Origin of the sequence: uncultured Bacteroides sp. (assembly GCF_958445495.1) — a bacterium.
In the GTDB taxonomy this organism is placed as follows: domain Bacteria; phylum Bacteroidota; class Bacteroidia; order Bacteroidales; family Bacteroidaceae; genus Bacteroides.
This window is the reverse complement of sequence record NZ_CAUCSQ010000011.1, coordinates 57,672-110,496: the sequence shown is the minus strand read 5'-3', so window position 1 is coordinate 110,496 and position 52,825 is coordinate 57,672. Positions and strand designations below refer to the sequence as shown.

Genomic DNA, 52,825 nt, shown 5'->3' with positions numbered 1-52,825 from the left:
TAGAGCATCTGACTGTTAATCAGAGGGTCCTTGGTTCAAGTCCAAGAGGAAGAGCCAGATTAGACAAGCCAGCATTTTTGCTGGCTTTTTCTTTTTCAAGCCTTTGTAATTCGCTGGAAATCATACCTATTTTATTAAGAACTTCATTCATTTCAGCGGTTCGATAACTATTTTCCAAAAATTGCATTTTTCCAACTATTATCGAACCAACCAACTTTATTTTAGTTTCTGCATCTGCTTTTTCAAAATAATCTCCTAAATGAGTTAAAATATTAGTAGAGTATTCTATCTTTTCTTGCACTTCTTTTATATCACTATTTTTTAAAAGGTTTTGTTTGTCTCGTAATTCAATAATACACTGTTTGTGGCGAGCGATTATTCTTTTGTGCGTATCTATATCAATCGCCTTCTCTATCAACATATCATCAGTCTCATTTATTTTATTCTCCAATCTCACTATCTCATCATCTAAACATTGAATCTGCTTATTTATATCCGACTTAAGAACCTGTTTTAAATCAGCAACAACCAGCTTGAATAACTCTAAAATATCCTCATCAGGAACAAAACTATTAAGAAATTGGACAAACGTCTTATTCGCCTCATCTGCTTTTATCCGCTGATGCCCCGAATGATTACAATGATAATACGGATAACGACTACCATTACGACTTCTTGAAAAACTTCCCGTCAAGTTACCACCACAAACAGGGCAGACCAAGAAGTTACGCAGAAAAAGTTCAGGTACAACTTTAGCCTTTGCCTTAGGGTGGTTTCTCCTTTTACCATCCAGCAAAGCCTGTACCGTATTAAACAATTCTTTATCTATTAACGGCTCATGAATTCCTTTTACCCATTCATCTTTACTACCATTATAACTTGGTACATGCACCTCACCAATGTACAGCCTATTTCGGAGCATATTAAGAAAACTCTGCTTTTGCATTTTCACCCCCTTTTCAGCCATCATTTGCCGTACTCTGTCAGCTGAATACAGCCCTGTAGCAAACAAGTTGAAACTTTCTACTATAAGATTAGCCACAGGTCTATCAATCAGCAATTCCGATTCTTCGTTCTTTGCGTGCTTCTTCCAGTAATACCCTTTAGCTGGATGCCCATTCGTATATTTCCCATTTTTCCTGGCTGCAAAATTACATTCTCTCACGCGCCTAGATATTTTTAATCGTTCCGAATGTGAAGTCGATAAATACATAGAAAGCATAACGATATAGTCAGGTTGTCCATAATCAATATGCTGCTCTACGCTATTTATTTCGATGCCCCTTTCTTTAAACTTCTCAATCTGCACCAATGCTTGCGTCAAGTTGCGGGCAAACCTATCCCAACGTGTAACCAAAATCATATCCACATGATTTGTCCTTTTAAAAGCATAAGCTTTCATCTCCTTGAAACGTGGTCGATTGAAATTCTTTGCGCTGCAATCCTCATCATAGATTGCTATTAGATTATTTTTCTTTATCTCACAATGCTGTTTTATGTATTTAGTCTGATATTCTACACTAAAACCTTTCTCCGCCTGTTCGTCTGTACTTACACGAACATATCCTAACACATTCATATCATTTATTTATTTTACGTTCAACTTCTATTTGAATCTCACCTATTCTATACAGAAACTCTCTTATTCTTTCTATGTCTTTATCTGTATATTCTTTTTTGCCATTTTTGTTTAAAATCTGTCTGCATAATTCCAATGTTATCATTAACATACATGGTATTTCCCTCTGCTCAAAAGGCAGTTATTTTTGTATTTCAGCCTCATCGAGATAAATCAACATTTCTTAAATGTATACAAACTAATTTATCCCGCCTCTCTCAATCTATATAAGAATAAGGTACACTCATGGATGAGGCTATAATCACTCCTACATAAGCGTTTTTATCTTTCTTAACGTATTAACACTTGTTCCCGTTAAAGCATAAATATTTCTGAGACTATAATTCTTTTTTAACAATTTGGTCTCTTCTTTGTATTCCTCCAACATGACATTTACATCTTTTCGATACCCTGCCTTACGCCCTACTTTGCCGCCATTGGCACGATAATTATGATAGCCACTTTCTACCCGTTCCCGAATAGTCTTCCGCTCCATTCTTGCCACTTCTGATAAAATTGTAACTAAGAATTGACTCATAGGATTTACCTTGCCTTGCGCTGTAAGCGTCTCGATATGGTAATTCTGTATATACAAAGAAATCCCCTTATTATTTAACATCTCAATAACTCTAAGCACCTGCAAGGTATCACGACCCAATCGTGACAATTCTGTAACTAAAACTTTATCTACACGATTCGCTTCTACATACTCCATCATACGTAAAAGTTCTTCTCTCTCAGAATTTGCTTTAGCTCCACTTATTTTCTCAGAGAAACAAGCGCATAACTGCCAATTATTTTTGGCAGCCAAAGCTGTCAATTCATTCACCTGCCTATCATACTCTTGATTAGACGTTGAAACTCTTGCAAATATTACCACCTTTTTATTCATAATTTTACATTTGCTTTATATATCAATTATTACGCCACAAATATACATATAAAACAATTAAAATCAAAGGAAGAATTGATATATTTAGCAATTATATATACAATATTTGCTTCTTACGATAATTTTATATACTTTCGAAGAAAAATAAGAGATAATGGAAAAAATTTTAGCCGAAAACGTAAAACGTATTTGCAAGTCACAAGGGAAGCAACTAAAAGACCTTGCTAGCAGTATAAAAATGGATGCAAGTAGCCTAACAAGAGCTATTTACGGGAATGCACGTCTTGACACTATTGAAAAAATAGCAATAGCGTTAGGCGTGTCAGTAAAGAGTCTATTTGAAGCTACAAATGACAACGTAGAGGGATATATCAAAGTTAAAGGGAAGATATACCAATTCAATAGTAAAGAAGAATTAAATCAAATACTTTCACATTAATTTCCCAGAAAGTATTTTCATATAGTCAAGATTAAGCTTATAAAAGCTTGATTATGAAAGTATTTAATTCTAAAACTAAATGTAAATAATTCAATAATTACTTCCTATTAACATATAAAATAAGCAATTATTAAAAAGATTAATTTTCATCTTTATGAGAAAGAAAATAAAATGTCCCCATTGTGGAAAAGTTCAATTTTTTGATGAATCTTATCACGCTGGAAACAAAATCATTATAATTCTAGTATGCCTTCTTTTTGCAATAATAACAGCTATGGCTTTTATTATATCAATAGTTTTTTGGGGAATAATGATTTATCAAATAATAATATTTAACACAAGAAGTCAAACCTGTATTTCATGTAAGAAAACAATAAAATCATCAGACAAACATTTATTAGATGAAATTGCTTCATATGATTATATTAGTTGTGATAAAGGAAAATTCAACCAGCTACTTATTCTTAATTCACTAATAACTGCTGCCATTAACAATGAAAAGGAAGATTTTGAGAAAGCATTCAACAAATTATCATTTTTAGAGTTTCCTCTAAATAAAAACAGAGATTTTTTATCTACTCAATATCGCTTAAGACCAACAAGCTTTATTCTCAAAGCCTACGATAATCTAACATTCGAAAATTACTATTATCTAATAAACATCAATAAGAACTTAAATATATCAATTCAAAATATCAAATAATCTTTTTAGATTAATTCAATACAAAACAAGATGTGTCAATATGGTCTATATCAGATTAAATTGACACATTTTATTTTTGACACATTAAACAACCAAAGTCCTAATATCAATGTCTGATTTTGAAGAAGACATTAGACGTTGATACAGGTCTCGATAAGGTTGCATTATTCTACGAATAGAAGTATTTGGGGAGATTAACGCCCGAATAGTCATTTCTACCTTAATTAAATCATAATCACATGATTTTAGCAACAGTTCACGCTCATAATCTCTCAAATTTGTACAAATGCAATTTTCTTTAGATGGTTTCTTTAGAGCCTCATCTACAACTGTAAAAATTGGGTTAGCTGTTGAGGCTAAAACCTCTTTTAATCTATTATCTTCTATAAGAAGTAAAGTGCGCATTTGTGCCATAGTGCTAATATTTAGCTCAAAACGTACTTTCCCATGAAAATGACAAACGACCTTTTCTTTATCTGATAGAGAATTTAAGAAATTGGAATTGGTGGCTTTCATTAATTCCTTTTCTTTATTATATATAATCAGACGCTTCTTATGACGATTGGTAGCAACTGTATTTTCAATAACAATTCCGTTTGTATATTCTCGACATATCCATTTCCTAAAATTAGAAAGATTACTTCTAATATGCTGAATGACATTAGCTAAATCATCTACGGAAATATCTCTTGTAACATCACATTTCACAACTTTAGCAGATATAAGAATATTATCTATATCTAATAAACAAATGCTTAAAGAGTTTATATTCATAAGACATGTGCGAATATTTTGTTGATTGATGAGATTTATACATTCCTCTCCTAACACTTTAGACGTAAATTCTAGGACTAGTTCGTGTTTCCTATAATCAACCATTATTAATAAAGAATATGGAGTATTTTGCTGATATTTATAGTATAATAATTCTTCTCCCTTATAATGAGAGATAAATACATTTTCTTTTATATTACTTATATACTCTATATTATTACATACTAATTTAAACTTATCAAAACATAACATTAAGATTTAAGGTTTTTAAGAAGATTATTCATCCTTGCCAAATGACAAGTTTTGTCACCTTGATAAGTAATAAGATAGAGGATTATTCATCCTCTACTCTATCCTCATTTTTAGGTCTGTTAGGAATCTCCTTCCAATACAAAATCATCGCCTCCGAAATAGCCTGTCTATGGGCTTCACTTTTGCTCTGATTTTTGAGCTTCCTACTAATTTTCTGCTTAGTTACATCGCTTAACTCACGGTATTGACGTTTACCCATACTTTATACCTCCTCTTTTTATTTATAAATAGTAGGAATAATAAGAAAGTTAAGTATAGTAAACTAATAATTCTTCCATTTCTTCATGAAGAAGTAAAAGCAACAGTATACCACATAACACGCCTATATCCCATCTTATTGGAGAATAAAGTTACACAGCAAAAGCCTTATATATCAAGATATACAAAGAAAAAGAGGTTTATAACGTCTGTATTACTGGAGGTGTCTCCATTAAGAAACAGGGAGGTACTTTCTCAATTCCCAAATCCTATCTAAATCTTTTAAGAAGCGGTGCGAGAAAAGTCCTGAACGGAGAGCAAAAAAGAAGCCACCTGAATGGGTGGCTTTCTTATTTAATATCATTAATAGAACTTTCTTTTAAAGAGAGTTACGTATAATCACTTTCGTCGGGTTACGCTTATATATTATATTTTTATTCAAGATAACAGAAGCCGCAGCCTTCCCCATCATCTCAAAATCTGTAGAAATGACAGTAATACCTCCTTCCAATATTTCTTTTACAGCTGTGTCATTATAAGAAATCAAACCTATTTCCTTACCTAACTCATATCCTTTCTTCTTTGCCAGTTTAATCAAGGATACATCATCCGTATCATATCTACTAAAAGTAATATAAGCATTCCCTTTACGGAAATTTTTCTCTTCTACATTCGATTCTATAGAATATGGCAGTTCACTTTTTACACAATAGTGCAGAAAACCATCAATTACTTGTTGTGCATGAATTGCTTCCGGACGCGCTATCAGAATCAGTTTTTCATATTTTTTCAACCGATCCTGCAACTGTAAAAGACTACAATAGATATCATAGCCATAATCTTGATAAATACAACTATAGTTACCACTCAATCCTTGTTGGTTATAATCTATGATTATTCTTTTTTCAGCCGGAATCAGGTTTAAAACATCTGTCACATCTTCCTTCAAAAAAGTAGCTATAATATAATGCGTATAATTGCCCAAGTTTTCTTTAATGAGTTTCTCAAAAACTTTATAGTTATGATGATGAAAGTAAATGTCAATATCTCCCACATCCTTCAAAGAATTGAAGATAGAACGATAGATCTGTTCACGCATCACATTCATCTTATCCAATAACAGAAATACATGATAAGAATGGTTTATAGAGACCTTCTTTACAAAATACCCTTTTCTATAAATTGCTTCAATTACCCCCATCTCCAACAAGTAATTCAACCCTTTCAGCAAAGTCTCCTTACTCATGCGCAATTGCGTTTGCAGTTGGTTAAGTGAAGGTATTTGATCGCCTATCTGAAGTGTTCCATCTTCAATTAGTGAATTAATATAATCCACTAACTGAAGATACTTCATTCGTGAAGCAGGTTTCTTCTGTTCCGTTATATCAAGATTTTCGTTTTGCATTACGACCAAGATTAAATAAAATTTTAGCAAATATACTTAAATACCATGATAAAGCAAACTATTAGACAGACAAAATCTTGTACCTTCTCCACACTCTCACAAGAACAATATTTTATTCAAAATATATTGAGTTATTCATAACACTTTACTGCAAATAAAGCTGCTGGAATCAGGCCGGAAGGATGTTCCAGAACGATTCTGATCTCATCCGTAACCAACTTCTCTGGAAATATAATCTCATTTATCGATTGATGATTATCATTCTTCTCATAAATCAATTGATTTGTGCCATCATATATTCTATATTTCTCTACACAGAACGGCATTTTATATTCCGGATGTGTCATTTGAACTGTTTCCATAGGCTGATCATAATCTGTATCAAAAAAGAGAGAGAGCTTCCCGACAGAAATAGCAGTATCCCATTTAATTGTCAAAGTCGGATTCGGATCTTTCAATTCTGCCACCCAAGCATTGGGTGATTGAACTGGACGGTCAATACCATTATTAATATTCGAAACAGGAAAAGCATAACAGTCTTTTTCTGTTCGAATAGCGATATTATATCCCTCTGGTCTCCGCTTCGGACACCAGAATTCAAATTCCTCTATTCCAATATCTTCTGGGGGAGTTTGTTTTCCAAAATTGGAAACAGCTTCATTCACCGTATTAAATACAGACAAAATTCCAGTAATCCTTTCTTGAGTATATTGCAACTGCACCAAAGGATTTTTCTTGAAAACAAGAAAAACATATTGCTCCTCCGGCATCACAGTTCCAAAAACTAACTCTAACTGTTGTTTACCTTGATGCAAAGCTAGTATTTTAGTTTCCAGAACCACATCCGGAGTATGATTGAATGCTTTACTGCTAATACGAAGTTCCACTTCCAAAGCTGTTTCTTCAGAAGCACAAAGATCAACTTGCACTTTTCCCAATACATCCCCTTTTTGTAAAGGAATCATTTGAGCTACAGACTCATCCAGCACCTGCATCTCCCCATCCGCCGGAAACCCCTTAAAATGGTACTCACTGGATGCAGTCAAAGTAGCTTTCGTTACCAAATTCTCTTCGTCCCTGATTATCATATCAGGGATATACTGCCCCATTCTTGATAATTTCTTCTGCAATTCAGATACTTTCCCTAAAGAATATACTTCTCTCGGAGAGATGTTTTCTTTCAGACACATCGCCGCAGCCATCGCAACAGCCTGAGCACTGTGTGCAGAAGTAGCCATTACACGGGTTGAACCGAAAGCAACATGCGATACACTAATAATTCTTCCTGCAAGAAAAAGATTCTCAATTCCCCTGCTATAAAGACAACGGTAAGGAATCTGATATACCCCTTTCGCATGCCACTGATTACAAGCAGATTCCTCACCGAACACGCCGGCTGCCGGATGTAAATCAATACTCCATCCGCCATAAGAGACCGCATCTTCATGATGTCTTTGTTCTATGACATCCTGCTGAATCAGCATATAGTCGCCTTCAAACCTTCTGCTCTCCCGTTTTCCGGGAATACAGCCTACCCATTCCAGCGTCATTGTCTCCGCTTCCGGATATTTACCCGAGTTCTTGATATAATCCCACGCTCCATAAATAACCTTCCACAGTTCCCATTTAATTTGTTCCGTATCATGTACCGTATCCAAGTCGCCACCATATTCAACCCACCATAATTTACAACCATGTTCTTTCGCATTGAAACTACGAAATCGGGGAACAGTCTTCGTAACATCCATTGCATAAGCAGGAGCTACATATTTAACCGGCTTGCCAGTATCCTTTGTGTAGAAATATAAACTGTGTCCCAAAAGTTCACCATAATCCTCTGCCGGTGCAAACTTTTCGCCAAACTCCTCTCTGCTTTCAGCCCCCATACGGTAAGGAGCCCCGGAAAGAAAACCGACAACGCCATCACCGGAAGCATCACAAAATAAAGGAGCAGTTATTTCGTACATAGTACTGTTCTGGCTACAAAACCCTCTGACACTTTCTATTTTATGACCGGCACTCTTTTTTACCTCATACACGCAAGTATTCAGCAATAAAGTTATATTTGGTTCGCTTACCACCTTGTCAAGCATGACAGAATCAAAAATGATCGGATTTCCCTCCGGATTACGGAACGTATTTTCCACCATAATTTCATCTATCACACCGCCTTCACGCGCCCAGCGATTATTATTTCCCATATGAGAAGTTGCTCCAAGCATCCACAACCTTATTTCGCTGGAACCATTCCCCCCCAATACCGGACGATCTTGTATAAGTACCACTTTCAGACCTTGGCGAGCCGCGGTTATAGCAGCACAAACCCCTGAAATACCTCCGCCTACTATTACAAAATCAGCCTGAAGGACATCCGTGTTAAACATTCTCACACTATTAAACTTATCAAGTACCATCTTCTCGTATCTAATTAATTTTACTTCTATTTTAGCTCTTAACCTACTTTTCTATCTGTATCACCTTACGCAACCGGATGTCGTCAGACGCACTTCCTACAAGCACTTCGTAACTTCCCGCATCATAATCAAAATCTTTCAATTCCGTCTTATAATAAGAAAAAGCATCCTTATCCAACGTTATTTCTATTTCTTGTACGGTATTTTTCCTAATAAAATGCTTGGCAAACCCTTTAAGCTCCTTATAAGGTCTTTCAACCTTCGGGTTTATAGGTCGAATATATATCTGTGCTGTTTCTGCTCCGTCATGCTTCCCTGTATTTTTTACAGTAAACCGGATCTTAACCACCAAGTCTCTGCCTTTTTCCCTATCTATACGTAAGTCAGAGTATTTAAACGTGGTATAAGACATTCCATAGCCGAATGCAAATTGAGGTTTCGTTTCACTGACATCATAATGCCTATACCCCATAAAAAGTCCCTCTTTATATTCTACCCGCTTATCACCATCCACATCGTAATAATATGGATAGGCCGGATTATCTTCCCATTTCTTTTCAAAAGAGATAGGTAGTTTCCCACTGGGGTTTACCTTCCCAAACAGAATTTCAGCAACAGCCGTTCCACCCTCCTGACCGGCATACCACAAATGTAACAAAGAAGGAACTTTATCTATCCATTTTGACATATCCACATTTCCACCCGCATTCAGCAACACAACCGTATTGGGATTGGCAGCCGTAATACACTGTACTAAACTATCCTGATATTCGGGCAACTCGAAAGGACGATCATTACTTTCACGTTCACTACTTTCATTAAATCCAATGTTCACAATAGCCACATCAGATTTCCTGGCAATCTCTACAGCCTCATCAAAAAGCAATCTATCTTCTCTCCATCCAAAAGAGATATCAACAGGATGCACATTAGCAAAATATTCAAGGACAACAGGATATTCCTTCCCGGCCTCCAACGCCAATACAGTCTCACGAGTCGTTATTCCTTGGTCTCTCCACTCATTAATCAGCATTTCCGTACCAATCTTCAAGCGGAACCCATCGAATCCTCTGACTATGAACCGGTAATTAGCAGTCTTCTCCGGACGTACGACTCCACTCCATCGCATGGAACAGTGGTCATACGGAATACCTTTGTTTTCGGCAGCAATATGCCAGCCGTTACCTATATTAACAATCGTATCTATCACAGTTCTTGCCGGCGCTCCCTTTAAACGAATATTATCAAAGTATTCAGCTTTAAGTCCTTTAATCCGACTCCCCGCTTCTGTGTAAAAAATTGCATTAACAACTGTTTCTGTCAAGGTAGGTACTCCGGGTGCATACGAAATCTGAAGATCCTGTCCGACATTCTTTAACCCATCCAATACTGAAACAGAATGAAACGGAAATGTATAAGAACTTCCACCTCCCGATATATAAGAGTTTGCATTAGGACCAATCACAGCAACTGACTTCACTTTTGAAGGATTCAATGGAAGTAGATCATTCTCATTCTTCAATAATACAATACCTTCTCTAGCCAACTCCAATGCCACTTTTGCCGCTTCCGGATTATTGTATGGAATAGAGCTATCCAACTGTTCATTATCAAAAAAACCGAACCGAAACATTATCCTCAGAATTCTCTTCACTTTCTCGTCAATAGTCGCTTCCTTCACTTTTCCAGCTTTTATCGCAGGCATCAGATTCTCCTTATTCATCCATTTGGCACGCGGCATTTCCAAATCCAAACCACCATTAGCAGCCTCCACAGCGTCATAAGTAGCCGACCAGTCACTCATAACAATTCCATCAAATCCCCATTGTTTTCTCAACACCTGATTATTCAAATAATCATTCTGCGTGGCATGTACTCCATTCACCGGATTATAGCTATCCATAACGGCACCAGCACCAGCTTCCTGAATGGCGGCTCTATAGACAGGCAGATATATTTCATGCAACACACGCTCATCAATATCACTGCTTACATTGTTCCTGTCCCACTCCTGATTGTTCGCAGCATAATGTTTCAGAGTAGCCACCACTTTCTGATCCTGCAATCCTTTTACGTAACCTATAGCTACCTGAGAGTTCAAATATGGATCTTCCGTGAAATACTCAAAATTTCTTCCGCACAAAGGAGAACGAACGATATTCACACCCGGTCCCAATAATATATGTACACCACGTGCTTTAGAATCTCTCCCCAATTGCTTTCCCAATTCATACACCAGCTCTCTGTTCCAGGTCGAAGCAGTCAGTACCCCTGCCGGATAAGCTGTCGATTTTCCATCTTTATGCGTACCGACAGGACCATCCGTCAACTTTATCTCGGGCACGCCCAAACGTTCGATTCCCCTTATATAAAAGCCTTTATATCCTCCTATATAATCTAATTTTTCTTCCAATGTCATGCGGTGGAGCAAATCATTCGTCCTGTCCTCCACAGGAGCTGTTTTATCTTTATATATCTGAGCAAAGCCGCCCATAGAAAAACAACTCAAAATCCCAGCGATCATTAAATGCTTCATCATTCTATTCTACTATTTGTTATTTAATATACTTGGAGATAACCTCTTTCCACACTGCATAACCTTCAGCCGTCAGATGTAACCCATCCTCCCGATAATGTTCCGGAAATAATTCCCCTTTTGGTGTAAACATCGGATTATATACATCTGCGTAAGCAGTATTCATTTGTTGCTCTACAAACTCTTTTATCAACGCATTTGTCTGCTCGATCCTCTCTTTGTCCTTCAATCTCCGCACAGACGGTTTGATAGAAATAAAGATAATTTCCGCTTCCGGTTTTTCTTTCCGGAGAATAAAGAACAATCTCTTAATCTGCTCCAATATTTCATCCGGAGTCCATTGGTAACCAATATCATTATCTCCTTCGTAAACAAAAATCTGTTTAGGATGATAAGGGCTTATCAAGCGGTCTTTGTAATTAATCAAATCTATTGTTTTCGTGCCGGAAACTCCCCGGTTAAGAACCGGCTTCCCGGGAAAATCATCTGCCAAAGTTTTCCAATTCTCCATCGTCGAACTACCCACAAAAAGAATCAAATCTTTTGCCGGAGGATTGATGGAATCCGCCTTTTCATAACGCTTCATTTTCTGTTCCCACTTCAGTTGTTGTGGCAGTTTAGGCACTCCCTTTATGCGTTCGCATGGAATCGGTTTTCCACGTAAGAGTATCCTTCCCAAATAAATTGTAGACTGATCATACTTTTCAGGATGTGCTGTTATATCCTCCCATTGTTTATTACCGAGTATTTTTTTCTTGTCAGCTTTCTCAGAAGAGACTCGAATAGTTACTTGATGAATACCTTTTTTCAACTTTATCACATCATACTGCCCCCGATAACGATTGTTACACCAAGAATTAAAACGATTCAAAGTATAATTCCCGATACGATCATTCGCCTCATATAGATGAAAACCTTTAGTACTAATCTCTTTCAATCGAACAAATTTTCCATCAATCAGAACTTCCACTTGCCCTACTTCTGGACCGCCAATATCAAATAAGCCTATCATATCTCCTTCAAAGCCAAAAGAAAATGATGACCCTTCCTTACTACTAGTCATCACTGTATCGAACCAGCCAGAAAACTTCTTTAAAGAAGGGGTCACTGATGTATTAATCTCTTTCCATGAATTATCAAAAGAAGCAATCTGTGAAGGGATATACATTTCGGCTTCTTCCCACTCCGAACCGAAAAGCGGTTCAGGAAGCATATGTACCTGCGAAGCACTATTTTCTTTTCGTATTTTCTCCAGTCCTCGTGCAATCGCGGAAGCATATAAGTTCCCTCCATCAGTGATAGGGTGTACCCCGTCATTAGAGAATAAAATTTTCCCAACGGCAACTTCTTTGGTCCCTTTCCAAAGTAGCTTACCAGCCTTTTCAAGTGCTGCCGCCTCCATGCCTAAATGAATAGAAGGGAGTTGGTAATACGTTGCAATATCTTCCAATCTTTTAATCACTTGTGGAACATCCCCTTTCTGATAGACAGTAGTCTGATTCGTATAAATCGTATAAATCAAACAAATATCCGTATGAGGATTCTCTTTTATAATCTTTCGGATCATTCCCTCCATTCCGTCAGGATAACCACCATTTACGGCAAATTCAATAAAAATAAGATCCGGTTTGTACTGTAATACTTGTTCCCGAATCCGGAAAGCACCCAAATCCGTACCCGTACCAGACACTCCGGCATTAATCCATTTAAAACAGGTATTAGAAAAAGTATTTTCCATGTATCGGGTAGTTTGCAAACGATAGCAATAATCTCCTTGCGTTATGCTACCACCAATAAAAGCAACCGTAATTTCCTGCTCTTTCTTTATTTTTGAGTAAAAGTTAGGAAGCCCCTTTCTTACCGTACATTCTTTCTCATCATAATAATTTCCGAGTTGTATCAATGGAATTTCCTTATCTGCCGTTGTATACACCAAAGGAGAGGCCCCTGCCTGCGAAGCAGCAATCTTATCCAAATCAGCGCGACTTTGTCCATAAACGCAGGGAAATACCGTCATTAATACCATTCCTGCAATAATAGTCCCTAATTGTCGTATCTGTATCATTTTCATTTTGAATTAAGTATGATTTCCTCCGTTTTATCTACCTGTCCTTTCGAACTCACCGTTACTTTGACAATGGCTTTTTCGTCCATTCCCAATTTATAGAAACTCCATTCAAAGGGATAAGAAGAAACAGTACAAGATTGTCCATTACACACCACCGATACCGACATTTCTTTTTCCTTAGCCGGCGCAGTTTCAGCAAACCCATATACTGAATCCCATCCGAATGGAGAACGGATACGGAATAAGAACACCTTACCGAAAGGTTCTCCCATATCAACCACTTTTATTCCATTTTTCAATACAGGGTAACGATTCTCCTTGCGAGTTTCAGCTAAAGGAAACGCCAAAGTCCTGAAACCTTTCCCCGGAACAGATACCTTAATCGCATTTCCAACCCGGTTTACTTTTGCTGTCTTCCCTTTCTCCGTATATTGTACAATATCACCTTGACCAACCAATTCGGCAACCTTGTCCAAGCGAATAGTAAGTGATTCTTCTTGTTTAGATTCACCGGATAAAATCACCCAAAAATACTTATCGGAAACCGCAGTCAGATAGTTTACTGTCGGATTATCTATCTGAATCAACCCTTTCTTTATCCAAAGCTTTGCCTTGCTGTCTCCAAATATTTTCCCCTTCTCATTCCCGTAGATACGGTTCGTAAACCATACAAAGCCTTCCTGCTTGCAGAATGGAAAGTTAATATTCCCATTAGAACGTTCTATAGCTTCAGACACCAGGTAATCCCACGTAAATGCCAAATGGGGCGGAATATGGTGATAATAGATAGAGCTTACATCCGGACCCTTATAAGGAAAGTCTGGTGACAGAGTAATATCTGTATATCCTGTAGCATAATATCCCGGATAATTTGTAAACCGCCCAATCACTCCATTCCGGGCATAAGTCTCGTAAATAGGCTTACGAGTATATTGATAGAGACGAAGCAGATGAGGAGCCCAGTTGCTCATAAAGACCGGACGCACTTGCTTTCCCTTTGTCCGCAGGAAATAAGTGGAAGGCTGTTCAAAACCTAGTCCGACCGGTGAAACAAGCCATTCCGGCACTTGCTTCTCTTGCGCATCGTTCGCCACGCGGGGGAATCCCAGACGATATTTCTCTTTTCCTTTCCACCACAGGTTTGTATTCCCATCAAAACGGTTTCCCGGATGAATCGTTTGTAAATCCTCTGTAACGGTAGGGAAAGATCTGATTCCCGCGATGGTATTAGAAGCTCCATATTGAGCCGCTTTCAAATATTTCTCTTCTTTTGTCAACTCATACAAGTCAATCAAGTCCCACCACGGAGCATACACATTCGTATTATAAAAAGACATCAATCCCACCGGTTGGGATGAGTTCTTATATATCTGCAAATCTATATACCGGTCGGCTGTAGAAGTAGCAAACCGTTTCCATTTCTCGTCTCCTGTCAAATTATAAGCGGAGATAGCCTGCACCCAAGAGAGAACTTGTGTAGAATATCCCTTTGTTTTTCTCAATGTATCCCCCGGCAAAGCAATAGAAACCAGCCACGGATTCAACCCTCCTAACAGACGATGTAAACCTTCATAATAAGAAGTATTGAACTGGGAATTAAAAGGATTGAGCCGAAGCGTCTCAAGCGTCTTGTTGTATCCGCTTGGAACCAGGTCTGTAGCCCATCTGTATCCACTCCGAGACAATGTATATTCTATTGTTGGTAAAGAGCGTGACAGATAAAACTCCTCGTCTTCCGAGAGGACAGACGCTGCGATAATTGCCAAAGGAGCAGCATGTACTACCGTCGGAGCCGTTTCCGGATCCCCTTCAATATCATAGAATCCTTTAAGATGGGCATCCCATCCGCCATACTCTTCATTACGCATCAAATCCAGAATATTAAACATTGCCTCAGTCAGTGATACCTCTTTTTGCTTCCTGTAATCTTTTACCTTATATACTTGATCCGAAATATATTCTATCACCTCATTCCAACCTGCCGGAAGTATGCCTACCACAAACTTACGTTCAATCACCTGTCCTGCCTTCACATGAGAATCCTTCATCCCCATAACAGGAGCAAAAGCTACCGGCTGAACCACATTCTGCTCATTCTTGACGGAAAATCCCATCGGAGAAAAATCTACACTTCCCCATTCTTGCGGGAAAGTACTATCATCCCCACATATAAACGATGATATTACTCCACCCAAAGGAGTAGCAGATTCTGCAATAGCTAACGGCTGTTGCATCATTGAAGAAAGCATCATCACCGGATGTGAAGAAACTCGTTTATACTGAAACATCGGCGAAAGAAGTATATTACTCATATTCGGTTGGGGCACAGGCTGAAAAGCTGAAAGCCCCATACTATACATTCCATCAGTAGCCGGACGACAAGATAATCTCACCTCAACATGATTGCCTTTGGCAGGCAGCGTCCAATAACCAGTGATAGAAGATCCATTCTTCGTAATATATTGTACTTCAATACTCTTATTGTCCTTGTTCACAGCTTTCACCGGAATAGCTTCACTGAGCACTCCCGCAACATAAGGATTCAAATAATCCTCGTCAGACTGTACCGTGTATTCTTTTCCACCAACAGTAAATGAACTTTTTGACACCGCATTCTTCCAGGAAGGAAAGAATTTATCATTATCTACCGGACTTTGCTCCGCAGTAATAAGAAATACCTTATGGTCTTCCATAGTAGACAAGAAACGGCGCCAGATTCCTTTCACCTTAATTTCTGTCCGGCAGGCAATCGCCTGGTTGTTTGCTCCAGCTTTTACAAAACTCACCCGAATATTCGGATTCTCTATATTAGCCACCACCTCTGCATCGGGCGATAATAAAAGCGGAGTAGACACATTATCAAAACCCGAACCTTTCGTCTCTATTTTAACGGGATTTTTTCTCCATTTGCCCACTTCTTTTCTATCCATCTCATTGGGGTTGATAGAGTGATCTTTTACTAATAGGATTGCGTCACATCGGCCGAAATTCCTCTTCGTATCATGCAATCGCAATAATACCTGTTTTTTTGCCAACTGCACACAGCCTGCATTTTCCCAATAGAATCCGACTTTTCCATGTTTTCCAGATTCTTTCATTGGTTTCTCATCCACACTTAAACGGAATAAGCGTGTCCCCGGCAGTTTATCATAATCCGCTGACCTCACCCATACATTATAGTCTCCTTCTTCCATTATATTGACGACCGTAAGCGCATCAAACTGTTCATCAAGACTTCCGCCACCGTTCAAACGGAGCATTGCACTCCCCATGCAATCTGCCGATCTATCTGTTGACCATTTTCCTTTGAACTGAAAAGCCTCAGCTTCAATCAAATATTTATCTTTTTGCGCATATATATTCAATCCTCCAACCACCAAAAAAAGGGTGCAAACAAGATTCTTTACTATCCAGTGATTTATGCTCATATCCTATTTATATTTAATCTTTAAAACCGTCAAGCCATATGCATCAATCGTTACATTCCAATTCTCCACTCCATCTACAAGTGTAGAATGACCTTGATTATTCAAGCTAGCAACGTTCTTCACCCGGATTTTCTTTCCAGAGAACAAACATTTCGTATCCATTTCAATCAGAGAAGTCTGCTTTTCATCATCATTATTCAGCAAGATAAGGAAAACTGTTTTCTCCTTCTCGTTCAAAGCAGCCATATATTCTATATAAGGATTATCCAGTTTAAATAATCCCGGACGCATTATCAAATCGGCTTTCGTACCAAATACCATACCAGACGTAAAACCATAAGTTAGATGGGGGCCCACCTTAGGAGTAATGAATCCACCCGGATAAGTTATCCCGCCATTTGAACGGAGAGATATTTCAGACAATAAATAGTCGGTAATCCATCCCACCTGCCACCAAGCATGATGTGGATAAGGTCCGGCTCCATTATTCATCGAGTCCCAATAATAGGAAGCGACTCCCGTTTTAAAATCCACAAATGCATCTCTTCCTATGGCAGCCGCACGTGCCATATTCAAAAATAATGAATCTTTTGTCAGCCTATACATCCGTACGAACATTCCGGCATGGCTAGCCAATAATATTGGTCCACGATGATTGGCAGAACCAGCTACTCCACCATGCTCAAAACTCAATCCCACCTGACTGATCTCCCAATCTTTTCGTTCTATCCCTTTCACTTGTTTTACTACTGACGTCGGTATAGGATGCGTATAAACCGATGCCGTATAAATCTTAGCAGTTGATATAGCAGCTTCCTTATACTTTTCGTTTTTCGTCACATTATACAGTTCCAATAAGGCTTGTGCACTTTGGGCTGTGGCGAAATCCGGAACAAAACGGGTATCACCGCAAACGCCTAGGAAATGTCCTTTCTTTACAGCGTTCTCCACATACCAATCCGCTCCTTGTATAGCTGCCTGCAGATATTTCTTATCTTTCAATATCTCGTAAGCAATCAATAATCCATAAAACGTTGGTCGTAAATCTGTAATATCAGTAAAAGTAGGCTTTAATGTCTTATTCTCATAAGCTACTTCCCATTGTCCGTTGGGCTTCATCCATTCCAACAAACGGTCGGCAGCCAGTTTGACATGCTGTTTTAATTCCTTCTGCTGCGGTTCAAAAAGCAGAATATTACCCATATCCATCAACATATAATAAGTGGTTGCAATGGGTTCCGTATAAGGTCCCCACTCTTCGGTAAACCGTTTACTTTTATACAAATAATACTGTCCGGCAGAGGAACCATAAAGGAAATCTTCCTCCGCATGTTGTTGCATCAATTTAAAGTTCAACGCATTCGGCAGTCTTTTCTGTGTCAAGCGAGGATCATCCGTCAACTTTGCCAACATCCACATAGCTCCATAATCGGAGTTTTTCATGGCATCTTTTTCTGAATCATACACACCACCCAGATAGTCTTGTGCTCCAATTGTTACTCCCTTATATACAAGGTTATGCCATTTGGAAGTGCTGTCATTAGTAAGATATGCGTGCATATCATAAAGTCTTTGTGTCAATGAATATTTTGTCTGTTTCAACCTTAGAAAATCAGTGAAACGATAAATATCATTAATCGTATGTTTCAATACAGCATACCAATCTGCTTTCTGAATAGTATAACGGAAAGAGAAAGAAAGACTGTCCCCTACATTCATCAATGAATTCTTCTCTCCCAACACAGGATGATAAAGTGTAGGCGAGAATTCCCCTTCCCGGTTCATAACCGACAATCCGAGTTGCCATTCCGCATGCATCTTTTTATCCTTCGGCCAAGGATCTCTGCCAGTACCAGGTTCCGCTGTTACAGCAATAGTCACACCTTTTCTATCCGTTATCAGTGAGGATAATGTAGAAGCAGTACGTTCTCTTGCCACTACCGGTATGTCGGGGATTCCCTGACCATAGCCATACGCTTGTACAAAGTCTGTATTTATAGCATTCCCCTGAAATATTCCGGGAACGGTAGCCCATTGGAAATTATATTTATCTATTGAAACCAGCGAAGGGGTTGCCAAAGAATAATAACCTGTCTTCTTGGAATGCAATATAAAATCAACTTTTATATCATTCTGATAAAGAGAATCCATACACCATTTTTCCGTAATCCGCATCGTCTCATTTTCGTATCGGAAACAAATTTCTGTATCAGAAACACGTTTCACTGCCGAAGGATAAAAAACCATATTCTCTCCTGCTTTATTCATGGCAACAGCATTTGTGTTCTGTTGCCATGAAGGTATAATATAACGATATTGCGGAGCCGGGAAAAGAATCTCTTTTCCCGTATTATCATATAATGCCTGTGGTGCCGTTTTCGGTTTTGAGGAAGCATATAAAACATTATGCTGATACTTAGCTATTTCCATTATCTCCCAACCGTTCGTTCCCTTCACTTTCAACGTTTCTAATGTATATCCACCAACGCCCTTTTTCCATCCAAGTTCAAGTTGCTCATTAGTCAATCGCACAACGGACAATTCCTGGGCTGATAAAGCGATAGATAAGCTTAAAACTACGACTACAGAAAAATAGTTAATGAAATTCTTTGGCATTCCTTTCATTTTTATCAGTTATTCTTTTACTTCAACAATCACTTCTGTCAACGAACGTTTAGTGCCGCTATACCATTCCGAAGAAGTCGCAAATACAGCTTTATATGTACCCGGTTTTGTATATACATATTGATATTCGTTCATCTTAGTACTAATATTCTTTAATGCTACTCCCGTATCAGGTACTGAAGTTTTCACATCAAATCCTTTTGTTATCACCCAATCATCATTTTCCTGCCCCTTCTTTCCTGCCGACAACAGTTGTGCAGTCGAAATACTCCAAACAGTCGGTGCGCCGGATATGCTGACTTCCCGCCAACCAGCAGTAGACATTACAGCCAAACCCGTTTTTACTCCCTCAGGAGAGATCTTATCCACATTAATACTTCTCACCACCCATCTATTTGTTTGTGGTTCCCCCAAGTCAAAATAGCGAAAAGCAATGTACAGCTTCGCATCATCACGCTCCCCAGCATAAGATTTCAAGTTCTGAATACCGGAGGATGTATTCAGTTTTACCGTAGTAGGAAACGTATATTGATCCGAAATATCCACCCAAGTAGCAGCATTCACATTCTCCACATCATATATTCCATTAAAATCATTAGACACCTTAACCTGAAAGTTAGGATGTACGGCTGTAACCTGATCTGTATATAATACAAAATCTACCATTAAATCATTATCAGCATACAATCTATCCTTCATCGCATAATTATGCCCATTCTCTCCCGAATAGAATACTATGTTATCAGGATTACCATCAAATTTAAAAGTAACAGTTTCTCCCACTCTATATTCCACTTTATCCAGTGAAACGTTCAGTGCCGCACTAGGTGCATCATCATCCATGCATGAAGCAAATCCAATGAGTAACAAACTACTGTATAATATAATATTTCTCATATTCATCATTTATTATTTAGATATGCAAAATCGATTACCAACCCTCATTCTGAGTCATTAGTTTATTTACTGTTATTTCTGTATTCGGAATAGGAAACAGCACATTTCTAGAAGTAGTATTCTTACCTGCATTGCCACCATAAGCAAAACTTCCTGCACTAGAGGCCATATTAGCACCATGTGTATTCATCGTCTGGACATAAATTCCCCAACGAATCAAATCAAGTTTACGCATTCCCTCAAAACAGAACTCTCTAAATCTCTCGTTCTGGATTATTTGCAAGAATTCCACTTCATCTTTATCTTTAGATATGTCACATTCGTCATCCGGTGTATGAAGTGGTCTTCCATAAGCTCTTCTTCTCACCTGGTTGATTGCATCATAAGCATCATCATTGGGTCCGCCATTAACTGCATTCTCTGCTTCCGCCTTCATCAACAAAACATCACTATAACGGATAATAGGAAAATTCGTCGAGTTATAATACTGAGCCTTCTTACCTGTTTCATATTCTCTTCTCCATTTTCCTGGATTTCGGTTATAGATTTGAGCACTTGTAAATACCTTCTTTTCAGTCTTGCCTGTTGATGCGTTTACTTCATAATAATAAGGAGCTATACACCAGTCTCTACGTAAATCTTTCGGATCAAATGCATTATAAAGTTTGGCTGTAATCTGGATAGCACCACCGGAATACCCCAATTCTTGGTCACGACATAAAATACCGTTTTCAATTCCAACAGAACCAGCTTGGTCAACAGTACCGATCTTATTTCCATACATACCTATTTCCCAAATGCACTCCTTACTTTCGTTAATGTCTTTCGAATGATTTATAAATATTTGGGAATAATCTTCATTCAATCCATGTTTTGTAGAAGCAATTACCTTATTAGCATATTCCAGTGCATCTTCATAGCGTGTCTCATCTTTCAGCGGTTCACCTGCCATCTTAAGAAATACCCTTGCCAAAATGGCCTGGACACCCGTCTTTGAGATTCGTTCATTATGACTGAATGCATCAATATCCAGTACTAATCCTTCCGCATCCTTCATATCCTGCACAATCTGAGCATAAATATCCGCCAGTGGAGACTTAGCCAAATATTTGTCATTCGGTGATTCAGTCGGAGTCAATTTCAAAGGTACTTCACCAAAAAATGAAGTCAAAATGAAATAATAATATCCTCGCAGAAATAAAGCCTCCCCTTTTATCGCTTTTTTAGTATCCGTATCAAGCTCCTTATTTTCAAGGTTTTTCAATAAATAGTTGGCCCTATTCACACCTTCATACAACACTTCCCAAAAACGCCCAATATCCAAGTCGGCAGCATCCATCACCATTACACGAATATTATTGATACTGATATTCTTGTAGAATGATTCGTCACTAAGAGAGAAGTAACTAAAAAGAGCTTTACTGTACATCCTACCATTCGTATCAATCAAGCGGTTATATACACCGTTCAACGCCTGGGTCAATTCTTCTTCCGTATTATAATAATAATCAGGAGAAACAAAATCCGGTTCTTTATCCAATATACTGGAGCATGAAGTTGCCAACAAGCATATTGCCATCAGTAATATATTAATATAGCGTTTCATATATAATTGAATATAAAAGGTTTAAAATGAAATATCAACACCCAAAGTCAGAGTCCTTGGCCTTGGATACGGAGACCAATCAAAAGAAGGCGTCAACGCACTTGGACGAGTAGACACCTCCGGATCGAGTCCAGAATATTTGGTCCATGTTATCAAATTTTGTGCAGAAGCATATACTCTCAATGATTTTACATTGATCTTCTTCAACCATGAACTCGGAAGCCTATATCCCAATGCAATTGTTTTCAGCCGTAGGAACGAACCGTCCTCAATAGTACGCGATGAATAAACCGCAGGTCCCTGTCCTCCTACCCTATACAAACTATTCGTCTGGTTCTCCGGTGTCCATCTGTCTGCAAAAGAAGCAAACATATTGAGCGAGGTACGTGCAGTAGGCTCTCCACCTTCAAACTCGATACGGTTAGCATTCAGTACATCCCCTCCATAACTCCATTGGAAGAAAATATTCATATCGAAATTCTTGTATTGGAAATTATTATTAAATCCACCGATATGTTTTGGATTCGGGTTACCGATAATCGTCAAATCATAGTTATCCACTATTCCGTCATGATTTATATCCCTGAATTTAATGTCGCCTGGCTGAATACTTTCACGAGCGTTGCCATTGTTGGGAACTCCTGCTTTCAATGTATATTTACCACCTGCTTCATCAAAATCCGTATACTGATAAACACCGTCAAATATATATCCATAAAACATAGCAATAGGATGTCCCGGAATAGCAATATAAGGATATGCATTATTAAAATTTCCCCAAGTAACTCGAGTTGCCAAACTCGGTTCGTCATCATTCAATGCTAATACTTTATTACGGTTAAATGAAATATTGAAACTGGAAGTCCATGAAAAATTTTTAGTCTGCATATTTCTTGTATCAAGAGTCAGTTCAATCCCAGAATTCGACACTCTCCCCACATTCTTATATGCACTCAGGAAACCCATACTCGGAGCTAAAGTTGCATTCAACAACAAGTCCTTCGTTTCTTTATAATAATAATCGGCAGTTAAAGAGATCCGACTATTTAAGAAAGATAAATCCAATCCTACATTCGTCTGAACAGTTGTCTCCCATTTAAGAGTCGGGTTACCCAAAGTCTTCGGTACAACTCCCTTACCCGGAATATTACCAGTACTATATCCAGAATCCGGAGTAATCATCAAGGAAGTCAAAGCTGCATAATCAGTTACCCGGTTATTACCTGTCGAACCTATACCGACTCTCAATTTGCCATTGCTTAGCCACTTGAAATTTTTCATAAATTTTTCCTCTCCGAACCCCCAAGCCACAGAAGCCGATGGAAAATATGCCCAACGGTTTTCTTTTGCAAATTTAGAAGATCCGTCAGCACGGAAAGAAGCAGTTAACAAATATCTGGATTTATAATTATAATCTACACGCCCTAAGTATGACACAAGCCCATTGGAAGAATCCACAATAGGTGCGGAGGTTATTTCTCCTTCATCTAGTCCTGCAATACCTAGTGATTCATTAGGCACATTGATCGCTTTAATCTCACTAGAGAACATATTCGCATCTTGTATGGTGAAACCACCCAATAATTTCAAAGCATGTCCTTTTTTAAGTTTCACATTATAAGTTAGCGTATTTTCATTCAAAAAGTTTGTCCTTTCAATATTGGTAATCCACCCATTTACTTTATTATTCGTATAGGGATGACCACCACGGGATTTTGAATTGTAAAATACTTCCCTTCTCTGATTAATCTTATTATACCCGCCTGTAACCCTAAGAGTTAGGTTGTCTAATATCTTATATTCAAAATAAGCATTCCCGATAAAATTATAAGTATGCAACGGATTATATTCATTTTCAACTGCCATTAGAGGATTGATACGATAATCTCTTGACGGATCAGTAGTCGTATCAAACAAATCATTCAACAAGTCATCGCCATCAACTCCCGACACCGGACGATACCCCCATACACTATACATCAAACTCGCTGTTGGGCTGCTTTGTGACTCGGCAACCACCGTACCATATTTCTTGGTATAAGTATAGTTAGCATTTATACCTACCTTTAACTTTTTGTTCACAATCTGATCGAGTACAATTCGTCCCTGGTATTTCTTGTAGCCACTATTGAGGACAATACCTTTCTGATCCATTAAGGAACCGGATATAGCATATCTCGTTTTCTCATTACCACCTCTTACTGCAATATTGTGGTTATGCACCAACGCATCTCTAAACACTAAGTCCTGCCAGTCCACTCCCTTTACATCTTTATAATAGTCCAATGTCCGTTCATCATTCAAATAAACTTTACTATAAACATTATAATCCTGTTCCAATTGATAGCGTACAAATTCATAAGGGCTCAAAACATCCTGTGTCTTAATAATCTGCTGTACTCCCACCCAACCATTATACGTTACTACGGGAGCGCTGATCTTACCTTTCTTTGTTGTTATCAAAATAACACCATTGGCACCTCTGGCTCCATAAATAGCCGTAGCAGAAGCATCCTTCAGCACTTCCATAGACTCTATTTCTTCAGGGTTGAGTGTATTACCGACAGAAGATTCCAACGGGAAACCGTCTACTACATACAGCGGAGAGTTATCCTGAGTCACTGAGTTATTTCCACGAATGACAATCTGCAAATCACTACCAGGCTGTCCATCTGACGAAACAACCTGTACACCGGCAACACGTCCTGCAAGAGTCTCTTCAAAATTAGAAACCGGTGCCTTTTGCATATCTTGTATATTCGGTTTAGAAATTGCTCCTGTCAAATCTTTGCGTTTGGTACTACCGTAACCGACTACCACCACCTCATCCAACAACTCAGAAACAGCTTGTAAACGAACTGTTAGTTTTTTCGCATTCTCTCCAACCGTAACTGTCTGCTTTTTATACCCAATAAAAGAAACCTCTAATTTTACGTTATCCCCATCTACTCGAACAGAAAAGTTTCCATCCAAATCACTAATTGTACCAATACTTTTCCCAATGACCGCCACAGAAGCCCCAATAATAGGTTCTCCTGTTTCAAAATCAATCACCGAGCCAACTACTGTTCGCGTTTTTGCCTGTTGAGCAATCGCTACACTGTTCATTTTTGAAACATCTTCTGCTGAATGTACTACAGAAGAAAAGGAAATAGATAAATACACAAGACTACAGCATCTAATGTACCACTTCGCTTTTGAAATAACTGCGTTCTTCATGGTGCAATACTTAATTTCTCGTTAACAATTTAAATGGTATATCTAAGTTTTCAATCTTAATAACTGGTCTATTCTGGTCTGATAGATTTTGCAAACATAGCGATTATTTATTAAACTCCAAATAAATTTAAAGAAAAAAACATAATCACTCTTTCAGAACTCACTAGAAAGCCCATAAACAAAGGAAAGTGTATTTTTATTTATTTTCAGAAACAAGAAAAAGAAAAACGGGACATACCTCTTTAATATAAAAAGGCTATGTCCCGCAAATAATTCGATCTGAAAAAACGAGGTTTCAACTCGTCCTTCTAAGAGAAGATTCCCTGATATTTAATTTTGCATCCAGAATAATCGACTTCGACAGCATTTTATCCTCATTATTGACATTATGCTTGATTTGATCCAATAATAATTGTGCAGCATTCCGCCCCATTTCAAAAGTAGGTTGTTCCACACTAGTCAGATTAGGTTCCACAATAAATGCTTCCTTAGATTCGGAAAAACCAACTACTGCTATATCCTCCGGAATTCTAATCTTGTTTTTCTGAAGAGTTTTCATCGCTCCTATCGCCACCGGATCGTTCACTGCAAAAATTCCATCTGGCATTTTTTCCATTTCAAGAATCTGATGAGCCGCCATGATTCCTTTCTCCATCATTATTCCGCAGTCGATAATCAAAGACTCTTCAACCAGCAAGCCATACTTTCGCAAGGCATCCATATATCCATTTTTGCGTTTCTGCGCGATAAGCAAATCTTCAGAACCTGCCAAATGAACAATCCGCCTACACCCTTGCTGTATCAAATGTTCAACTGCAGCAAAAGCCCACTTATAATCATCAATAACTACATGGGGAGCACTCAACTCTGCACAAATCCGATTGAAGAAAACCACAGGAAAATTATTCCAAATCAAGTCAGAAAAGTAACTGGTATTTTCCGATTCCTGGGTAACCGAAATCAGAAAACCATCCACCATCTGCGCTTCCAACGCCTTCATATTCCGCAATTCATTCTCATGCGATTCATTAGATTGCATTATCAGCACATGATATCCTTCAGGATTCAGCACACTCTGAATACCCATAATTACTTCAGAAAAGAAAGAATTGACAAATTCAGGGACAATCACTCCGATAAACATGGACTGGCTTTGTTTCAGACTCAAAGAAATCGGATTCGGCTTATAATTCCATTTTTCTGCAAGCTCCAGAACAGCTTTGCGTGTTTCTGGATTAACATCCCATTTATCACATAAAGCTCTGGAAACAGTAGAAGTCGAAATCTTCAGTTCCTTGGCTAAATCCTTGATAGTCACTCTTGGTTTACTCATAGACTGTCACTCACTCTAAAAAATTTCCCGAATATAATCAAATTCCGGCAATTGGAATGTTAAAACTCCAAGAGTTTAATTTCGGGAACGTTACCGCAAACGTTCCCGATGATTTATATTCCGAATTGTTTGTTTATCTGTAGAATCAAAAATATATTTGCTGTCAACTTAGATGTTTTTCAAACCTGTTTTGTTAACTAAATCATTTGATATGACTACTCTCGACATCATTACTATCGTACTATTTTCCCTTGGAGTTGTTTTAGTCGGATTGGCTTTCTCCCAAAAAGGTAAAAGTATGCAATCTTTCTTTGCCGCAAACGGAACCATGCCGTGGTACATGAGCGGCCTCTCACTGTTCATGGGATTTTTCTCTGCTGGCACATTCGTCGTATGGGGTTCTATCGCTTATTCTATGGGCTGGGTTTCAATCACTATCCAATGGACAATGGCGATCGCCGGTTTCATTGTAGGATTACTCATCGCGCCCAAATGGCATAAAACAGGAGCACTCACAGCAGCAGAATACATACATAAGAGATTAGGCAAGTCCACACAGAAGACATATACCTACCTGTTCTTATTTATCTCTGTGTTTCTTACAGCATCTTTCCTGTATCCAGTAGCCAAAATATTAGAGGTTTCCACCGGGCTGCCTTTAAATACTTGCATTTTATTATTAGGAGGGTTATGCATTTTGTATGTGTCTGCAGGCGGATTATGGGCAGTAATTTCCACAGACGTACTTCAATTCGTTATTCTGACAGCAGCGGTTATCATCGTAGTTCCTTTATCTTTCGATAAAATTAACGGAGTTACCGCACTAATTGAGCAAGTACCCGACACATTCTATAATCTTCTGAACGATGAATATACTTTTGGCTTCCTGGTAGCTTTTGGAATCTATAATACTATATTCCTGGGTGGAAACTGGGCATATGTGCAGCGATATACCTGCGTCAAAACACAAAAAGATTCCCAAAAAGTAGGTTATTTGTTTGGAGCCCTATACATAATCAGTCCAGTTCTATGGATGCTTCCACCAATGGTTTACAGAGTATATGACCCTTCGCTCTCATTACTTGATGCAGAAGGCGCATATCTGATGATGTGCAAGGAAGTACTTCCTAACGGGCTTTTGGGCTTAATGATCGGTGGCATGATTTTCGCAACGACCAGTGCACTGAATTCAAAGCTGAATATTGCTTCAGGAGTCATCACCAATGATATATTCAAAAACCTAAGGCCAAAAAGTTCCGACCGTACCCTTATGTACGTCGCAAGAATCTCGACTATTCTCTTCGGAGTATTCAGCATATTGATAGCCATGCTTATTCCTAAAATGGGGGGAGTTGTAAACGTTGTTATCAGCTTGGCGGCATTGACAGGCGTTCCTTTATATCTGCCTATCATTTGGACACTATTCTCTAAAAGACAGACTGCGACTTCTAACATCACGACTACTTTATTAAGCTTGGCTATCAATGGTTTATTCAAATTCATCACTCCACTAATGGGTTTCTCCCTCAATCGTGCCGAGGAAATGATTCTTGGAGTTACTTTCCCAATCCTATGCCTGGCCATTTTTGAGATATATTATAAAGCAAAGAACAAGGAATCGGAAAAGTATCAATCTTACTTAATATGGAATAAAGAAAACAATGCCCGGAAATTGAAAGAAATCGAAGAAAATGAATCGGCAGAGAAAGCGGGCAATAATTTCAGCAAACGGGTAATCGGTTATGGCATCTTCGCTTCCGGAGCTGGCATTGCGATATTGGGTGGTATGGCAGATAACGGACAAAAACTTATCATCACAACTGGCGTCGTTTTTGCTCTGCTCGGATTACTAATGACAAGAAAGTCCAAACCAACAATATCTAAAGATTGAGAATTATGAGAAGCTACTATTTTCTTATCACACTGATGAGCATTTGTGTCATCTCCAATACTATACAGGCACAGAACAAGAAAAAGAAAAGCTTCAAACCCGGAACAGTGTGGGTCGATAACAATGGAAAAACTATTAATGCACACGGCGGTGGTATTATATATGTAGATGGCATCTATTATTGGTATGGTGAGCACAAACTGCCCAATAAATCTGAGAAAGAAAAAGCAGATGGTGGTGTACATTGTTATTCATCCACTGATTTGTATCATTGGGAAGACAAAGGAATAGTATTATCCGTTGACTATAAAAATGAAAAAAGTGATATTGCTGACGGCTGTATTCTCGAACGCCCTAAAGTAATATACAACAGGGCGACTTCTAGATATATGATGTATTTCAAACTCTATCCCAAAGGACAGGATTATAAATACGGTTATCTAGGAGTCGCTGCGGCAATTTCTCCTACAGGCCCCTTTACATACAGTCACAAGTTTTTAGGAGCAGATTCTCCATACGGTTCAGGAGATTTTTGTATCTACAAAGATGATGATGGCAAAGTATATCATTTCACGGTACGCAAGCCTGATAAAGCTTTTGTGGCAGGTGAATTAAATAAGGAATATACTTACCCACAGGGAAAGTACAAGGTAGTCACGGGAATCACTAACGAAACAGAAGCACCTGCCATCTTCAAGCATAAAGGTACCTACTATTTGCTGGGATCAGGCTCTAGCGGTTGGAAGCCCAATGCCGCGCGCATATTCACATCAAAATCAATAACGGGTGACTATACGGAAAAATCAAATCCCTGTCATGGCGTCAATCCATATAATGGACTTGGCCCCGAAAAAACTTTTGGGGGACAATCATCCTTTATTATTCCTGTACAAGGAAAGAAAAATTCCTATATTGCCATGTTCGATATATGGAAACCGGAAATGCCAATTGAAGGACTTTATATATGGCTACCCATTAAAATCCAAACTAATAGTATAAATATAAAATGGAGAGATGAATGGAATTTAAATATATTCTCTGACGAAAAGAAGATTATTCCACCGTTGCCAACGTCAATATACTAATCCGTATTCCCTCCACTTTCACCAGACAAGAAGCACATACCAGCGTAGTAGAACCGGTGGTCAACACATCGTCAACGATCAGTATGTGTTTCCCGACAAGTGCTTCGGGACGTTGAAGTTCAAAGATACCTTCCACATTATCCCGACGTTCAAGTATGGATTTGTGTGTTTGCGTTTCCGTATTTTTCTTACGCAATATGGATTCTGTATCTATGGGGATTCCTGTTACAGCAGTGATTCCCCGTGCTATCCATTCACTCTGATTATAGCCGCGAATTTTATACTTCTTTTTATGCAACGGTATGGGCAATACCACATCAATACCCTCAAAAAAACCGGTTCGCGACAACTCTGCTGCCATATATCTTCCCATAATAGTACCGATTTCTTTCTGCCCCTCATATTTAAGTTGATAAAGAATCCGCCGGAAATTGCCTTCCCTATGATAGAAGAAAAAAGAAGTAGCACGTTCCAAAGGAATCTGTCCCCAGAAAAGCAGTTCTACAGGATTGTCCTTTCGAAGATGGTAATTCGTACGCGGCAAATCCATATTGCACATTGTACAAATACATTCCTCTCCTCTCACCAATACCCTGCCGCAAACAACACAGCAACGGGGAAACAATAAAGACAAGAATGAACCCAGCCACTCTTTTATAATAAGAAATATATATTTCATGCTACCAGGATATTAGTGGGGAAAGCGCAACAAAGCAATCATCCTACATACCCAACGGAGGAACTTCCGCCAATATTTCTTGAAGTAAAGGATGCAAGAAACCATTCGTGGCTATAATGTGATGTCCCTCAATAAAATAATCCTCACCATAAAAATTTGTAACCTGTCCACCTGCTTCCTGAACTATCAAAGCGGCAGCCGAATAATCCCATTTTCCAAGGAAGGCCTCCGCCCACGCATCAAAACGCCCAATAGCCACATAACAAATCGCAGCGGCGGCAGAGCCGTTCATACGGATACCTCCTACCACCCCATATAATCGTTCTATCAAATGAAGAGCAGTCCGTTTATATTGCAAATGGTTATAAGGCAACTCGGTGATGACAAATGCATCTTTCACATCCCGGACACCCGAAACATGAATTTCTTCGCCATTCATAAATGCTCCACCACCTTTCCAAGCATAAAAACATTCATCCCGGCAGACCTCATAAACAACGCCCAAAAGAAGTTCGGTACGACTGCGCAAAGCAATACATACACAATAAGGAGCCTCATCATGAATATAATTCGTTGTTCCATCCAAAGGGTCAATTACCCAATAATAAGGTTCGTCCCGATAAATGGCAGAGCCTTCTTCCGTGATAAACCCGGCTTCGGGTAATAAAGTTGAAAGAGCTTTCACCACTCGTACCTCTGATTCTTTATCCACATAAGAAACATAATCATGTGCATGTTTCTCTACAACACATTCACGATGAAATTCCCTTCGTTCCTCTTTCAAGAAATGCCCGGCCTCAACTGCAATACGGCGGACATCGGCTGTAAGTTGTTTCAAATCCAACATTTCAATTCGTATTAAAAATGTCTCGAAAGGTATAGCTTTTCTCATAAAAAACCATTCAAAAAGAATATTATTTTCCATAGAGAATGAAACTTTAAATATTCAATAGAAGATATTAAATTTCTCCCTAAAAATAATAACTCCTAACCTATACCTTTCTTAATCCATAAAACTCTCTCACCCTACAGTTTTAGAAAACACTACAGACACATATACAATGACAAAACAAGAATAGCCAGTATTCCCTCAATTAGAGTTATTCGGTACAGAAATTTTACCATACCTAATAAGTGAAGGAAGAAAGAAATGATAGTAATATACCATTTCCGACAACATCAATATTTTTTGTCTATCAACGGTTAAAGCAACAATATCACACCGTCTTTTCATTCCAAAAACTATTCTCTTCCACCTACAACTTTAATAGAATCCCGTTTTATTATACTCGGTTTTAATAGAATCTCCGAATGAAGTTCTGTTTCTTCCAGAATCTTTTGCATCAACATCTTCACAGCAATAATGCCAATATTTTCCAATGGTTGGGCAATTCGAGTAATAGGTGGATTCAAATAATCCAAATACAAATTATCATCAAAGGAAATAATCGACATATCCTGCGGTATTTTCACTTTATGCTCATTCAACGCTTTCACCGCTCCTAAAAGAATTGTACTACTCAACGCAAAAATGGCAGTAGGTTTAGTTATGGAATTCAATGCCAACTTAGTCTCGATATATCCATTTTGGGTAGAAAACTCATTCCCTTTCACCATTGCATCTTCCGAATATCCCGCCTCGCGAAGCGCATCTAAATAACCGCGTACCCGTTCTTTGGTAGTAATTGATATATCAGGTCCTTGAATACATAAGATTTTATTATGACCGGATTCCAATAATAGTTTTGTTGCCTGATAAGCCCCTACATAATTATCAGTAGCCACATATGGCAAATTATGTTTCTCAAAATAGCGATCAATCAGAACAATCGGAGTTTTAACACTAATTTCTTCCAATTTGAAAGGATTCTCCCCGGTTGGAACCAGAATAATTCCGTCTATCTTGCGTGATAGAAGCGAATCGATAGCCTTATTTTCCTGAATAGGATTTTCCAAGGTATCGATAAGCATAACTGTATAATTATAATGTTGCGCTTCACGAATGACAACGCTTGCTATATTGGCAAAAAAAGGATTATCTATATGCGGTACGAGAAGCCCGATAGTATGTGTCGTATTATTGCGCAAACTTTGTGCAACTATATCAGGCTGATAGCCCAATTCTTTAACGGATTGCAGAATAACCTCCTTAGCAGACTGGCTTATTCTATATTTCTCCGACTTTCCATTTAAGACTCTGGAAATCGTAGAGATAGAATACCCAGTTTTCTTTGATACATCAATCAGAGTTTTCTTCATTACTGGCTGTTTTTTGCAAAAATAACATTTTATTTGAGAAAAAAGCAAGAAAAATATTTTGTTTTGAAAAAAATTTCTATATTTGCACAAACGATTGCGCATCATTTATGATTCAATTCGCCTTAATACTTAATACTCATTATATGGACACAAAGAAGAAAATCGTAGTGATAGGTAGCAGTAATACGGATATGGTTATCAAATCAGACCGTCTACCAAAACCAGGAGAAACAATTCTGGGAGGAAACTTCTTAATGAATCATGGCGGCAAAGGAGCTAACCAAGCCGTAGCTGCTGCAAGACTAGGAGGAGATGTCACTTTCATATGTAAAATAGGGAATGACATTTTTGGAAATGAAACCTTGGAAATGTTTCACAAAGAAAAGATCGACACTACTTATGTAGGAATTACCCCGCAGGAACCGTCAGGAGTAGCTCTTATCAATGTCGACAAAAAAGGGGAAAACTGTATTGTTGTTGCTTCCGGAGCCAACGGGACTTTATCTACTGATGACATACAGCATGCAGAACCTGCCATCAAACAGGCATCCATCGTCATCATGCAGTTGGAAACTCCAATCGAGAGTGTCACTTATGCAGCCAAAATGGCGAAAAAAGATGGAATTACCGTTATATTAAATCCCGCCCCTGCCCCTACCCAACAACTGCCTGACGATTTATTAGCCAATGTCGACATTCTTATTCCTAATGTCACAGAGGCTGAAATCATCTCGGGAATGCACATTACAGATGATGAATCGGCAAAAGAAGCGATTCGTTATATTAGTTCGAAAGGCATAAAAACTGTTATTATTACGATGGGAGCCAAAGGAGCTCTCGCTTATGAAAACAATGAGTTTATCCACATTCCAGCCTTCAAAGTAGAAGCAGTAGACACGACCGCTGCCGGAGATACATTCTGCGGTGGACTGTGCGTAGCTCTGTCTGAAGGCAAGAATCTAAAAGATGCAATTATATTTGCAAGTAAAGCCTCTTCTATTTCTGTTACCAGAATGGGAGCACAAGTATCTATACCTTTGAGAAAAGAAATACAATAATCATCCTTAATTCTGTTATTATGATAAAACAATGTTCAATCCACGGTCTATTGACAAGTATGTTGTTAATAGTATTTTCTTTGATGAGCAATGATGCTATTGCCCAAAAGGTAATAAGAGGTACAGTCCTCGACGAAGCAAATACCCCTATTATCGGTGCCAGCGTCCTTATCAAAGGTACGACAAACGGTTCTATTACAGGAGTTGACGGGACTTTCAATGTAAAAGCCAATCCTTCTGACGTATTGGTCATATCTTATGTAGGTTATGCAACCATCGAACAACAAGTAGGAAACCAGGCACAGCTAGTCATACACCTGTACGAAGACTCTAAAATACTTAACGACGTAGTAGTAATCGGCTACGGGTCTACCACTAAGAAAGAACTTACAGGCTCGGTCACCAGTATGAAAAAAGATAAACTCAATCCCGGAACATTCACCAATGCGATGGGAATGTTGCAAGGGAAAGTAGCAGGATTACAAATTATCAATCCGAATGGTGCTGATCCGACAGCCCAATATGAGGTACTGCTTCGCGGAACAAACACACTTTCCGCAGGTCAAGGTCCGTTAATCATTATTGATGGAGTGGCAGGTGCAGATATCAGAAATATCAATTTCCAAGAAGTAGAATCGATTGACGTTCTAAAAGATGGTTCGGCAGCCGCCATTTACGGAACAAGAGGTACGAATGGAGTCATCATTGTCACAACAAAACGTGCAAGAAGCGGTAAAACAGAAGTTTCCTATGACGGACAATTTACAGTAGGGGTAGTTTCACGTAGGGCAGAACCTCTATCGGCAAGTGAATATAAGTCTGTCATCAAGGAATATCGTCCCGAACTGGAAAGTTATATTTTTGATAGTGATACCGATTGGTTCAAAGAAATTACGCAAACTCCGTTCAGCCATAAACATAATTTGTCTATATCCGGAGGATCCGAGAAATTTTCACACCACACCTCTTTCAATTATGAAAAGAGCGAAGGATTGCAAAAGCATAATAGTTCCGAAAAGCTAATGGCACGTACCAATATTCGTCAATCATTATTAGATAAATGGATAGATTTGGATTATAACCTTAATATTATTCATCGCAAATACAGCCCTTCCTCTACAAGTGCCTTCATGCAAGCATTTACACATAATCCGACAGAGCCAGTTTACGATGACAGTGATCCGGAGGCCGGAGGCTATAGCCGTATTAAAGCAATGGAATACTACAATCCGGTAGCGATTATAAACGAAAGGAGTATGGAAAGCAAGAATGATAATTACGGTGCAAATATCCGTGCGACTCTGAACATATTACCAATAAAAGGATTGAAATGGGAGAATTTCATTTCATATAATAAAGAACAATATGAGACACGCGAATACTACACACATTATTATCCAAGCTTGATAGGAACGAACGGACAAGCTTATATTGAAAATTACCAGGAAAATGATACGCAATATGAATCTACCTTAAACTACGCAAACAACTTCGGAAAACACTCTATCCAGGCATTACTCGGATACACGTATCAATATACCTACAACACATCTGCCTCCATGACTAATTCCGGTTTCGACTTCGATGACAACCAGACTCACAATATCGGAACAGGAACTAATCTTACGGAAGGCAAAGCCAGCATGTCATCTAATAAAGAGGACAATACATACATCGGATTCTTCGGACGTTTCATGTATAACTACGATGACAAATATCTTTTATCCGCTTCTTTACGCCGTGACGGTTCCAGCCGCTTCGGTGACAATAATAAATGGGGATGGTTCCCGGCAGTCAGTATCGGTTGGCGTATAAATAAGGAAAAGTTCCTCTCAGATGTCAAATGGATTGATGATTTGAAACTAAGAGCCGGATACGGAGTGACCGGTAACCAGGATTTCTCAAATTACAAATCTTTGATGATGATGACTACAGCCGGCAAATTCTATTACAATGGCCAATGGATAAACACCTATCAGCCTGCAAGTAATGCCAATCCGGATTTGAAATGGGAGAAAAAAGCAGAGTTCAACGTTGGTGTTGATATGACAATGTTTAATAACCGGCTCTCATTCACTTTCGATTATTACAAACGGACTACTTCTAACTTGTTATATGACTACATCGTGCCGACTCCTCCCTATGTATATAATACCCTGTTTACAAACGTTGGGAAAGTAACAAATGAAGGAGTTGAATTGACGATATCCGGCACACCGTTCAACACCAGAGACTTTACATGGAACACCTCACTTACCATTTCACACAATAAAAATAAATTAGTAAAATTCACCAATGATGAATTCACTAACGGAACATACAAAGTGGGATGGTCTACCAGCGCAGCCTGCTACACCCAACGTTTAATAGAAGGACAGTCATTAGGAACTTTCTATGGCCCCATTTGGCTGGGAACTGACACAGACGGGAAAGATGTATTGTTAGGACAGAACGCTGATGGTTCCGTACCGGAAGAACAGTGGGAGAAAATCGGTTGCGCCTATCCTAATGCCACTCTTAGCTGGAGCAATACATTCAGATATAAGAAGTTTGACTTAAGTTTTTCGCTCCGCGCCTCTATCGGTGGAGAAATACTAAACAACTATGCCATGGAATATGAGAACCTAAGTAGTATTGGACTCAGAAATATCTCATCCAACTGGTTGTCAAAGACAAACTTCACAAGTACGACCTATAAATATTCCTCCAAATATGTAGAGGATGCCTCTTATTTAAAAATGGATAATATCACCTTCGGATATACTTGGGATTTCACATCTAAAATGATTAAGAGACTGAGATTATCCCTCACAGCGCAGAATGTATTTTGCATCACCGGTTATTCCGGTGTCGATCCTGAAGTAGCCCTTTCCGGACTGGAACCCGGCATGGAAAGTTTAAGCTATTATCCACGTACAACAGAATTTACTTTCGGTGTCAATATAAATTTTTAATGAAATTAAATTGTTATGAAAAAGACAAATATATTATTAAGTTTCGTTATCAGTATCTTATCATACGGATGTACCGATCTCAGCGAAACAGTCTATACGGGAGTATCCATGAACAATTTTTTCAAGAATGAAAAAGAGTTGATAGCCAACGCAGGCAGAGCCTACACGAAATTACAAGGTTACAATTCCGAACAAAGCCTATGGACTTTACTTTTACAAGCCTCTGATGAATGTGCCGTTCCCGCTTGTGGTGGCTCCTGGTACAGTAACGGACGTTATGAAGAAATCCAAACAAATAAGATTCCACCTTCAAACAAATTACTGACAGCAGGATGGAACTGGATATTTAATGGTATTGCCGCATGTAATGAAATTATTTATGAAACGGAATTATCACCTATCCAATTTGAAGGAAAAGAGAAAATTGTGGCTGAAATGAAGATATTACGCGCTTTCTACTATTATCAGGCCATTTCCTGTTGGGGAAATGTTCCTTTTACAATAGACTATACAGAAACTGGATACCCTGAACAAAAAAGTCGCGAATATATCTTTAACTATCTGGAAAAAGAAATCAATGACAATATCGAATATCTGGACAGGGAACCCTCAGCCACCAATTATGGACGAGTCACACAAGCTGCCGCCTACTGTATCCTTGCCAAAATGTATCTGAATGCAGAAGCATGGTTTAATACTCCTATGTATGATAAAGTTGAAAAAGTGTGTAAAGATATTATGGATATAGGCGCTTATAGTATTGAAGACTCCTATTCAACAAACTTTGACATTAAAAACGAAGGGTCTAAAGAAAATATCTTTGTTATTCTTTATGATAGAGTATATACTAATGGTGATAACAATGCGTTTTACCTGCATACACTAACACTCGAAGCCGCATCACAAGCAACATTTAATATCCCTGCAGCTCCATGGTCGGGTTTTCTCTGCCAACCAGACTTTTTCCAAACATACGATGAACAAGACCTCCGCAGAAGTCAAAGCTGGTTATATGGCCCGCAAGTGGATTTAAACGGAAAAGCCCTTGGTTTCGAATACAATCCAGTCTTCCCCGAAGAAAAATATTATAATAGTAACGGAGGACGCGGGACATACGATGGTGCACGCTGCTGGAAATGGCATTACCAAACTGATGGTTCTCTAAAAGAATATACAATTAGTATGGACAACGATTTTGCAATCTTTCGCTATGCCGATGTTGTATTAATGTACGTGGAAGCCTTGGTAAGACAAAACAGAACCAGTGAAGCTGTCCAACTGGCAGACTTCAAGAAAATCCGTACAAGAGCCGGTCTTGACACATACTCCGCAAGTGAACTGACAGTTGATGAGCTTTATGCCGAACGAGGCAGAGAACTGGCATGGGAAGGATGGCGTCATGAAGATATGGTACGTTTCGGAAAATATTTGAAAAAATACTGGGCACATCCCGATCAAAGCTCAGAAACCTTTAGAAATATATTTCCTATTCCTACGGACATTTTGAATGCAAATCCTAAATTATCTCAAAATAAAGATTATTAATTACAATCGGAAGATTCACATAAAAAGTACATCTTCCGATAAATCAACCCCGATAAATATGAAAAAACCAATTATCTTTTTATTTGCTTTAATCACTAATATCCTATTCATTTCTGCACAAAAAATTTCCAAAGCAGAACTAAAAGACAAGATAGCCGGAGCCTGGATTGGGCAAATGATAGGAAACATATACGGACTTCCCTTCGAAAACAAGTTTGTAGATGAGCCGGCCCCCGAATCCCGATTTCCATTCGGTTACACCAAAAACATAGATAAGTTGCAGAAGTATAACGGTGCATTTTCTGACGACGACACGGATATTGAATACATATATCTACTATTAATGGAGAAATATGGTGTAGAACCTACTTACGCCGATATGCGTGAAGGATGGATGTATCATATCCGAGACCGTGTATGGTTGGCCAATAGAGCAGCACTCGGATTAATGCACCTCGGATTCACCCCTCCGTTTACAGGCGATAAAAATCTGAATCCCCATTGGTATCAAATCGATCCGCAATTAATTAATGAAATATGGGCGTATACAGCACCGGGAATGATTTCCTATGCTGCGAAAAAAAGTGACTGGGCTGCCCGTATCACAAGTGATTCGTGGGCTGTATCCCCCACTGTCCTATACGGTGCAATGTATGCTGACGCCTTTTTCTGTAAAGATATCCGCAAACTCATCACACGAGCCCTAAAAGAACTGCCTAGTGACGACAGATATGCAATGGCTGTAAAAGAAATGATTGCTTTATATGACAAATATCCTAAAAATTGGGTAAAAGCACGTCAAATCATGGCAAAAAAATACTACATAGATGAACCCGCCATGACAAAAACAATCTGGAATGCCAATCTGAACGGGCTATGCGGTATTTTGGCTATGCTGTACGGTGAAGGGGATTTCCAACGGACATTGGATTTAAGTTGTGCAATGGGATTTGACTGTGATAACCAAGCAGCTACTATCTCCGGATTGCTAGGAGTTATGTACGGTGCAAAATCACTTCCCGAAAGTCTCACCAAACCTATTGAAGGATGGGAAAAACCTTTTAACGACCGGTATATCAATATTACCCGGTTCGATATGCCCGATGCTTCCATTGAAGATATGATTGAACGCACCTACAACAAAGCAATCGAACTCGTTTGCACTAAAGGGGGAAAAATAAAAGGTGATATGATATATGTGAATCCTAAAGCCCAATTCATTCCACCTTTGGAATTCTGTATCGGTCCAAACCCGGACTTGGAAATCGGGCAACCTACCGATTATTCATTTGCCTGCAGGACAAATACAAATTTCAAATGGGAGCTGGTAAAAGGCAAACTACCGACAGGAGTTACATTCCAAAACGGCAAGTTAGCAGGAACCCCTACAGAAACCGGCAAATTCCCGATTACCCTTCAGTTAAGTACCAACAACAAAAACACGATAACTAAAGACTTTGAACTACTAGTAAAAACAAAAAATATAACCTCTAAAGCTGACACTATTTATGCCAATATCCGTAAACTGAACGAAGAAGTTCTCGATTCTTGCTGGATTACCTTTGGAAAACCGATGTACGCGACAAACATAGAAATAATAAACGACGGAATCAAAGATGGCGTAGGATCTGTATTTTATTCATTGGCCGCCAAAAGCAATCTTCCTAAAATAGACTATTTTGGATATGGTTGGAAAGAAGAGCATACTATTAATATGGTTGTTCTGAACATGGGTTGTCTGGAAGAATTCGGAGGATGGTTTACTTCTCTAAATATTCAGTATCTTGGAAATGACGGACATTGGTACGATGTAGGCAAATTCAAGTCAACCCCGTCACTGCCTGAAACCGATATCGTATTTTTCCAGCCTCCTTTTGCACAATACGTTTTAGAATTTCCGGCAGTAAAAACCAAGGGAATACGCATATTAATGGATGCCAAAATACAAGAACACTGGCATAAATACACGAAGAATGTATCATCATTCATCTCTATCACCGAACTAGGAGTTTATGAAAAATAAAGAAAGAGAAAAAATGAAGGAAATAATCACTATATGTATCATAGGGCTTTTCGCTCTCAACATACAAGCCCAACCTGTAAAAACCTTAAAATTATCTGATAAGAAACTTTTAGATAAGATTAAAGGAGGATGGGCAGGACAAACCATCGGTGTTGTTTTCGGAGCACCTACAGAGTTCAAGTTCACGGGAACCTATATTCAAGACTACCAATCTATTCCATGGGCGGAAGGCTACGTAAAATACTGGTGGGAAAAGAAACCCGGACTGTTCGACGATATTTATAACGATTGCACGTTTGTTGAAGCGTTCAATGAACTCGGTCTGGATTGTTCACAAGAAGAACTTGCCAAAAGGTTCGCATTCGCAGATTATCACCTGGCTCATGCCAACCAGGCAGGTAGATATAATATCCGTCAGGGTATCATGCCGCCTGCTTCCGGCCATTGGCTGAACAACCCGCACGCCGACGACCTAGACTTCCAAATTGAAGCAGACTTTATTGGTCTGATGGCTCCTGCAATGTTACCGGAAGCGTTAGATATCGCATCCAAAGTAGGTCATATCATGAACAGTGGCGACGGTTTTTATGGCGGCGCTTTCGTCGCAGCCCTTTACAGTTCCGCTTTCTATGAAGAAAGTCCTGAGGCAATTCTAAAAACCGCAATCTCGGTGATTCCTGAAGAAAGTACATTCCACCAATGTATTCAGGATGTAATCAATTTTCATTCCTTGTATCCGGACAATTGGAAAGACTGCTGGTATTTTCTGCAAGAGAAATGGAACTGTGATGTAGGATGCCCCAAAGGCGTATTTCTTAATTTTAATATCGACGCCAAACTCAATTCAGCTTTCGTGGCATTAGCTATGCTTTACGGTAAAGGAGATTTCACCAATTCTGTCGATATTGCAACCCGATGCGGCCAGGACTCCGACTGTAACCCATCCACAGTCGGCGGTGTACTCGGAGTTATGTACGGATATGACAACATCCCCTCATTCTGGCTGAATCCCTTGAAAGAAGTAGAAGAATTCACATTTGAAGGAACCGATATGTCACTGACTAAAGCTTATCGAATGAGCTTTGAACAAGCCAAACAGCTTATAGCCAAGACAGGTGGTACAGTATCCGACGGAGAAGTAAAAATCCCAATCAGAAAAGCAAACGTCCTTCCTCTAGAACAAAACTTTAAAAACACCTATCCGCTCTACAGAGAACGCAAAGACTGCTTTCTGACAGATACGTTCGAATTCGATTTCAACGGCAACGGATTTGTTATTTGGGGAAATATATGCTGCACAAGAAGCATTACTCCCGATTATATCAATCGCGTATCCACACGCCACATCGGTTCTGAAGTTTTCGGATTGGCAGAACCCGACGACCCTTACGTTGCCAAAGTCGAAATATGGATTGACGGGGAACTGGATCATGTAGCGGCATTACCTATGAAAAACACAGATCGGAAAGTAGAACCAGCTTGGAAATACCTCATGAAAGAAGGAAGACACCACGTAAAAATGAAATGGTTGAACCGCAAAAAAGACTACATTATCCGTATCAACGACATAATGTATTATTCAGAGAAAAAAGAACATGATAGATTTTACTTTAATAAATAAATTAAGATGAGAAAAGTCCTGATTAACATGATTCTACTATTTGCTTTCTCCATGTCGGGAACGGCACAAATAGAATATGGAAAAACGGTTGAAATAAGTAAAGACGTACTGCTTGACAAAATCAAGGGAGGTTGGGCAGGACAAACTATCGGATGCACTTACGGTGGTCCCACAGAGTTCAAATATAAAGGAGCAATCATCCATAAAAAAATACCAATTATCTGGTATGACGATTACTGCAAAGACATTTTCGCAGAAGATCCCGGATTATACGATGATGTATATATGGACCTGACCTTTCTGGAAGTAATGCAAAAAGAAGGAATAAATGCCCCTGCCGAATCGTTTGCCAAAGCTTTTGCAAACGCTGATTACAAATTATGGCATGCCAACCAGGCAGCCAGATACAACATATTACACGGCATCATGCCGCCTGCATCCGGACACTGGAGAAATAACCCGCACGCTGACGACATTGATTTTCAGATTGAGGCAGATTTTATCGGGATGATATGTCCGGGGATGGTAAATACCGCATCCAGTTTTTCCGATAGGATAGGGCATATCATGAACTACGGAGACGGATGGTACGGAGGTGTATATATGGGAGCAATGTATGCACTAGCTTATGTGAACAATGATATCTATACCATTGCCACGGAAGCCCTAAAAACTATTCCCGAACAAAGCAAGTTTTACCGTTGCATCACAGACGTAATTAAATACTGGAAACAATACCCGGATGACTGGCGTAAATGTTGGCTGGAAATAGAAAACCGCCATGCTTTTGAAATCGGTTGCCCGGAAGGGGTGTTCAATGCATTTAATATCGACGCCACTATCAATGCAGCCTATTGCGTTATGGGACTCTTATACGGTAATGGTGACTTTTTCAAGACAATGGATATAGCGACTCGCTGCGGGCAAGATTCCGATTGTAATCCGGCAACTGCCGCCGGAATTCTCGGAGTCATGCAAGGCTACAAAGCCATCCCCGAATATTGGAAACCAGCACTCGAAAGATGCGAAAACATCAAATTCCCATACACAAACATCTCTTTAAGCTCTGTTTATGACATCAATCTCAAGCTATTAAGCGATGTGTTAAAAGCCAATGGCGGTAAAGTGAAAGGCGATAAATATTATACCACAATCCAAAAGCCTAAGACCGTAGCGTGGGAAATCTCTTTCGAAGGTTTATATCCTTCCGAAAGAAGAGTCATCAAATGCGACCTCGGCACAGAAAAAACATTTGAATTCAATGGTAAGGGGGTTGTCTTAATGGGACTAATCAGACAGGATACCAAAGAAAGTAATGACAATTATATCGCCATCCTAGAAGCCTACATTGACGGCAAGAAAGTAGAAACCATAGAAATGCCTTATGACTATATAAAAAGAAAATACGATATTTTCCATAACTATGATTTAGAGGAAGCCCCCCATAAACTTGTTATTAAATGGATTAACCCGAACAAGAAATACGCCGTTCAGTGTAAAGACATGGTGGTTTATTCATCCACACCCGCAAAACCTATCAACCCTTATCAATAAAAGAAGAAACATGAATAGAAAACTACCCATACTATTAGTCCTATTATTTTCCTACGGATTATCATCATGCTCGTCCGATGATATCAGTCTGTCCGAAGACGGACAGGCCGGGTCACCGGAACAGTTCACCGAACGCTATAATCCCGACCAAAGCTTTTACAGCAAAATCTTAGGACAAGAAATTAAATATTCAGTATTACTGCCTCAAGAATATCTATCGAAGAATACGGCTAAATACGGAGTAGTTTTCCTTCTGCATGGTTGGGGAGGGAACCAGAATTCATGGGGACCTTCAGGATTGAACATTCAAACCATAACCGACGCACAAACCAATAATGGCAGTGTCCGTCCATTGATTTATATCATGCCGGAAGGTTTCAACTCTTATTTTTGTAACCGTCATAACGGAAAGTTCAATTATATGGATATGTTCATTAATGAACTCATTCCCCTGATTGACAAACGGTTCAGGACAACAGCCAGTAAGGCAGGAAGAGCTGTTGTCGGATTCTCCATGGGAGGTTTCGGAGCATTAAGCATGGCATCACAACATCCTGAAATATTCTCAGCATCAATAGGATTAAGCCCGTCTCTGAATACAGACGAACAATACATCTCCCTACCGCAAAACGGTTGGAACCTTCAATGGGGAAACAATTTCGGAGGAAGCGGTCAGACAGGAACCGGCAGACTGACAAGTTATTATAAAAGCCAATGCCCGCTACACTTTTTTAAGGACAAGCCAAACTCCACATTCCAAACTATACATTATTACATAGACTGCGGTGATGATGAAGAACGATTATATGCAGGCAACGGTGAATTACATTCTCTATTACGGGATAGAAATATCCGACATGAATATCGCGTACGGAATGGTGCCCACACAGACAGTTATTGGCGTGAATCCATGAAAGAAGTGCTACATTTTATCGAACGTTCATTCAAAGGAGAAAGTTATCCGCAAGAAACACTGCAAAAGTTTACGGAGAAATTACATTCTACAACTAAAAAAATTAAAGTCGGTAATTCCCATATCGAATTACAGATACCGGACGACTATAACCCTGCCCTAACCTACAAAGTTCTATATTACAGTAAAGGAGAAGGCAATGCTGACCTTACGACAGAACAAGTAGCTACGGCACTAGATTCCCTTATGCAAATCAAACGTATGATAATAGCCGGTTTTAATGTGAAAGAGATAATTCAAAATGAAACAAGTTTTTCAGCCATCACCGATGCAGTGGAGAAAACAATCCATACAGAAAGCAATGCAGATTTCAGATTAGGGCTGGCATACGGTTCAAACGCCGATTATTTATACAATCAATCGACAGGCAATACACCCGCCATCCGCTTCTTCTTTGCGGAAGATGCGGATATTATCAACCTTCCTGACAAAAACCGGGCCCAAATTTACTATCTGGATATAACAGACGAAGGCACTAACTATAACAGCATGTTTGCATTGTTCAATGGGTTGCGGGAAGCGGAAGCCCCAGTACAATACCGTGTCAGGAACGGAATAGACAGCTCGCAATCTGCCCAGACAGGCATTTATTCAATGAGTTATTATATCGGTGAACAGTTAATAAAAAAATGACATGGAAAAAACACTGCTATATATCATTCTGTTCCTGTCAAGTATAGATGGAGTCCGAGCACTTCCCATAGAAAAAGAAGGGATGAGCATTTATAGTCCGGCTTTAAAGAAAGAAGTTTCCTACTCTATCATCTTGCCGGAAGGTTATTATCATTCGGATATGGAATATCCCGTTCTGTACATGTTTCACGGAATAGGAGGCGATTATACCAGTTGGCTCGAATATGGAAATGTGGCACGTGTTATGGACCCAATGATAAAGAAAGGAGAAATTCAACCTTTCATCATAGTCATTCCTGACGGTTACCTGTCTTATTACAGCGATACCTATGACGGAAGTTTCCTTTACGAGACTTTCTTCACTAAAGAACTGGTTCCTTATATTGACAATAACTATCGCACTTGCAAAAACGCTAATGCACGTTCAATCATCGGTTTTTCCATGGGAGGATTCGGAGCATTGTCCATCAGCCTGCGCAATCGTAACTTGTTCGGTTCCGTCGTTGCGTTATCACCCTCCATCCGCACGGAAAAACAATACATGGAAGAAGGACCGCAAACAGGATGGGACAGCCAATGGGGACGGATTTTCGGAGGAACAGGAAAGAATGGGAACGAGCGCCTAACCAGTTATTACAAGCAACATTCACCCTACCACATTCTTTCCGTCCTCCGCAATTCCGATCTAAAAGAGTTAGGTATCATGCTAGACATTGGAGATAAAGAAGGGACCTTATGCGAAAGCAATGAAGAATTACACCGATTATTGTCAGACAGGAAAATACCTCATGAATGGGAAGTACGTTCAGGAGGGCATGATTTTACCTGTTGGAATGCAGCACTGCCAAAAGCATTCAAATTTGTCAACAGATATTTCAATGGAAACCAGCTGGGAAATAGACAGAAAAACGTTCCGTACGAAACTCCATTTCTCAAAACGGGCAATGCAACGGTCTATTATCCAGAACAGGCTCAAGGAAGCACAAGAAAATATCCTATTATCTATATACAGGGAGAAATCGACAGGCAACAACAAAAGACTCTCGCCAATCGGTTTCATCAAATGGTAAAAAACAATAAAACATGGCCTGCTGTCCTTTGTTTCGTAAAAGCCAATGCAAACCTGTCAAGAACTATTTCCGATGTAGAAAAACAATGTTCTGGAATCAGGAACTCCCAACGTATGAGGGCGTTAATCACCCTGGGAAATAATATCAAAGAAAGCATAGAAGCCATTCAGAAAGAAAATCTGTTTACCGGCATAGTTTGCATAAATGCCGCCGGTGACGAGAATGACGCCTTAAATTTCATTAAGGCAGTCAGCTCTCATAAAAGATACTCCAGATGCTGGATAGAAGTGCTGCCCGAATCGCGGGAATACGGTTTCAGCAGCAATATCCATATCCTTCTGAAAAAGTCAAACCTGGAACATGAGTTCCGGTCAAGGGAATATAAAGAGACCAATGCTTTTACTTATTGGGAAGATTGGATCATCTATTTGAATAACAGAATCCATGTTTAATAATTAAAGACTAATAGTATGTTCACAGTAAACAGTTATTTATTGGCAGTTATATTCTGCATCGTAACCATGATTTGTTGGGGTTCTTGGGGTAATACCCAAAAACTAGTTTCCAAAAATTGGCGTTATGAACTTTTTTATTGGGATTATGTGATTGGAATGGTATTGTTCACAATCCTACTAGGCTTCACGATGGGCAGCTACGGAGATACCGGACGCCCATTCTTGGAAGATTTAAGGCAAGCATCAGGAGACAGCATCGGCTGGATCATCTTGGGCGGTGTGATATTTAATGCTTCAAATATCCTTCTTTCAGCTTCCATTTCTCTGGCAGGTATGTCAGTAGCCTTTCCTTTAGGAGTCGGTATCGCATTGGTATTAGGGGTAATCGTCAATTATCTGGGAATTCCCTCCGGCAATCCTATTCTTTTATTCGGCGGCGTAGCTCTCATTGTCACGGCTATCATTTGTAACGGAGTAGCCTCCGGAAAAATGCAAAAGGGTGAAGAGAACAAGAAAAACAACCAAAAAGGAATTATTATCGCATTAATTGCCGGCGTACTGATGTCTCTATTCTATAGGTTCGTAGTGAAAGGCATGGACGTGGAAAATTTCAATTCTCCCGCTGTAGGAATGATGACTCCTTATTCTGCCATCTTTGTCTTTTCAATCGGCGTATTGCTAAGCAACTTTATCTTCAACACATTAGTAATGAAATACCCTTTTATTGGGGGAAAAGTCAGCTACTCCGAGTATTTTAAAGGAAATGCGAAAACCCATATATGCGGAATGTTTGGCGGAGCGATATGGGGACTTGGTTCCGCATTTAGCTACATCGCATCCGGCGAAGCCGGTCCGGCAGTGTCTTACGCATTAGGACAAGGCGCACCGCTTATCGCCGCTATCTGGGGAGTATTCATCTGGAAAGAATTCAAAGGCTCTACCAAATCCGTCAACCAATTATTGTCCTTGATGTTCATCTTCTTCCTAACCGGTTTGGCCCTGATAGTAGTTGCCGGGAACTAAATTATCAACCTTAAATAAAACAACATGAAAAAGTATTTTTATTTACTAGCTATGCTGGCAGTCGTACTAGGTACGGTTGCTTGCGGTGACGATGACAATCATCCCGGTACAAATGTACTGGACACACCGGAAGTCTCCGTTCCCGATGTAAAAGAAAACTCAGCCGTTATTACATGGAAGGCAGTAGGAAACGCAACCGCTTATATTTACAGTCTGAACAACGGAAGCGAACAAAGCACCGACCAGAACACAATTCAATTGACAGGTTTGGAACCAGAGAAAAGTTACACATTCAAAGTGAAAGCCTCAAAAACCGGCTCGCTCTATTTTAAAGATTCAGAATACGCAGAAATCACTTTTACAACGACTTCTGAAGTAACAGTCTACCGAATAGCCACTTTTGCGGACGACTGGGACAAATGGTATTATGAATATAATGACAACGGCACAGTTAAACGTGTCTACAGGTTATATGAAGGAGAACTAGATAGAGAATGGATCTTTACTTACGAAGGAAACAATGTCACAGTGACAGGCAAAAACGCATATACCATGACATTAAATAGCCAGGGCTATGTCGCTACTTTTACAGATGGTTCAAATACATACGAATACACCTATGACGAGGACGGCTACATGACAAAAGCGGAAAAGAACGGCAATATTGTATCTAACATTACAATAGAGAACGGCAATATCATACAATGGACCAGATTCTCTGACGGAGTAGAACAATTTAAGGTACAGACCTATTCAGCCGTACCCAATGTCGGCGGGGCACATTGCATTTATGCAGAAGAAAGCGGCCCAAGCCGTTGGCTGGTCGAAACAGGCCTCTTCGGAAAAGCTTCGGCCAATTGCCATACAAGTAGCGGCTGGCAACATTCGTCCATCGCCTCAACTTACACATTTGAATATGATGAAAACAGTTGTATCAAAGAGGAAAGCAAAAATTATGATGGAAGTATAGAAAAATTCTATTATACATACTCCGCAGAATAACACCATCTTGACGAAAGGACAAAAGCATTTTCAAAGCAAACCGGCCCCTAACATTTTTATATAAATACGTAACAGCCATAGGACAATGAATCATTGTCCTATGGCTGTTATCTGATACGGTTTTACCGATAAATTTTAATTCATATTCAGACTACAATATCCAGCAATACCTCCCCTTCTGCATTCAACACCCTAATCCTCAATTCATCCTTCTTTTTTTCCAGAACCATCACCGTCGCACTATCCATTTTATAACCTCCCCCGATAATGACCGGATAATTATTCCCCAGCTCACCCTTCGGATGAAAAGCATAACTATGCGTATGCGCATTCAGACTGACATTGAAAGGTGCTTTCTCCAATAACTTAGTCCATAACCCTGCACAAAGGTTCACCCCATCATTGCCATAAAGCGGAATATGATGGATAAGCACACGTTTCTTTGCTCTCCTGAATGCTTTGGCAGAAAGTTCTTCTTTCAGGAAATCCACTTGTTCATTCCGCAGCCGGGTAAAATCATTCAGGTCGTAATATACCCAGTGGGAATCCTGTTTGTCTTCTCCGCAGTCGAGCATCACGATACGGGTATTTCCCCAGTTGAAAGAGCCGTAAGTCTTCCCTCCTACATAATCGAAATGGTTGCGCAGACCGATAGAATAAGCATTCCGTATCTCATGATTACCGCGTATAAAGAACGTCGGGATGCAGTCGCCATGGACACCCTCGGTCAGCTCACTGATAAAAGCGGTAGCTTGTTCGCGGTCCACAGGGTCGTCTACACAGTCACCGTTGAACACAACAAAGTCATAATCGACATCCCGTATTTGCCTGCACAAAGCGCGGAAAGTCTCCGTGTGCTGGTGCAAATCATTGAAAACAATGGCGGTGAAAGAATCCGTATCCGCCTCCGGAAGGGTAAACTCGCTGAATTCCGACCGGGCGGTATTTCCGAACACCTTTTTGTAAGCCTGATAAAGCAATATTTCCTGCGAACATACACGATAATAATATTTCCGGCCGGGCTGCAAGCCGTCAATACGGATTTTATGCAGTTTATTGTTGCAAACCACTTGTCCGTCCACAATGGTGCGCGCCCGTTCCAACCGCGTAGTATCCGCACCATACTCCACCCAGCAATATGCGGGAACAGAAGTTTCCCACATCACCGTAATCCCATTACCTACCGGATTCTGCAAATAAGGCTTCATACGGAATATTCTCTCCGCTTTCTCGGCAGTACGCAACTCCACAAGCACAGGACGATGGTCGGAAGCCACAGGCTCATCCAATACCCTGGCGGATATAAGAGCGAAACCCTCCGCTCCCGATTTCAAAGCCGCAATATAATCCAATGTTTCCTTAGGCCCGGAAGCCGGATAAGTGTGCTGCTTAAGATTAGAAAGTATTCGAAAATCCTTTTGCAACTCCTTTATAAAGCCAGATTCAGGTTCGGCATTCATATCCCCCGCCAGGAACAGAGGCTTCTTATAAGAAGAGGTGAATGATTTCACGAGTTCCAATGACTTCATACGGTCCTCCTCGGTCAATGACAAATGAGTACAACAGTAAACATACTCTTCAAATTCAGCCAAAATCAAAGCACGGGCTTCCTCCCTTCCCGGCAAGGCAACAGTCTGCAGACGTACCGGCACTTGCCTGGTCAACAGCCCGATACCATATTTTCCACCGTCAAAATCTATGGCAGGCGCAAAATAAGCGTGCATCTGTGTACGCTCGGCTATTTCACCCAACACATACTTCCGGCCGCTCCTCTCCGTCATGCTATCCACTTCCTGTATGGCTACGACATCGGGAAAAGCATTGTTTATCACATTAGCTACACGCTGGAAATTACAAACATCATCCATGCCATTCGCATTCCTGATGTTATAGGTCATCAACCTCAACGTACGCTGAGCCTGTACCGGTAAAATAAATAAAACGGCAGAAACCAATAAAAGAACCTTTTTCATGTTTTTCATTTCGGGGGTTAATGTTAAGCGCCTCAAAGGTATGAAAAAAACAAAAAGCCGCAAAGATATGCGTCGATACCTTTACAGCTTTTATTACCAACCTTTCCGGCATGTTATATCCGAATGCGTCAGATAACCCCGCGCACTCTATCGTCAAATGCAGAAAGCGCCGCCTTCGCTCCCTCCCCCATAGAGATGATAATCTGTTTATAAGGTACTGTCGAGACATCTCCGGCTGCATAGATACCCGGCACATTCGTGCGGCAATGAGCATCAACCACAATCTCGCCCGGACGATTGGTCTCCACCACTTCACGGAACACGTCACTATTTGCAGAAAGCCCGATTTGTACAAAAACCCCATCCAGCTCCACAAAGCGTTCCTCTTCCGTTTTACGGTCTTTGATGCGCAGACCAGTCAATTTATCGCCGTTTCCTACCGCCTCCGTAGTTTGAGAACTGACAAACACTTCGACGTTCGGCAATGATTTAAGCCGTTCCTGAAGCACATTGTCCGCCTTCAGTTCATCCATAAACTCAAACACTGTTACTTTAGAGCAGATACCCGCCAAATCGATAGCCGCTTCGATACCGGAATTTCCGCCGCCGACCACCGCCACATGCTTCCCCTTATAAAACGGACCGTCACAGTGCGGGCAGAAAGCGACACCGCGACCTATATACTCCGCTTCTCCCGGAACGTTCAGCTTGCGCCAACTTGCACCGGTCGCAATAATCAGAGCCGGAGCCAGGAACTTCTCACCGACGGAAGTAGTGACAAGCTTTTGTTTACCCAAGATTTCCACTTTCTCCACCTTGCGGTGTTCAAGCAAATCTACGGGATAACGCAATAAATGAGTCTTCAGATTGCCGGCAAGCTCATTCCCCGTTGTCTCAGGCACGGAAATTAAATTCTCGATACCAACTGTTTCTTTCACCTGACCGCCAACACGCTCGGCAATAACAGCCACACGCAATCCTTTACGGGCGGAATAAATGGCAGCCGATACTCCCGCGGGCCCCCCGCCGGCTACAATCACGTCATACTCCTTCACTTCCACTTCCGCTTTAGTTTCGTCAATACCGTATTGCTCCTCCAGTTTCGCCAGCAACTCACCGAATTCGCCGCGTCCCACATGAAGCAGCTTCCCGTCCGCAAAGACGGAAGGCACTCCCTGTATTTTCAACGCCTCCACCTCATCTTGATAAAGCGCACCGTCCACCATTTCATGGGTAATGGAAGGATTCAGCGTAGCCATCGCATTCAAAGCCTGCACCACGTCAGGGCAGTTCGTACAAGTCAACGAAACATAAGTTACCAAATGTACCGGTCCCTTTAATGCCTTCACCCGGTTGCAGACCGCCTCATCGGGGAAATTCTTTCCTTTGCCGTCCAAATTCAGGATAGCCAGCAACAGCGAAGTGAACTCATGCCCGTTGGGAATGCCTCGGAAAGTGATTCCCGTACGGTTTCCGTTTTTCAGCAGGGTAAACTTCAAACCGCTCCCTTCATTCACTACACAAGCAATGTGACCGGAACAATCTGCCACATCCCCCAGCAATTCCAATAACTCAGTCCTATTCTCGTGGCCGGACGACACCGATATATCAAAAGTAAAATTCGCCTCTAACCCGGCAAAGATACCTTTCAATTGTTCTTTTAATGCAGAATCCAACATACCTCCTCCTTTCATTTTTTGAAAAGAAAGGCCGGCAGCGTTTCCCGTTACCGGCCTTCCGTCATCATTATCAAGTTCTATCAAATCTTACCTACCAGGTCGATACTCGGTTTCAGGGTAGACTCACCCTTCTTCCATTTAGCCGGGCAGACTTCCCCGTCGTGGCTGGCTACAAACTGTGCGGCTTCTACCTTTCGGAGCAACTCGCTCGCGTCACGGCCGATATTGTTGTCATTCAGTTCCACCACTTTAATCTTTCCTTCCGGATTGACAACGAATGTACCGCGATAAGCCATACCCTCTTCTTCGATATATACACCCAGTGCACGGCTCAAAGCGCCAGTCGGGTCTGCCAACATCGGATATTGAATCTTGCGAATACTTTCAGAAGTATCATGCCAGGCTTTGTGCACGAAATGAGAGTCAGTACTTACCGAATAGATTTCTACACCCATCGCTTTGAACTGGTCGTACTTTTCAGCCATATCCACCAATTCAGTAGGACATACGAAAGTAAAGTCGGCAGGATAGAAGAAAAGAATCGCCCATTTACCTTTCAGGTCATTGTTGGTTACAGTCTTGAAAGCTCCGTTGTGAAAAGCCTGAACACTGAATTCAGGAAGTTGAGAATTTAAAATCGGTTCCATAATCTTTTTGCTTTTTATTGTTATTAATTGATTTGACTTATAACATCGGAAACTACGTTTTGTTTCTCGTTTCCGATACAAAGATAAAAGCGAAAGAGCCGTTTTTGCAAAAAAAGTCCAATCGAATAATTCTATGCGGTAATAGATGAAATTTATAACAGGATAATGGAAATACATGAATAGCCCTTCACCTTTCACACCCCTTTATCCATCGGCATTAGCGGGTGAAGGGCA

At 39.8% G+C, this 52,825-nt stretch carries 35 protein-coding genes (1 of these 35 running past the window's edge); 15 read left to right on the top strand and 20 right to left on the bottom strand.

The window, feature by feature from the left end:
* Positions 1 to 19: 19 nt before the first annotated feature.
* Together Q5076_RS05955 and Q5076_RS05950 are read right to left on the bottom strand one after the other, a co-directional pair.
* Positions 20 to 1,579: a recombinase family protein gene (locus Q5076_RS05955; protein ID WP_303011660.1), complete on the bottom strand. Its 1,560-nt coding sequence runs from the start codon at positions 1,577 to 1,579 to the stop codon at positions 20 to 22.
* A 307-nt stretch (positions 1,580 to 1,886) separates the two neighbouring features.
* Complete coding sequence (locus Q5076_RS05950) at positions 1,887 to 2,510, bottom strand: recombinase family protein (protein WP_303011658.1); 624 nt, start codon at positions 2,508 to 2,510, stop codon at positions 1,887 to 1,889.
* Positions 2,511 to 2,664: 154 nt separating this feature from the next.
* Here Q5076_RS05950 and Q5076_RS05945 point away from each other — a divergent pair, with 154 nt between their 5' ends.
* Positions 2,665 to 2,949, top strand: a complete 285-nt coding sequence (locus Q5076_RS05945) for a helix-turn-helix domain-containing protein (RefSeq protein ID WP_303011655.1) — start codon at positions 2,665 to 2,667, stop codon at positions 2,947 to 2,949.
* Between the two features lie 154 nt (positions 2,950 to 3,103).
* Positions 3,104 to 3,652, top strand: a complete 549-nt coding sequence (locus Q5076_RS05940; RefSeq protein ID WP_303011654.1) for a hypothetical protein — start codon at positions 3,104 to 3,106, stop codon at positions 3,650 to 3,652.
* An 84-nt stretch (positions 3,653 to 3,736) separates the two neighbouring features.
* On the opposite strand, the gene Q5076_RS05935 is transcribed toward Q5076_RS05940, so the two are convergent.
* The 12 genes from Q5076_RS05935 to Q5076_RS05880 form a co-directional block, all read right to left on the bottom strand.
* Positions 3,737 to 4,678, bottom strand: a complete 942-nt coding sequence (locus Q5076_RS05935) for a hypothetical protein (protein ID WP_264380247.1) — start codon at positions 4,676 to 4,678, stop codon at positions 3,737 to 3,739.
* A gap of 82 nt (positions 4,679 to 4,760) precedes the next feature.
* Complete coding sequence (locus tag Q5076_RS05930) at positions 4,761 to 4,937, bottom strand: hypothetical protein (RefSeq protein WP_264380246.1); 177 nt, start codon at positions 4,935 to 4,937, stop codon at positions 4,761 to 4,763.
* A 378-nt stretch (positions 4,938 to 5,315) separates the two neighbouring features.
* The gene (locus Q5076_RS05925; RefSeq protein WP_303011652.1) at positions 5,316 to 6,341 is read right to left on the bottom strand and encodes a GntR family transcriptional regulator; all 1,026 of its coding nucleotides are present in this window, start codon (positions 6,339 to 6,341) and stop codon (positions 5,316 to 5,318) included.
* Between the two features lie 131 nt (positions 6,342 to 6,472).
* Positions 6,473 to 8,755, bottom strand: coding sequence for an FAD-dependent oxidoreductase (locus Q5076_RS05920; RefSeq protein ID WP_303011651.1), 2,283 nt, complete (start codon positions 8,753 to 8,755; stop codon positions 6,473 to 6,475).
* A 43-nt stretch (positions 8,756 to 8,798) separates the two neighbouring features.
* The gene (locus Q5076_RS05915) at positions 8,799 to 11,294 is read right to left on the bottom strand and encodes a glycoside hydrolase family 3 protein (RefSeq protein WP_233527309.1); all 2,496 of its coding nucleotides are present in this window, start codon (positions 11,292 to 11,294) and stop codon (positions 8,799 to 8,801) included.
* 16 nt (positions 11,295 to 11,310) lie between these two features.
* Complete coding sequence (locus tag Q5076_RS05910) at positions 11,311 to 13,356, bottom strand: SGNH/GDSL hydrolase family protein (protein WP_303011648.1); 2,046 nt, start codon at positions 13,354 to 13,356, stop codon at positions 11,311 to 11,313.
* A 2-nt stretch (positions 13,357 to 13,358) separates the two neighbouring features.
* Positions 13,359 to 16,787: a hypothetical protein gene (locus Q5076_RS05905; protein ID WP_303011646.1), complete on the bottom strand. Its 3,429-nt coding sequence runs from the start codon at positions 16,785 to 16,787 to the stop codon at positions 13,359 to 13,361.
* Positions 16,788 to 16,790: 3 nt separating this feature from the next.
* Complete coding sequence (locus Q5076_RS05900) at positions 16,791 to 19,403, bottom strand: glycerophosphoryl diester phosphodiesterase (RefSeq protein ID WP_303011644.1); 2,613 nt, start codon at positions 19,401 to 19,403, stop codon at positions 16,791 to 16,793.
* 18 nt (positions 19,404 to 19,421) lie between these two features.
* Entirely contained in the window at positions 19,422 to 20,309 is an 888-nt protein-coding gene (locus Q5076_RS05895; protein ID WP_303011642.1) for a DUF5017 domain-containing protein, read from the bottom strand.
* Between the two features lie 34 nt (positions 20,310 to 20,343).
* Positions 20,344 to 21,915: a RagB/SusD family nutrient uptake outer membrane protein gene (locus tag Q5076_RS05890; RefSeq protein ID WP_303011640.1), complete on the bottom strand. Its 1,572-nt coding sequence runs from the start codon at positions 21,913 to 21,915 to the stop codon at positions 20,344 to 20,346.
* Between the two features lie 21 nt (positions 21,916 to 21,936).
* Complete coding sequence (locus Q5076_RS05885; RefSeq protein WP_303011637.1) at positions 21,937 to 25,134, bottom strand: TonB-dependent receptor; 3,198 nt, start codon at positions 25,132 to 25,134, stop codon at positions 21,937 to 21,939.
* A gap of 295 nt (positions 25,135 to 25,429) precedes the next feature.
* Positions 25,430 to 26,467 carry a LacI family DNA-binding transcriptional regulator gene (locus Q5076_RS05880; protein ID WP_303011634.1) on the bottom strand — a complete coding sequence of 346 codons (1,038 nt, stop codon included), beginning with the start codon at positions 26,465 to 26,467 and terminating at the stop codon, positions 25,430 to 25,432.
* Positions 26,468 to 26,678: 211 nt separating this feature from the next.
* Here Q5076_RS05880 and Q5076_RS05875 point away from each other — a divergent pair, with 211 nt between their 5' ends.
* Both Q5076_RS05875 and Q5076_RS05870 read left to right on the top strand, forming a co-directional pair.
* Positions 26,679 to 28,358 carry a sodium:solute symporter family protein gene (locus tag Q5076_RS05875; RefSeq protein WP_303011631.1) on the top strand — a complete coding sequence of 560 codons (1,680 nt, stop codon included), beginning with the start codon at positions 26,679 to 26,681 and terminating at the stop codon, positions 28,356 to 28,358.
* Between the two features lie 5 nt (positions 28,359 to 28,363).
* Positions 28,364 to 29,443, top strand: coding sequence for a family 43 glycosylhydrolase (locus Q5076_RS05870; RefSeq protein WP_009000969.1), 1,080 nt, complete (start codon positions 28,364 to 28,366; stop codon positions 29,441 to 29,443).
* Here Q5076_RS05870 and Q5076_RS05865 read toward each other — a convergent pair.
* From Q5076_RS05865 to Q5076_RS05855, 3 genes are all read right to left on the bottom strand, one after another.
* Positions 29,412 to 30,122 (bottom strand): ComF family protein, encoded by a 711-nt coding sequence (locus Q5076_RS05865; RefSeq protein WP_303011629.1) that lies wholly within the window; start codon positions 30,120 to 30,122, stop codon positions 29,412 to 29,414. The two genes, Q5076_RS05870 and Q5076_RS05865, sit on opposite strands and share 32 nt — an antisense overlap.
* Before the next feature lie 43 nt (positions 30,123 to 30,165).
* Entirely contained in the window at positions 30,166 to 30,969 is an 804-nt protein-coding gene (locus Q5076_RS05860; RefSeq protein WP_303011672.1) for an inositol monophosphatase family protein, read from the bottom strand.
* A 395-nt stretch (positions 30,970 to 31,364) separates the two neighbouring features.
* On the bottom strand, positions 31,365 to 32,381 hold the full coding sequence (locus tag Q5076_RS05855; RefSeq protein ID WP_303011627.1) for a LacI family DNA-binding transcriptional regulator: 1,017 nt from the start codon (positions 32,379 to 32,381) through the stop codon (positions 31,365 to 31,367).
* A gap of 143 nt (positions 32,382 to 32,524) precedes the next feature.
* Between Q5076_RS05855 and rbsK the strand changes: the two genes are divergently transcribed.
* The 10 genes from rbsK to Q5076_RS05805 are packed head-to-tail and all read left to right on the top strand — an operon-like array spanning position 32,525 to position 48,292.
* Positions 32,525 to 33,439, top strand: coding sequence for a ribokinase (gene rbsK / locus Q5076_RS05850; RefSeq protein ID WP_004323848.1), 915 nt, complete (start codon positions 32,525 to 32,527; stop codon positions 33,437 to 33,439).
* Positions 33,440 to 33,459: 20 nt separating this feature from the next.
* Entirely contained in the window at positions 33,460 to 36,393 is a 2,934-nt protein-coding gene (locus tag Q5076_RS05845; protein WP_368389374.1) for a SusC/RagA family TonB-linked outer membrane protein, read from the top strand.
* A 15-nt stretch (positions 36,394 to 36,408) separates the two neighbouring features.
* Positions 36,409 to 37,938 (top strand): RagB/SusD family nutrient uptake outer membrane protein, encoded by a 1,530-nt coding sequence (locus tag Q5076_RS05840; protein WP_303011620.1) that lies wholly within the window; start codon positions 36,409 to 36,411, stop codon positions 37,936 to 37,938.
* 58 nt (positions 37,939 to 37,996) lie between these two features.
* Positions 37,997 to 39,961, top strand: a complete 1,965-nt coding sequence (locus Q5076_RS05835; RefSeq protein ID WP_303011619.1) for an ADP-ribosylglycohydrolase family protein — start codon at positions 37,997 to 37,999, stop codon at positions 39,959 to 39,961.
* Positions 39,962 to 39,974: 13 nt separating this feature from the next.
* Complete coding sequence (locus Q5076_RS05830; RefSeq protein WP_303011614.1) at positions 39,975 to 41,582, top strand: ADP-ribosylglycohydrolase family protein; 1,608 nt, start codon at positions 39,975 to 39,977, stop codon at positions 41,580 to 41,582.
* Between the two features lie 6 nt (positions 41,583 to 41,588).
* Entirely contained in the window at positions 41,589 to 43,136 is a 1,548-nt protein-coding gene (locus Q5076_RS05825) for an ADP-ribosylglycohydrolase family protein (RefSeq protein ID WP_303011612.1), read from the top strand.
* A 10-nt stretch (positions 43,137 to 43,146) separates the two neighbouring features.
* Positions 43,147 to 44,742: an alpha/beta hydrolase family protein gene (locus Q5076_RS05820; RefSeq protein WP_303011609.1), complete on the top strand. Its 1,596-nt coding sequence runs from the start codon at positions 43,147 to 43,149 to the stop codon at positions 44,740 to 44,742.
* Between the two features lies 1 nt (position 44,743).
* The gene (locus Q5076_RS05815) at positions 44,744 to 46,264 is read left to right on the top strand and encodes an alpha/beta hydrolase family protein (RefSeq protein ID WP_303011607.1); all 1,521 of its coding nucleotides are present in this window, start codon (positions 44,744 to 44,746) and stop codon (positions 46,262 to 46,264) included.
* An 18-nt stretch (positions 46,265 to 46,282) separates the two neighbouring features.
* Positions 46,283 to 47,290 (top strand): GRP family sugar transporter, encoded by a 1,008-nt coding sequence (locus Q5076_RS05810; protein WP_303011605.1) that lies wholly within the window; start codon positions 46,283 to 46,285, stop codon positions 47,288 to 47,290.
* Positions 47,291 to 47,314: 24 nt separating this feature from the next.
* Positions 47,315 to 48,292: a DUF4595 domain-containing protein gene (locus Q5076_RS05805; protein ID WP_303011603.1), complete on the top strand. Its 978-nt coding sequence runs from the start codon at positions 47,315 to 47,317 to the stop codon at positions 48,290 to 48,292.
* 146 nt (positions 48,293 to 48,438) lie between these two features.
* Here the strand turns inward: Q5076_RS05805 and Q5076_RS05800 are convergent, their stop codons facing one another.
* From Q5076_RS05800 to ahpC, 3 genes are all read right to left on the bottom strand, one after another.
* The gene (locus Q5076_RS05800) at positions 48,439 to 50,265 is read right to left on the bottom strand and encodes an endonuclease/exonuclease/phosphatase family protein (RefSeq protein ID WP_303011671.1); all 1,827 of its coding nucleotides are present in this window, start codon (positions 50,263 to 50,265) and stop codon (positions 48,439 to 48,441) included.
* A 128-nt stretch (positions 50,266 to 50,393) separates the two neighbouring features.
* Positions 50,394 to 51,944, bottom strand: coding sequence for an alkyl hydroperoxide reductase subunit F (gene ahpF / locus Q5076_RS05795; RefSeq protein WP_303011668.1), 1,551 nt, complete (start codon positions 51,942 to 51,944; stop codon positions 50,394 to 50,396).
* 80 nt (positions 51,945 to 52,024) lie between these two features.
* Positions 52,025 to 52,591 (bottom strand): alkyl hydroperoxide reductase subunit C, encoded by a 567-nt coding sequence (gene ahpC / locus Q5076_RS05790; RefSeq protein WP_004323108.1) that lies wholly within the window; start codon positions 52,589 to 52,591, stop codon positions 52,025 to 52,027.
* 175 nt (positions 52,592 to 52,766) lie between these two features.
* Here ahpC and Q5076_RS05785 point away from each other — a divergent pair, with 175 nt between their 5' ends.
* Positions 52,767 to 52,825, top strand: partial view of a hypothetical protein gene (locus tag Q5076_RS05785; protein WP_303011600.1) — the 5' portion only. Its footprint extends 157 nt past the window's final position; 59 of the gene's 216 nt are visible here — the first part of the coding sequence; it begins with the start codon at positions 52,767 to 52,769; its stop codon lies off the right edge, out of view.

What these genes read in the sequence shown, in the direction of transcription:
- Q5076_RS05900 (WP_303011644.1), bottom strand. Translation starts at nt 19,403, where the DNA reads ATGCCAAAGAATTTCATTAACTATTTTTCTGTAGTCGTAGTTTTAAGC.
- Q5076_RS05935 (WP_264380247.1), bottom strand. Translation starts at nt 4,678, where the DNA reads ATGTTATGTTTTGATAAGTTTAAATTAGTATGTAATAATATAGAGTAT.
- Q5076_RS05875 (WP_303011631.1), top strand. Translation starts at nt 26,679, where the DNA reads ATGACTACTCTCGACATCATTACTATCGTACTATTTTCCCTTGGAGTT.
- Q5076_RS05930 (WP_264380246.1), bottom strand. Translation starts at nt 4,937, where the DNA reads ATGGGTAAACGTCAATACCGTGAGTTAAGCGATGTAACTAAGCAGAAA.
- Q5076_RS05805 (WP_303011603.1), top strand. Translation starts at nt 47,315, where the DNA reads ATGAAAAAGTATTTTTATTTACTAGCTATGCTGGCAGTCGTACTAGGT.
- Q5076_RS05830 (WP_303011614.1), top strand. Translation starts at nt 39,975, where the DNA reads ATGAAGGAAATAATCACTATATGTATCATAGGGCTTTTCGCTCTCAAC.
- Q5076_RS05835 (WP_303011619.1), top strand. Translation starts at nt 37,997, where the DNA reads ATGAAAAAACCAATTATCTTTTTATTTGCTTTAATCACTAATATCCTA.
- Q5076_RS05945 (WP_303011655.1), top strand. Translation starts at nt 2,665, where the DNA reads ATGGAAAAAATTTTAGCCGAAAACGTAAAACGTATTTGCAAGTCACAA.
- Q5076_RS05925 (WP_303011652.1), bottom strand. Translation starts at nt 6,341, where the DNA reads ATGCAAAACGAAAATCTTGATATAACGGAACAGAAGAAACCTGCTTCA.
- Q5076_RS05940 (WP_303011654.1), top strand. Translation starts at nt 3,104, where the DNA reads ATGAGAAAGAAAATAAAATGTCCCCATTGTGGAAAAGTTCAATTTTTT.
- Q5076_RS05840 (WP_303011620.1), top strand. Translation starts at nt 36,409, where the DNA reads ATGAAAAAGACAAATATATTATTAAGTTTCGTTATCAGTATCTTATCA.
- Q5076_RS05845 (WP_368389374.1), top strand. Translation starts at nt 33,460, where the DNA reads ATGATAAAACAATGTTCAATCCACGGTCTATTGACAAGTATGTTGTTA.
- Q5076_RS05915 (WP_233527309.1), bottom strand. Translation starts at nt 11,294, where the DNA reads ATGATGAAGCATTTAATGATCGCTGGGATTTTGAGTTGTTTTTCTATG.
- Q5076_RS05825 (WP_303011612.1), top strand. Translation starts at nt 41,589, where the DNA reads ATGAGAAAAGTCCTGATTAACATGATTCTACTATTTGCTTTCTCCATG.
- Q5076_RS05860 (WP_303011672.1), bottom strand. Translation starts at nt 30,969, where the DNA reads ATGTTGGATTTGAAACAACTTACAGCCGATGTCCGCCGTATTGCAGTT.
- Q5076_RS05815 (WP_303011607.1), top strand. Translation starts at nt 44,744, where the DNA reads ATGGAAAAAACACTGCTATATATCATTCTGTTCCTGTCAAGTATAGAT.
- Q5076_RS05885 (WP_303011637.1), bottom strand. Translation starts at nt 25,134, where the DNA reads ATGAAGAACGCAGTTATTTCAAAAGCGAAGTGGTACATTAGATGCTGT.
- Q5076_RS05855 (WP_303011627.1), bottom strand. Translation starts at nt 32,381, where the DNA reads ATGAAGAAAACTCTGATTGATGTATCAAAGAAAACTGGGTATTCTATC.
- Q5076_RS05905 (WP_303011646.1), bottom strand. Translation starts at nt 16,787, where the DNA reads ATGAGCATAAATCACTGGATAGTAAAGAATCTTGTTTGCACCCTTTTT.
- Q5076_RS05880 (WP_303011634.1), bottom strand. Translation starts at nt 26,467, where the DNA reads ATGAGTAAACCAAGAGTGACTATCAAGGATTTAGCCAAGGAACTGAAG.
- ahpC (WP_004323108.1), bottom strand. Translation starts at nt 52,591, where the DNA reads ATGGAACCGATTTTAAATTCTCAACTTCCTGAATTCAGTGTTCAGGCT.
- rbsK (WP_004323848.1), top strand. Translation starts at nt 32,525, where the DNA reads ATGGACACAAAGAAGAAAATCGTAGTGATAGGTAGCAGTAATACGGAT.
- Q5076_RS05890 (WP_303011640.1), bottom strand. Translation starts at nt 21,915, where the DNA reads ATGAAACGCTATATTAATATATTACTGATGGCAATATGCTTGTTGGCA.
- Q5076_RS05865 (WP_303011629.1), bottom strand. Translation starts at nt 30,122, where the DNA reads ATGAAATATATATTTCTTATTATAAAAGAGTGGCTGGGTTCATTCTTG.
- Q5076_RS05910 (WP_303011648.1), bottom strand. Translation starts at nt 13,356, where the DNA reads ATGATACAGATACGACAATTAGGGACTATTATTGCAGGAATGGTATTA.
- Q5076_RS05895 (WP_303011642.1), bottom strand. Translation starts at nt 20,309, where the DNA reads ATGAGAAATATTATATTATACAGTAGTTTGTTACTCATTGGATTTGCT.
- Q5076_RS05920 (WP_303011651.1), bottom strand. Translation starts at nt 8,755, where the DNA reads ATGGTACTTGATAAGTTTAATAGTGTGAGAATGTTTAACACGGATGTC.
- ahpF (WP_303011668.1), bottom strand. Translation starts at nt 51,944, where the DNA reads ATGTTGGATTCTGCATTAAAAGAACAATTGAAAGGTATCTTTGCCGGG.
- Q5076_RS05820 (WP_303011609.1), top strand. Translation starts at nt 43,147, where the DNA reads ATGAATAGAAAACTACCCATACTATTAGTCCTATTATTTTCCTACGGA.
- Q5076_RS05955 (WP_303011660.1), bottom strand. Translation starts at nt 1,579, where the DNA reads ATGAATGTGTTAGGATATGTTCGTGTAAGTACAGACGAACAGGCGGAG.
- Q5076_RS05870 (WP_009000969.1), top strand. Translation starts at nt 28,364, where the DNA reads ATGAGAAGCTACTATTTTCTTATCACACTGATGAGCATTTGTGTCATC.
- Q5076_RS05810 (WP_303011605.1), top strand. Translation starts at nt 46,283, where the DNA reads ATGTTCACAGTAAACAGTTATTTATTGGCAGTTATATTCTGCATCGTA.
- Q5076_RS05800 (WP_303011671.1), bottom strand. Translation starts at nt 50,265, where the DNA reads ATGAAAAAGGTTCTTTTATTGGTTTCTGCCGTTTTATTTATTTTACCG.
- Q5076_RS05950 (WP_303011658.1), bottom strand. Translation starts at nt 2,510, where the DNA reads ATGAATAAAAAGGTGGTAATATTTGCAAGAGTTTCAACGTCTAATCAA.